The following is a 57,671-nucleotide window of genomic DNA, read 5'->3' on the forward strand; positions in this document are numbered from 1 at the left end:
CCATTGGGGCACACCAGAGCGGCCTGATCGGCGAAAATCCGAACGGGATTCCGAACAATCTGATGCCTTATATCATGAAGGTCGCAATCGGCAAGCTGCCCTGCCTGAGCGTTTATGGCAACGATTACCCGACCCCGGACGGCACGGGCGTGCGCGACTACATTCATGTATGTGACCTGGCTACCGGCCACCTGAAAGCACTGGAAAAGCTCGACTCCATTGCGGGCGCGCAGGCGTACAACCTGGGCACCGGCAAAGGCAGCAGCGTACTTGACGTGGTTCACGCGTTTGAGCGAGCCAGCGGCACAAAAGTCAATTATCAGTTTGCCCCGCGCAGACCGGGTGATATTGCCGAATGCTATGCCGACGTAAGCAAAGCAAAGCGCGAACTCGGCTGGGAAGCGAAGCTCAATTTGGATGAAATGTGCCGGGATAGCTGGAATTTCATTAAAAATCAAAAGTAATATTACTCTCAATAAGAATGCAGCCTCCGGAAGGACTCGATTCCTTTCGGAGGCTTTTTTGTAGTTGTTATCGACTCGAAATACCGGTGTTCCTCCTCGCGTAAAGGATCCCTATCCTTTTTCGCCCGCACAGTTGAGCTCCCTAGGACCTCATCTCGTCCAGAATATCCTCGCAGTTCTCACGGGTCACCACGCGGTATGGAATTCGGACATACCGCCCGCTCGGTTTCGCCCCGCCGGATGTGGTAAATCCCGTTGCATAGGAATAGGAAAGGTCAAAAATCGCCTGTGCCTGCGCGCGGGCGTCGTTGAACACCGTGCCGTACATGCTGCCGTCGTCCACTGCCTTCAGTCCGGCCTGTGTGGCATCAATGCCCAGCACAATGGGTTTGGGGTCCAGGTGGCTTGCCTTCAGCGCGTCAATCGCACCCAGTGCCATGTCGTCGTTGTTTGCCAGCACCACTTCAATGCGGGAACCGAATTTTTCAATCCACTGCGTCATTTTAGAGTTCGCCTGTGCCCTTTGCCAGTTGGCAATGTCGTCCGCCAGTTTTTCCACATGGATGCCCGCCCCGGTGATCGCTTTTATAGAATATTCTGTGCGCAGCAGCGCATCCTGATGCTCCTGCTCACCCTCCAACATCACATACTGCAGCTTTCCGTCCCCGTTTAAATCCAGCGATTTGTTCTTCTTCCAGGCTTCCACTACAATTTCGCCCTGCAGCCGGCCGGACTGCGCGGCGTCCGCGCCCACGTAATACGCGTGGTCCCACATTCGCAGATCCTCTTCCACCGGTTCTCGATTAAAGAAGATAAGGGGGATTTTCGCCGCCTTTACCTTGTTAACAATGGTAGCCGCCGCGGTGCGGTCCACTTCGTTCACACAGATTACATCGTAATTGCGTGAAATAAACTGATCCACCTGGTCGTTCTGTAGTGCTTGACTGGACTGGCCGTCCACAATATTGAGCACTATTTTTTTGCCGCTCTCGTTCTCTTTTTTCTTTGCAATCTGCTCCAAATAAGTACAAAGGCTTGCAACGAACGTATCGTCTTTCCGGTAAACCGTTACCCCAATACGAATGGTCTGAACCTTTCCCGCATCAGACTGGGTCCCACAGGAACAGCAGGAAAGGAACAGAAAAACAGGTACCAGAATCACCGCCGTCAGGCGAATCCACCGTTTCATACCAACCCTCCGTTCTTCGCGCTCTGTGCTTTTCCTCCGGACGCCATGCCGCGCGTAAGCCGCCGCCCTTTGAAAACAGTTCCTCCGCTCAGCGTACAAAGGGGAACAGCAGACGCTGATTGTCGGAATTATACATGTTGGTCTGATCCACAATTGCAAAATTAATCTGAGGCGTTCCTGCGCCTGCTTTTTTATTAATCTGGTTCACCGCAGACTGAATACTGAGGTAGCCGAGGTTGAACTCATTTTCCACGCCGATTGCGCTAACCACCTGATTTTCCAGCAGCGACACCACGGTGTTGGTTCTGCCCAGCCCATAGATATGAACCGGTTTGCTCCCGGTTTTCAGCAAGTCGCGTTCTGCCTTTGCCACCGCATCCAGCGTGGCTCCGTCCAACGCGACAAACGCGGTGGAACTGCTGTTCTGAAGCATTCCACGGGCGGTGTCATAGGCCTCCTGTGGGTCGTCCGGAATTTCCCAGGTATCAATTTTTCCGGCTTCCTTACTCAGCACGGCGTTCACCCCCAAATAGCGCTGGCGGATGTAACTGCAGTCCATGCTGTTGCGCAGGATGGTGACCTTTCGCTTTGCTTCTTCATCCGAAAGCAGCTTGTCAGCCAGCGCACTGCCCAGCTTGTAATTATCGCAGGAAATGCAGGGAAGCCCTTGAATGCCGGTTACCGTGGACTGAAGCGACACTATGGGAACCAGCTTCATCGCTTTGCGCACCGGCTCTTCCAGGTCGGTGGAATTTACGGGGGAAATCACAATGGCATTCGCGCCGTTGGCAATTTCGCGCTGAATGAGCGCCACCTGTTCTTCGGCGTTGTTTTCGCTGGAAAGCGTAACAAAGCTCACGTCGCAGTTCAGGTCCTTCGCCGCCTGGTCAATTCCCTGGCGGATGGTCGTCCAACTTTCCGTATTTTTCCCCCGGATAATGACCGATATTTCGTAAGGATCGCTGTTCTGTTTTTCCGACAGCCGGTCCCGGTACAAAAATAGGGACGCGGCAATAAAGACCAACAGAATTCCCACGAAAGCAAGCACCTTTGTTTTCGTAATTGAGGTTTTTTCCATGGAACCGTTATCCATTCTTATTTTGCACCGCCTTCCCGCGGGGGCTCCCCGTCCCCAAAGGGGCGTGCGGGCAGATGAATGCGTGCCGTCGTCCCTTCGTCCGGTTCGCTGTAAATGGCCAACCCGTATTCCTTGCCAAAATAAAGCTGAATGCGCTCCTGCACATTTTTCAGCCCGATGCCGGAACCTTTTCCTCGCTTGTGGGTAGTGTTGTCCTCCGTAAGGAGCAGATCCGCCTGCTCCTGCGGCATTCCAAGCCCGTTGTCGATGATATCGATGTAAAGATCACCCTCCCGGAAATAGGAATGGATGTTGATTTCCCCGTCGCCGCTCATAAATTCCATTCCATGATAAATGGAGTTTTCCACCAGCGGCTGCACAATCAATTTGATGGTATCGCATTCCCCGGTACCGGGTTCTGCGGTAATTGTAAAGTCGAATTTGTTTTTATAGCGCATTTTCTGAATGGTCAGGTAGTTGCGCACATGCTCCAGTTCATCCGCCACGGAAATGATATTTTTCCCCTTGGAAAGGCTGATGCGGAACAGCTTGGCCAACGCCGTAACCATGGTAATGGCACCGTCGTACTTTTCATTTTCGATCATCCATATAATGGAATCGAGCGTATTATACAGGAAGTGCGGGTTAATCTGCGACTGAAGCGCGTCCAGCTCGCTTTTCCGCTTGGACTCCTGCTCCGCCACAATATCCGTCATCAGGTTGCGCAGCTGATGCACCATGGAATTCAATGTTTGGCCCAGATGCCGCACCTCATAAGAACCGGAGGTGGGGATTTTCACATCCTCCAGCCGCCCTTTTTCAATTTCCTTCACCGCCCGTTCCAGTTCCTTAATTGGGGTCGCAATGCGGGAGGACAAAAACATGTTGACAAAAATCAGAAGAAAAACACCGAAAAAGAGGAAAAACAACGCAAACAGTTTAATCTGCGAATACCCGGAGGTTATGTCCTGCGTGGAGGAAACCCCGATGATTTTCCATCCGGTATAACCCACGGTTTTCACTGTAATCAGGCGCTCCTGCCCATCGAAATATTCAAAATGGTTGCCGTCCTCATATTTGGCAGCAGCATAATTGTTTTCATGAATTAAATTGGAATAAATCAGCTGTTGGCGGGGGTGGTAAATTAGTTCCCCATTCTGGTCGATCAAATAAATATAACCCGTTTCCCCCAAATCGACGTTTTTACAGATTTGTTCAATGCCGCTGAAGTTCATATCCACCAACAGCACGCCGTGTGCGATGGACCCGGCGGTGGTCAACTCTACCGAACGGCTGAGCGACACCACCCAGTGGTAATTGTTTTCGGGGTTAACAAACAGATTCTGCACGTGCGGCGTGGAAAAGTGGTTGTTTTCAATCCGCCGCGTTGCATTGATAAACCAGTCCTGCTTGGTGGTATCGGCGGTCGGCTTAACCTGAGAAATCGGCTCCGCAGCGATGACTTGTCCCGTTCCGGAAAACACACCGATGCTGATGAGCTGGTCCCGATTGGTTTCGTAAAGCAGGCTCATTTCCCGGCTAAGGTCGTCCTTGGCAAGGTCGGCATTTTTTATCACCCGGTAATACATGGAGTCCGAAATGCGCAGCATACTGCGCAGGTAAGTATCAAGATTCAAATTGACCTGGTCGACCATGCGGGTGTTATCCTCGGAGGCCATCTTTTCCGAAGAACTGATAAACCGCATGGAAAGCGAGATGCCTACGACCAGCATACCCAGCACAGAAACAATGGTGAACGTAATGGAGATGGTAAACTGAAGGCTGCGCTGGTGTAAAAAATGTTTGGACCGGTCCAACGTTTTCCGTATTTTTTCCCGCAAACGTTCTCCATCCTTTCCCGTTCCATTTCCGTTTTGAAAGCGGATCTCCCGCTTTGCTGCATCCGGTTACTTCTGGCTGCGGTATTTCGAAGGGGATACTCCGAATTTCCGCTTGAACACGTAGCTAAAATAGTTCGGTTCTGGGTAACCGACTTTCTGCGCAATGACATAAGTTTTGTCATCCGTGGTATTCAGCAGGTTGACCGCCTGCTGCAGGCGCACCTCCGTCAGGTAAGCCACAAAGCTCATCCCGGTTTCCCGCTTGAACACCGTGGAAAAGTAGGTTGCACTCACGTGGAGGAAAGAACTGAGCTCCTCCACGGAAAGGTCTTCCCGCTGGTAATTTTCTGCGATATACTGCTTCGCGTTTTCCGCGAGCAGCTTGGTAGAATCCACCCGCTCCCGCCGGATGAGTTCGCTGATGCGCACGCAGCTTTCTGTATAAAAGCGTTTCATTTCCTCCGGCGTGTGCAGTCCGCCCAGCACCGACACAATGTTGTCGTTCCCGCTAAAAACCTTCTCCATTTCCAGTCCGCAGGCATGCATGATTTTCAGCAGTGCGGAAAACATTTCGAGTAAATAAATTTGATACCGATTGAGGGACGGCGGCGCCGATTCCAGCCGGGCGAAGATTCCTTCCATGCAGGAACGGATTTCTTCCTCCGATCCCATTTTCACGGCATTGACCAGCGCACGTTCCTCCTGCTCATCGAACTCCGGCTTGACCAGGATTGCCGGTTCCATATCGCCTATGTAAACCGTCCTTCCCGCGCCCGGCACCGTGCTGTATTCCAGCGCGCTCTGTGCCTCGCGGTAAGAGTGTCGGAATTCCATTGGGGAATCGCAGGGTGTCCCCACGCCCGCTGTTACGTGAACCCCAAGCACCTGTTCCGCGGATTTGCAGACTTCGTCAATGCCCGCTGTCAGCGGAACAACCCCCCCAGCAGCTTCCAGCTCTGCAAGAACCACGATACTGTCGGAATAATAAAAGTCGACAAAACGACAGTAATTGCCTAAGATCTCCTCCAGTGTACGTTTCAGGGAAATCGGAATCAGCTCTTCCTCGCCGTTCCAAACTGCCGATTCCCGGGGTTCTGCGGCGGCGCGCACCATAGCAACCGCCCAATTCCCCGCTTCCAGCGACAGGCCGAACTGCTTTGCCTGCGCGTGCAGGCGCTCCGCAGAAACGCGCCCTTCCAGCAAGCCGACCAGAAATTGTTCCCTTAGTACGGGAAGGCTTTCCAAGTAATTGCGGCGCAGGGTTTCCACATCGCGCTTTTCCGCAAATTCCTGGTCCATCTGCGCCTTCAGCCTTTTCAGCGTTTCGGTAAGTTCCCCGGAGTTAATCGGTTTAAGCACGTATTCCGCCACATTAATTTTAATTGCCTTCTTGGCGTACTCAAAATCATCGAACCCGGAAAAAATAATCAGTTTGGTAGAGGGCAGCAGAACCCGAAGCTTTTCCCCAAGTTCCAACCCGTCCATAAACGGCATTTTAATATCGGTCATGACCACGTCTGGATGCAGATGCTCTGCTTTTTCCAGCGCGTCCAACCCATTTTCTGCGTCGCCGGCCACTTCGAACCCTAGGCTTTCCCAGTCGATCTTCCGGATGATTCCCTCCCGAACCTCTTCCTCGTCATCCACCAGAAGGATGCGGTAAAGCGCCATAAAGACCCCCCATTCCAAATATGCGATATCATAATTATAACACCTGCAACAACGAAATCTACTATTTAAACAAATTTCTTTGCATCATTATTTTAATTCTAGCGAAATGTAGTGATTTAATCTGCAAGAAACACAGCCCGTGCGGGAGTTCCCGCGCGGGCTGTGTCTGTGGTAGGAGAAATTAGAAAAAATAGTATGAAAGAGATGAGCCGGCAAATTCAAATCTTTGGAAAATCCCGTCTGCTCCGTTTTTTCCGGTGCAAACCGTGGATTTTTCATTTAATAGTTCAGTAAAAGAGCAGCAAGAATCACCACAATGACTGCTGCCGCTGCGAGGACAAACCATTGGAGTGTTTTCTCGTCAATGCGGAGCGCCGTGCGTTTTCTCTCCCTGCGTTTTCCACCGGGGGTTTGACTCCCGCGCACAGTATCACCACATTTCTTGTCCTATGGAATCGCTTTATCGATTGGAAGAGTGGATTATTTTCTTCTATATTTGGAAAGATCAATGGCAACTGCAACTGCAATGATTACGCCTTTGATAATCTGCTGCCACATCGGGCTTACATTAATAAACTGCAGCCCGTACTGGATGACGGTGAAGATCAACACGCCGCTGAGGATGCCGCCGATCTTACCAATGCCGCCGTTCAGCGACACGCCGCCCACCACGCAGGCCGCGATGGCGTCCAGCTCATAGCCGTTGCCGTACTGGTTACCGGCACCGGCAACACGGGCTGTTTCCAACACACCGGCAATGCCGTACAGGCCGCCTGCAAGGATGAAAATGCCCATAATCGTGGCGAACACATTCACGCCGGAAACAACTGCCGCTTCACGGTTGCCGCCGATGGCGTACACATTTTTACCGAATACGGTCTTATTCAGCACAAACCAAATGATGGCGCATATGACCATGGCGATGGGAACCAGAACGGAAATGCCGTCAAACCGGAAGGTTCCAATCTGAAATGCGAACAGCTTCGTCTGGCCGAGGGCCTGATAGTCGGGGCGGATTCCGCCGATCGGCTGGGAATTGTTCGGCGGCAGGTCAAAGTACAGGGAACAGGCGCCAAACACGATAACCTGTACGGCCAGGGTTGCAATAAACGGATGCATATCGTATTTCGCCACCAAAAAGCCGTTCAGCGTGCCAAACAGCAGGCAGACGACAATGGCGATTAAAATCGGAACAAACAGCGGGAGCTGGGGGAGCCCCGGGAAAAAGCGGTTTGCATATGTGTCGGTCTGCAGCATGGAGCCTGCAATAACGCCGGCCAAACCGACCATACGACCGGCAGAAAGGTCGGTGCCTGCAATTAACAATGTAAAGCAAATACCAAGTGCGACAATCAGCTTAACGGAGGACTGGGTCAGAATATCAAGCGCAACCTGAATCTGCATGAAACGCGGCTCGATAAACATAATCACGATAACCAGCACCATTAATGCCAGCATAATTGCGTTGTTGGTCAAAAACTCTTTTGCTGATTTTGGGGACAGCACCACATCTGTGCCGATGCTTGGTGCCTTAATAATCTGCACAATGCCGTATATAACGAATACTGCTGCAACAATCCAAAGCAGTTTGGGAAGATCGTACAGGGTTTTTACATAAAATGCAGTCTGCAGCAGGGTACCGATGATTCCGACAATAATGCCGAATATGATATAAGTATAGGCAAATTTGCCGCGTGGGATGACTTTTTCCTGTTTATCCATATTCATTACCTCGCTTTCCTTTGTTTTACTGCACAAACTTGGTGGCCAGCCGCATTACGCTGATCTGGTCCGCTTCTTTCCGGTCGAGCACGCCGGTAACCCGGCCCTCGCACATGACCATCACGCGGTCGGCCATACCGAGAAGCTCCGGCATTTCAGAGGAAATCATGATAATGGATTTTCCCTGATGAATCAGGTCCTGCATAATGGTATAAATTTCGTATTTCGCGCCAACATCGATTCCGCGAGTCGGCTCGTCAAGAATCAGGATATCCGGGTGCGTGAGCAGCCAGCGGGCAAACAGGACCTTCTGCTGGTTGCCGCCCGAAAGGTTCTGCATCAGCGTTTCCATAGACGGCGTTTTGGTGTTGAGCTGTGCGTTGGACTCTTTCGCCGCCTTATAGCGTTTGCCCTGCATTAGAACTCCATTTCGCGCAAAATCCTTCTGGCTGGCAATTACCGTATTGTCCAGCACGGAAAGAATGCCAAACACGCCCGAGGCACGCCGTTCCTCCGTCAGCAGGGCAATGCCGTTCTTTTTCGCATCGGCAACCTTGCGGATTTTGATTTCCTTTCCGTCCTTTTCAATCGTTCCGGAAGCAATGGCACGAAGCCCGAAAATGGCTTCTACCAGTTCGGTGCGCTGCGCGCCAACCAGGCCGCCGATTCCAAGAATTTCGCCCCGGTGCAGCTCCAGGTTCACATGCTGGAACGACTTCGGCAGCGGAGAGCACAGGTCCTTTACGCGAAGCACCACTTCCTCCCCCGGGGTGTAATCTTTCTGCGGAAAGCGGTTGGTCAGGTCGCGCCCAACCATACGGCTGATAATCAGGTCTGTAGTCAGTTCTGTGGAAGGCCATGTGCCGACGTACTGACCGTCGCGCATAATGGTCACCTCATCGGCAATTTTAAGGATTTCCTCCATTTTATGAGAGATATAGATGATTGCGCAGCCCTTGCTCTGAAGCTGACGGATAATTTTAAACAGGTGTTCCGTTTCATTGTCCGTCAGGGAGGAGGTGGGTTCATCCATTATTATTATTTTCGAATTATAGCTGACCGCCTTTGCAATCTCCACCAACTGGAGGTTGGAGGCGGAAAGTGTGCCCGCCAGTACTTCGGGGTTGATATTTAGGTCGATTTCTTGAAAAAGCTTTTTGGTTTCGCGGATCATCGCCTTTTTATCTACCGCGATTCCCCGCATCGGAAAGCGGCCGAGCCAAATGTTTTCCATCACCGTCCGGTACCGGATGGGGTGCAGTTCCTGGTGTATCATGGAGATGCCAAGGTCAAGAGCTTGTTTTGACGAAGTGATTTTGACTTTCTGTCCGTCCAGGATAATTTCGCCGGCGTCTTCCTGATAAATACCGAACAGGCATTTCATCAGGGTGGACTTGCCTGCGCCGTTTTCTCCCATCAGCGCGTGCACGCTGCCGGGCCGGACTTTCAGGCTGACGTTATCCAGTGCTTTTACGCCGGGGAATATTTTCGTAATCCCATTCATTTCCAACACATATTCGCCCATACAGCCATTCCTCCTTTTCTAAAATTCGCGGGGAACGGAAAGCGCCCTGCTTTCGCGTTCCCCGCGGAATCCATGCGCCCTGAATGGTTGATCAGGACTGGAACTGCTTGTAGTTATCCTGGGTAACCTTTACATAGGGGATCCAAACATATTTTCCGTCGGTTACGTCATAACCGATGTTTTCTTTGGTAATCGGTTTATTCTGCGCAGCTGCAACTGCAATGTTGACCGTTGCTTTGCCTTGGTTTTCCGCATCGTTCAGCACAGTGCCGAGCAGCGAGCCTTCCGCCATGGCAGCCAGTGCAGGGGCCGTAGCGTCAACGCCGACAACCGGGATAAACTTGGACTTGTCGCCCTTGTTGTAGCCCTTCGCTTTCAGTGCTTCGATTGCGCCGAGTGCCATATCGTCGTTGTTGGCCAGAACGGCTTCAATCTTGTCAAGGCCCTGGGAAGCGATGAAGTTGTTCATCAGGTCGGTTGCCTTAACCTTATCCCAGTAAGCGGTGTCGGCCGCCAGTTTTTCCGTTGCGAAGCCAGCCTTTTCAATGGCCTCTACCGAATACTTGGAACGCAGGGTAGCATCCTGATGGCCAGGTTCGCCCTGCAGCATGACATACTGGATTTTGCCGTCGCCGTTCTTATCGGCAGATTTGTTCGCCTTGAAGTAATCGGCAATGATTTCACCGGACATGGTGCCGGACTCTTCTGCCTTCGCGCCGACATACCATATCTTGTCATAGCTCTTCATAACCTCGGCTTCCGGTTCACGGTTCAGGAACACAATCGGAAGCGACTTGGCTTTTGCTTTTTCTACGAGCGGAGCTGCTGCGGTGCGGTCAACCGGGTTGACGGCCAGCGCATTTACGCCCTTGGTAATGAAGGTGTCGACCTGTTCGTTCTGGGTCGGCTGTTTGTTCTGCGAATCCTGGATGTCCGTCTTCGCGCCGAGTGTTTTGGCCTGTTCGGTCATATTGTTGCGCACGCCGGTCATGAAGGTATCGTCGAACTTGTAGATGCAGACGCCGACCGTGATGTCAGACGCTGCTGCAGCGGATTCTGATCCTGCTGCGGACGCGTTGCTCGCCGCCGAAGAAGCGTTTGAAGCGTTGGAGCAGCCTGCTGCTGTGGCCATCATAGCCGCTGCCAGAAGTAATGCAACCATTTTCTTCATGAAAAAATCCTCCCTGCTTTCTGATTGTTTTTCTTTTCAAATCTGCCGGCCAAACCATCGCGAAACGAATTATGGTATTATTGCACAAATTCGATTCGCATTGCCGGTTTCTATTGGAGATTATAGCGTTATTATGCATCACAATCCATATAAAATTCTTTTATGTTTCTCTAAATTTATTAACTTTATGAAGATAAAGTGATATGGAAAAGGCACGTGGATTCGCCTTGTACCGGACTTAAAAACACGTTATAATGAAAAAAAGTCTGAACCCGTATCAATGAAAAGCGAACAGAATCTATAAAAGGAAGGACGGTTTTCCATGAAAAAGAGTCTGCAAGATGAAATTTCAGCCCTGTTTGAATCCGTACCGGGAAAAACAGGATTCTATTATAAAAACCTCAGCACCGGCGAAACGCTGAGCCGGAACCCCGAATTGCCGCTGATGGCCGCCAGCGTGATTAAAATCCCCGTTTTAACAGAGGTATTTGCACGCATGGAAGCAGGGGAAGCGAACCCCGAGGAAACGTATGTGATCCGCGAGGAGGATAAACTGCCTTCCTGCGGGGCACTGAATTACATGCACACCGGGCTGCAGGTCACCCTGCGGGATTTGTACACTCTGATGATCATTCTAAGCGACAACACCGCAACCAACATCCTACTGAAAAAATTCGGCATGGAAGCCGTCAATCAGCGGATGCGCCAGCTCGGCCTGACGGTCACCACGGTGAACCGCCTGCTGTTCGATTCTGCCGCCGCGGCACAGGGGAAAGAAAACTACATTTCCGCCGGGGAAATCGGTTTGCTGCTGGAGCAGATGGCGCGCGGCACGCTGATTTCCAAGCGCGCATCCGAGGAAATGATCCAGATTTTGAAAAATCAGCGTCTGAACGGAAAAATGCCGTTCTATTTTACCGGTGAAGTTAAAATCGCACACAAAACCGGGGAAGACGACGGCATTACGCACGATGTAGGCATTGTGTTTGCACCCCAGCCGTTCGTGGTCTGCTTCTGCTCCAACGAAACCGACGTTCCCGCTTTTGAGCGGGTCATTCAGAAAACTACAAAACTACTGTACGACGATCAGGTTTCGCAGGGAACCCATTAAGAAAACACTCACAGCCACGGAATCATTGCTTCAACCAGGAAAGGATACACAATATGACAACTACACTGATTAAAAACGGCACGGTCGTCGACCCGGCTAATAAAGTTCACACCAGACTCAACCTGATGATTTACGACGGGAAAATCGCCCTGTGCACCCGTGAAGAGCCCGCAGCGGACCGTGTGATTGACGCGCAGGGGAAAATCGTAGCCCCCGGTTTTATTGACGTGCACATGCACGAAGGCGGTCGAAACGAGGATCAATCGCTGGACACAAGCATGTTCCTGGCGGAACTGAGCATGGGCGTTACAACCGCTTTGGGCGGGAACTGCGGGAACAACGCATTTGTGTCCGCTGCACAGTACTTAGATTACGTTGACCGAATCGGAATCCCGATTAACCTCGGCCTGTTTGTCGGCCATACCGATGCGCGCCAGCGTGCCGGCGGTGTTAACAAATACGGCCCGATTGATGGCGAAACAACCCGGCGGATGCTCCACAATCTGGAAGAGGAACTCGCCGCGGGCTGCATTGGGGTTTCATTCGGAATCAAATACACCCCTGGAACCACCTTCAATGAATTGCTGGAAGTAGGCTCCCTGTGCAAACGGATGGGCAAACCCATCAGCGCACACATCCGGGAGGACGCGGCCGGGGCAGTGGACGCCGTACGCGAAATCGCGGAAATTGCCCGTCTGCTCGGGATTCAGGCGCAGGTGTCGCACATCGGCAGCATGGCCGGGTACGGCCAAATGGAGGAAGCCCTTGGCCTGCTGGATGAATACCGCATGAACGGGGTGAACCTTGGCGTCGACTGTTACCCGTACGACGCATTCAGCACGGAAATCGGGGAAACCACATACGACGAGGGCTGGTTGGAACACTACCACACCACCTATGAAAGCATTGAGCTGTGCGACGGACCGTATAAAGGCCGCCGCTGCACGGAGGAGCTTTTCCACAAACTTCGGCGGGAGGCACCGGGCACCATTACGGTCTGCCATGTAATGATTCCGCAGGAAGTGGAACTTGCCCTGACCCACCCCAGCGTAATGGTCGTAACCGACGGGTTCCTGCACAACGGGCAGGGGCATCCGCGTGCCGCCGGAACCTTCCCGCGCTTCCTTCGGCAGTATTTCCGCTCCGGAAAGATAACCCTGGACGAAGCCATTGCTAAAATCTCCAGCCGTCCGGCGGAGCGGTTCCGGCTAGCCGGGAAAGGACACCTTAACGTGGGCGCCGACGCCGATATTGTCATTTTTGACCCGGACACCATTGCCGAAGCCTCCACTTACGACAACCCCGTACGCCCCCCGATTGGAATCGATGCCGTGCTCATTGGCGGCGAAACCGCGCTGTGGAACGGTCAGGTGGAAAACGGAACGCTCGGGCGCGCGCTCCGTTTTCGGTAAAATTTCGTAACATTTTGTAACATCCAGAAAGATTTGGTAACAAAATCGTAATGAATTTTTTTTACGATAATCCGTCATTTCTTGGCTTTAATTTCTTTACAACCAGTAGATATAATGTTATAATCAAATGCAAATGCTGTAATTCTTGAATTTTTCATTTAATAATATTGCATAAGTAAGAAAAAGTGGGTTGGCTTATGAGAATCCAAAAAATCGAAATTGACGAAATTTTCGTGCCGCTTGCAACGCCGTTTAAAACCGCGCTGCGCACGGTGGAAAACATAGAGGACGTGGTGGTGCGGATTACCGCAGACACCGGCGAGGTCGGCTATGGGGAAGCACCGCCCACCGCGGTTATTACTGGCGACACAAAGGATTCCATCATCGGCGCAATCCGCGATTACATAAGCCCGGCGATTCTGGGCATGGAAATTGAAAATCTGGACGGCATTATGCAGCGTCTGCACGGGTGCATTCAAAAGAACACCAGTGCAAAAGCCTGCGTGGACATGGCAATTTACGACCTGTATGGAAAACGGTACAACGCCCCCCTGTATCAGCTTTTGGGCGGAGCCCGCAGGGAGCTGGAAACCGACCTGACCATCAGCGTAAACCCGATTGACGAAATGGTAAGGGACAGTCTGGACGCCGTCCGGCGCGGCTACCGAATTTTGAAGACCAAAGTCGGCAAGGAAGGCGTGCGCGATATAGAACGGATTGCCGCAATCCGCGAGGCAGTCGGGAAAGACGTAAAAATCCGGGTAGATGCGAACCAGGGCTGGACGGCAAAAGAAGCGATCCGGATTCTGACCGCTATGGAAGACCGCGGGTTGGACATCGAGCTGTGCGAGCAGCCGGTCAAAGCACATGACCTGGACGGAATGCATGCCGTGACCTGTGCGGTTTCCACCCCGATTCTGGCGGACGAAAGCGTGTTTTCGGCGGAGGATGCAGTTGAGATCATCCGCACACACGCGGCCGACCTGATCAATATTAAGCTGATGAAAACCGGCGGCATCTATGGCGCGCTGAAAATCTGCGCGATTGCCGAAACCTATGGCGTGGAATGCATGGTGGGCTGCATGCTGGAAAGCAAGTTGGCCGTTACGGCGGGAGCACACCTGGCGGCGGCGAAGGGGATTGTAACACGCATCGATCTGGACGGCCCCTCCCTGTGCAAAACTGACCCGTTTGAGGGTGGTCCGGATTTTCTGGAAAACCGCATCGTTATGAACGGCCTCCCCGGGCTTGGAATCCAGACCGTTCCGGCGTTTCATGGCGGCACGCATGTAAAATGCGAAAAATGAATCGATAATTTACTTTTAGTTTTTATGTGATCGATTACGTTCTGAATTCATTCCATGGCAGAAAGGCCGGTGTGAAGCGCCGCCCTTTGATCCATAGACAGAACAGAATCAAGAGAAAGAGGATGAACTTATGAAAAAGCTGTTATCCCTGCTCCTGTGCGCTGCCATGCTGCTCGGCACCCTGACAGGCTGCGGCAAAAAGGCTTCTCAGTCATCAGAAACCTTCCGCTGGCTTTATTCCAGCGAACTGACCACACTGAACTACCTGACCACCGGCAACCAGAACGAGCAGTGGGTTGCGGCAAACTGCGTGGATGGCCTGGTGGAGTACGACAAATACGGCGTTGTGCAGCCCGGCCTGGCGGAAAAATGGGAAACCAGTGCCGACCAGCTGACCTGGACGTTCCACCTGCGCAAGGGAGTAAAATGGGTGGATTATCAGGGCAATGAAGTCGCGGAAGTCAAAGCGCAGGACTTCGTCGACGCGGCACAGTACCTGCTGAACCCCGACAATAAATCCGAAACCGTTAACGCGTTTTACAGCGTGGTGGCGAACGCAGAGGACTACTTCAACAAGAAAATCACCGACTTTTCCAAAGTCGGCGTAAAGGCGACTGATGATTACACCCTGGTCTACACCTTAAAACAGCCGACCTCCTACTTCCTCTCTATGCTGGTTTATGTGTGCTTTTTGCCGGCCAACGGGGACTTTCTGAAGGAAAAGGGCGCTAACTTCGGCACCGACAACACCAACCTGCTTTACAACGGCGCTTACATTCTGAGCACGTTTGAGCCCCAGAAGGAGCACGTTTACAAAAAGAACAACGCCTACTGGGATAAGGATAAGGTCTATATCACCAGCATTAAAGAAACTTATAATAAAGAAATGGCCACCCTTGCGCCGGAAATGTATAAGCGCGGGGAAATTGACCAGGCGTACCTTTCCGCTGATATTCTGGACGACTGGATGAAGAACGACGACACCAAGAATCTGGTTGCCCCCAGCCGCAATAGCTTCTACTCGTATTTCTACGCCTTTAACTTCGACCCGAAGTTCGACGCACAGTATGAGCCGGAAAACTGGAAAAAGGCTGTAAACAATGAAAATTTCCGCAAATCCATCTTCTACGGTCTGGACCGCGTAAAGGCAATCTCCGTCGCGGAACCGAACCATCCGGAACAGCAGCTTTTGAACACCATTACACCACCCGACTTCGTCAACCTGAAGGGAACGGATTACACCCAAATTGGTGACCTGAAGGCGATTTCCTCCAGGGATTCCTTCCAGGCCGACAAGGCGAAGCAGTACGCCGAGAAGGCGAAAGCCGAGCTGAAAGCAGCGGGTGCGACTTTCCCGATTAAGATTTTGACTCCTTACAATCCTTCCACAACCAACTGGGATAAGGAAACGCAGGTAGTGGAACAGCAGCTGGAAAACCTACTCGGCAAGGATTACATTGACATTATCCCCGAAGCCGGCCCGGCCACAGGCTTCCTTTCCGCGGTACGCCGCTCCGGCAAATACGCACTGATGAAGTGCAACTGGGGCCCGGATTACGCCGACCCGCAGACCTTCACCGACCCGTTCCAACCGAACGGCGGCACCTATAACTGGCCGGAAAAGGTGGAAGGTTACACCGACGCGGACGGCAACAAGACCTACACCAACCTGTACAACGCCGCCATTCAGCAAACCACCGATGTTGCCGCGCGCTACAACGCGTTTGCCAAGGCGGAAGCATTCCTTATTAACAATGCGTTTATCATTCCCTATGGGTTGAACAACAACGGCTATCAGGTAAACAAACTAAATGTTTTTGAGGCACAGTATTCGCCGTTCGGGGTTTCCACCCTGCGCTGGAAGGGTCAGCACATTATGCAGAAGCCAATGAGCGCGGAAGAATTCTACGCGGCAGAAAAGCAGTGGCGCACCGAGCGCAGCGCAGCGCTTGCCAAAGCAGGCCAGTAAAATTTCTTCCCGAAACGATAGGAAGGGAACCCCGGTAAAGTTCCGTAGCACCCCGTAACGGTGCTTTGCTGTTTTGCCGGTGTATCCTTTCCGTAGCTACCCGCACGAATCATGACTCCGCCAGTGCGGAGTCATGATTCCTATTTTATTCCAAGTACCACTGGATATCTTTGCTGCCTAAACCCTGATTTTCCGAAATAACGGCAGAAGATACGAATCCACCCTGTTGCAGGATTGATTCGTATCGTTTGCAAAAAGGAGCATTGACATGTTAAAATACACCGCGAAACGGCTGCTCCAATCGCTCGTCACGCTCTTCATCATTGCGACCATTGTTTTTTCGCTGATGAGGCTGATGCCGATTGAAGGCTATTTCCAGAACTTTGATAAGCTGGACCAAAACCAGATTCAGGCTGCCCTGAAAAGCATGGGGCTTTTAGATCCGCTTCCGGTTCAGCTGAAAAACTTTTATATTCAGATTCTGCACGGTGATTTCGGCAAATCCTTGATTTTCCGCCCCAATGTTCCCTGTTTGGAAATCATTGGCGACAAAGCGCCCGTTTCCATTTTGATGGGACTTGCCAGCATAGCCATTGCGCTGGTGCTCGGCCTGCCGCTCGGCATTGCCATGGCCCGCGGGAAAAGCAAGTTCTGGGATAAATTCGGTACCGCATTCATCGTGTTTATTACGGCCGTTCCTGCGGCGGTTTATTACCTGCTGATACAGCTTTACTGCACCGACTGGTTTGGGGTGCCCATTCTGTTCAGCACCGACGACCCCTCCAGTTGGATTCTTCCCACCGTTTCGCTGGCTCTGCCGAACATCGCCTATTACGCCATGTGGCTGCGGCGGTACATGGTGGATGAGCTGAACAAGGATTACATAAAGCTAGCGCGCGCCAAAGGCGTCAGCAGCAAAAACATTATGAAGAACCATGTGTTCCGCAACGCATTCGTGCCAATGGTGCAGTACCTGCCTACCTCCATTCTGTATACCGTAGCGGGCTCCATTTACATTGAATCGCTGTACTCCGTGCCCGGCATGGGCGGCCTTTTGGTCAACGTGATTCAGCGGCAGGACAACAACATGGTGCAGGCACTTGTCCTGATTTACTCCGCAGTGGGCATTGTGGGCCTCCTGCTCGGCGACCTGCTGATGCGCGCTATGGATCCACGCATCAGTTTCACCAAGGAAGGGAGAGCACGCTGATGGCACTAAGGCATAAAAAAACAGCTGCCGTAGAGCAAAGCATCAATCAGTCGTTTGAAAATATGACGGACGACGAGCTGTTCTCCTTCGCCGGATTCGATGAAAAAGCGGCGGAAAAAACCGGATACTCCAATTACTCTTACTGGCGTTCCACCGTTCAGGTATTCTTTAAGAATAAAACTGCGGTCACACTGCTGATTTTAATCGGCGTAATTCTCATCTTCACGTTCATTCAGCCGCTGCTGCCCGGGCAGCATTCCGCAACCCAGATTTTCAACGATGCAAACGGCATGCAGCTGCGCAACAAAACCCCGAATGCAGAGTTCTGGTTCGGCACCAACTCCATTGGGCAGGATTTGTGGAGCCGCGTTTGGAGCGGCACCCGTACCTCGCTGCTCATCGGCTTTGCCGTGGCGCTGACCGAAGCGCTGCTGGGCATTTTGATGGGCGTGCTGTGGGGCTATGTGCGCAGGCTGGACCGCTTGTTCACCGAAATTTACAATGTGCTGGACAACATTCCCCAGACCATTGTTCTAATTCTGTTTTCGTATATTCTGCGCCCCAGCGTTTCCACACTGGTCATTGCCATGTGCCTGACCGGCTGGCTGGACATGGCGCGCTTTATCCGCAACCAGATTGTCATCATCCGTGATCGGGACTACAACCTTGCTTCCCGCTGCTTGGGCACTCCCACGCGGCGCGTGATTTTCCGCAATCTGCTTCCATACCTGGTTTCCGTCATTATGATGCGCATGGCGCTCGCAATTCCGGCCGCCATTGGCAACGAGGTGTTCCTGACCTACATCGGGCTTGGCCTGCCGGTCAGCATCCCCTCGCTGGGCAACCTGATTAACGACGGCCGCGTGCTGATGACCTCGGAAGCACTCCGTTACCAGCTGTTCTTCCCGGCCATTGTGCTTTCTTTTGTCACCATTTCGTTCTACATCATCGGCAACGCGTTCGCGGACGCATCCGACCCGAAAAACCATGTTTAAGGAGGGGGCTGGGAATATGGAACCGAACATCATTCTTTCCGTCAAAGACTTGGAAGTCAAGTTCAGCCTCCGTGGAAAAACGCTGAACGCCATCCGCGGCGTTTCGCTCGACCTGTTTGAAGGGGAAAGCCTTGCGATTGTCGGGGAATCCGGCTCGGGCAAATCGGTTTTTGTCAAAACCTTTATGGGGCTGTTGGACGCAAACGGCACCATTACCGGCGGCTCCATTTCATACAACGGGCAGGACCTGGCCAAATTTAAGACGGAAAAAGAATGGCTGACCGTGCGCGGCAGGGAAATCGCCATGGTTTTGCAGGACCCCATGACCAGCCTGAATCCGCTGAAAACCATTGGATACCAAATCTGCGAAGCCATTGAGCTGCATCAAAACCTGCATGGCCCCGCGGCGAAAGAAACCGCCATTCAAATTCTGGAGGATGTAGGTATTAGCGACCCCGAGCGCCGCATGAAGCAGTATCCACACGAATTTTCCGGCGGAATGCGGCAGCGCGTGGTTATCGCCATTGCGGTGGCCTGCCGCCCGAAAATTCTAATTTGCGACGAACCCACCACCGCGCTCGACGTAACCATTCAAGCGCAAATTCTCTCATTGTTAAAACAGCTGAAAGACAAATATCATTTAACGACCGTATACATCACCCATGACCTTGGCGTGGTGGCCGGCGTGGCCGACCGCGTAGCGGTTATGTACGCGGGCGATATTGTGGAAATCGGCACCTGTGAAGAGGTATTTTACTCCCCGCGCCACCCGTACACCTGGGCGCTGCTTTCTTCCCTGCCGCAGCTCGGCACCAAGGGGGAGGAACTGTTTTCTATTCCCGGAACGCCGCCAAACCTGTTTGCCGAAATTCGGGGCGACGCGTTTGCGCCCCGCAACCCCTATGCACTGAAAATCGATTATGTAAAGCGCCCGCCTTACTTTACTGTAAGCCCCACTCACAAGGCGCGCACCTGGCTGTTAGACCCGCGTGCACCGAAGGTAGACCCGCCGGAAGTCATCGGAAAATTACGCAAAGGAGGCTTCGGCAGTGTCTGAATCAACCAATCGGGAGCCTCTGCTTGAGGTACGCAACCTGAAAGTAACATTCGGCAGCAAACGGCATCCGTTTCCCGCCGTAAACGACGTCAGCTTTGATATTTACCCGGGCGAAACGTTCGGCCTGGTGGGGGAATCCGGTTCCGGGAAAACCACTATCGGCCGTGCCATCATCCGCATTAATCCGGTTTCCAGCGGAGAAATCCGCTATAAGGGGCAGACCATCAGTGGGAAAATTTCAAGGGAATTAGACCGCGAGCTAACCCGCAAAATTCAAATGATTTTCCAGGACCCTATGGCCAGCCTGAATGAACGCGCCAAGGTTTCCTACATTGTGTCCGAAGGATTGAACAACTGTGGGCACCTGAGCGAAGCAGAGCGGATGCGGGCCGTGGAAAAAGCACTGAGTGATGTGGGCCTGCTGCCCGAATTCGCCAGCCGATTCCCGCATGAATTTTCCGGCGGGCAGCGCCAGCGCATCGGCATTGCGCGCGCACTGATTATGCAGCCGGAATTCATTATAGCAGATGAACCCATCAGCGCACTGGACGTTTCCATCCGTGCACAAGTGCTGAACCTGCTTTCCCGCCTGCAGAAAGAACGCGGGCTTACCTATTTGTTCATCGCGCATGACCTTTCCGTGGTACGTTTTATTTCCGACCGAATTGCGGTCATCCACAAGGGCGTAATTGTGGAGCTGGCCGAAACCGAGCAGCTTTTCGCGCACCCGCTGCATCCTTACACCCGCGCGCTGCTTTCCGCCATCCCCATGCCTGATCCATCGATCGAGAAGAAAAAACAACTGATTGTTTACGACCCAGGCCAGCACGATTATTCGAAAGAAAAGCCGGTCTGGTGTGAAATAGAGCCTGGCCATTTTGTCCTAGCGAACCAGCCGGAGCTGGAAGAGTACCGCCGGCAGCTGGAGGAGAAACCGCAAAAATAGCAGCTTTTCCCTACTAGCTGTGCACCATTACCGCAGGATGAGTGGCTGTACAAAAAATACGAAAATAAAGAGATACACCTCTGTTGAGAGGCGGATGGAGGTTTTTTATGCTGAAACCAAAACCACTGTTTCCGGGCGCCCGCGTTGCGCTTGTTGCGCCTGCCGGCCCGGTTCCGCCGGAGCGTTACGGCCCCGCCGTACGCGCGCTGGAGGAGCTGGAGCTGCGCCCCGTTGTATTTGAAAGCTGCCGCAGGTCGCACGGCTATTTTGCCGGAAGCGACGAGCTGCGCGCACGGGACATGAACGCCGCGTTCGCGGACCCCGAAATCGATGGAATTTTCTGCATCCGCGGGGGATATGGCGCACAGCGCCTTATGGGGATGCTGGACTACGACGTTATCCGCCGCAATCCCAAGTTCTTCGCGGGTTACAGCGACGTTACGGCACTGCATATCGCATTTAACCAGAAATGCGGGTTTATTACCTACCACACACCCATGCCCTCCACGGAACTGTATGCAGGCGTGGACGACTTCACTATGGCCAGCCTGAAAAAAGCATTGTTTGGTGAACCGTTTGGGGCGCTTCGGAATCCGGAAAACCTGCCGCTGACCACACTGGTGGGCGGCTGCGCCTGCGGAACTTTGACCGGCGGGAATCTGTCGCTGGTTGCTTCTTCGCTTGGCACCCCGTATGAAATTGACACCCGGGATAAAATTCTGTTCCTCGAAGATGTAGAGGAGGAACCTTACCACGTGGACCGGATGCTGCTTCAGCTGAAAGCAGCGGGAAAATTCCGCGACTGCGCCGGAATCCTGCTTGGCTGGTGGACGGACTGCACAGCAGAACACCCGGAAAAATCGCTCACCCTGCGGCAGGTGTTCCAAGAACTGCTGGTGGATGAACACAAGCCGGCGCTGATGGATCTGGCCTGCGGGCACAGCCTGCCGACCCTTTCGCTCCCGCTTGGCAGCAAACTGGAAATGAACTCCATTTCGGGCAAAATAACCGTATTGGACTGATGTTATGAATCATATGGAACTGCGTAACTACGCGGAAAATGAAATTCACGATTTGGACGGAAACGTGTCCCTGCTGGTGTATGACTTCACCCAGGACGACGCGCTGCTAGCGTTCGACGTGAACCGCAAACTGGTTTCCGCCAGCATGATTAAAACGCCAATTCTGATGGCAGCCCTGGAACAGGTGCGGCAGGGGAAGCTGTCGCTGGAGCAGCCCATTCCGGTTCCCTGTTCCGAGGTACTGGAAGACACCGAAGTGTTTAACTGCGGCCAAAAAAGCTGTCCGCTGGAAGAACTGCTGACCTGGATGATTATTAACAGCGACAACACCGCAACCAATATTCTGATTGAGCTGCTCGGTATGGACGCGCTGAACGAATACTTTCGTGAATTAGAACTGCGCTCCACCGTTCTGGAGCGGAAAATGCTCGACTGGGCTGCAATTCGGGCGGGGCGCAACAATTACACCAGCGCGAAAGACCAGCTTGCCGTGTTTTCCTCGCTGTACCACAAATCCGTGCTGACGCCGGAGCTTTGTGATCTTGCCCTAAACATTCTGAGCCGTCAGCGCGATTTCAGCATTGCGCTCCGTTACCTTTGCGCGCCGGAGCTTACCTTCGCACACAAAACGGGTGGACTGGACCACCTGAATCACGACGCGGGGATTTTTTCGATGCCCGGGCATGATTACTTTTTCGGCTGCTTCGTAACGGACGCCCTGAGCGACTCGGAAAAGAACCCGGTCGCCAAGCGGTTGATCGGCCGCCTGAGCAAGGCCGTTTACAACTACTACAAAAATTCTGACGAGAACAGGCAGGGAAGCTGATGAGAGTTGCACTGATTTCTTCTGTCATTGCCCCGCTGCGGGCGGAACCCAGGCCGGACGCGGAACTTGCGGATGAAGCGCTCTGCGGCATGAAGGTCGAGCTTCTGCAGCAGCAGGGGAATTGGTTTTTCGTGCGCACCCACTATCGATACGAAGGTTGGGTGGAACAGAACTGCCTCTGCTTGGACGAAGCGCTTATTAAGCAGTGGGAGCCATGCCAAAAGCAGGTAGTTTTACAGGCATATGTCGATGTTTTGGCAGAGCCAAAGGTACAGGGCAGCCTGATTGGCGAAGCAACCCGCGGTGCACTGCTGAGCCCCACGGGTGAAACAAAGGATGGCTGGAAGAAAGTCCGTTTTTGCGACGGGCGGGAAGGCTGGACCTGGGGCGCGTTTTTGGGGGAATACAAAACCGATTGGAATCCGTCGGATGAGGCCGCACTTCGCCGTGCATTGACGGATACCGCGCGCGCGTACCTTGGCACCCAGTACCGCTGGGGCGGTAAGACCCCGCTCGGCATTGACTGCAGTGGGCTTTGCTCCATGGCGTATCTTCTAAACGGAATCCTCATCTGCCGCGACGCACACCTGAAGCCGGAATTTCCCATGCACAAAATCCCAATGGAAAAGATGCAGGAAGGCGACCTGCTGTTTTTCCCGGGGCACGTCGCCATGTACCTGGGGAACCAGCAATACATTCATTCCACCGCAGGGAATAACTGCCACGGGGTGGTCATCAACAGTTTGGACCCAAACGCCCCCGACTATCGTGCAGACCTGCCGGAAAAAATTGAATACATCGGAAGTATCTTTTAAGGATATCAAAACAAGAAAACGCTCCGTCCCCCAAAGGGGGACGGAGCGTTTCGCGCGCTGGATGATCTATTAGGAGGACGATTTATCCGTTGCGCTTTTTTGCATTGCCGGAGTATAAAAGCTCCAGCGTTTTGGGGTCGGCAATCCCCGTTACCTCCATGCCGTTCAAAAGCTGAAAATCCTTAACCGCCTGTTCCGTGGCCTGCGCATAAAGGCCGCTCGGCTTCACAAACATATAGCCAAGTTCCAGCAAACGATTCTGCATTTTCAGCACATCGGCACCTTGGTCGTTCCGTTTCAAAGTCTGGTAGGTGGTAGAACCGGAGGAGGTGCTTTCTGGCGAAGAGGAAGTTGTTCCGGAAGAGGAAGAAGGATCACCAGAGCTGGAAGAGGTAGGTGCCGTGCCTTTCAGCAGTTCCGGGTAAACAATGCCCGCCATATAGCTGACAGCTTCCACCATTCCCCGACCCTGCAGCAGCATTTCGTTCGGGTCCATTTCATAGACTTTGCCTTCCTTCACAGCAGAAAGCTTGGCATATTCCGGGGAAGCGGCCAGTTTTGCCTTTAAGCCGGTGGGGCAGAAAATATATTTGGGATTTGCACGCAGCAAAGATTCAAAATCCATTTTGTTTCCGGTCCCGTCGGAGGCGGCGTTGACCAGACCCGCGGATTCAATCAGCTTTCCCTCCAGCGTGTCGCCGGTAGCCACCCCGCCGTTCAGGTCGTACAGGTAAGCCACGGTGGTTACTACGTTGGTCTCCGGAATAATGCGGCTGATATCATCGATAGTCAGGAAGATACTTTGGGAAATCTTCTTTCCACGCTCATAGCCTGTTTTGGCGCCCTTAAGCGCCGCACCCACCTGGGAATAAAGGCGGTCCAAATCCTCACGGCTGGTTGCGCGGTCGATTTTCAGCACGTTAATGCCTTCCTGTGCCATGGCCTTCAGCTGGTTTTCGGTTAGGAAACTGTCCGTCAAAACCAGATCGGCCCCCAGGCTTTTGATTTTTTTTGCATCGTCCGCAGTTACATTCGGCAGGACGGACAGGTCGCTCTGCGTGCAGTCCGCACTTTTTGCCTTGAGCATAATTTCATAATCCAAGGAGAGAATGACGTCGGCCAAGTTGGGGGAAAGTACCGCCACGCCGGTTGGCGGAGCGTTCAGGCTGACCGTGCCGATGGTAACAGGGTAATCCTGCTGCCCGGCACCGGAGGAAATATCGTTTTTGGGAGCGCACCCGGCGAAAATCGCCGCGGTCATGCATACGGCCAGAAACGCCGCCGTAAATTTTTTCAGCATATGTATGAATCCTTTCGCAGAGTTCCGTTGTTTTCTTCCGTCCTGACCGCCACGCTTTCGGTAAGAATCACTTTCCTTGCCGGAAGAGGAACGGTAGATCGTTTTGCAGAAAAATTCCGTGTTAAACTAATGACCTGCCGCTTTTCAAGCAGGCCTGCGCATGGTCGATAAACTGCCTTGCACAGCGCGGGGAACGGCCCGCGCGTTCCGTTGCCCACCGCTCGGCGGCCAGTTCCAGCTCATCGCGTGGAATATCCAGTTCCCGCTGGCGGGCCAGCTCATGCACAATTTCCAGATAATCGTTTTTATCCGGCAGGGTAAAGCGGATGGAAAGCCCGAAGCGGTCCGCAAGGGACAGGCTTTCCTGTATGGTATCTCCCCGGTGGAGCTCGTCACCCTCCCGGTCGGAGAACGTCTCCCGCACCAGGTGGCGGCGGTTAGAGGTCGCGTAAATCAGCGTATTGTCCGGCCGGGCGGCAAGGCCGCCCTCCAGAACCGCCTTCAGCGCGGCATAGGTATCATTTTGTTTAGAAAAGGAAAGATCATCGATAAAAATAATGAACTTCATGGGAATGCCCGCAATCTGGTCGACCAGAAGCGGGAAGTCCATCAGGGATTCCTTCGGCATTTCAATGACGCGCAGGCCCTTGGTGTAATATTCGTTCAATATGGCCTTGACCGTGGAAGATTTGCCCGTTCCCCGGTCCCCGTAAAGCAGGCAGTTATTCGCAGGCAGCCCCTGCAGGAACGCCAAGGTATTGTCGATTGCCATGCTGCGCGGAAGGTCGTACCCTTTCAGGTCCGCCAGCCGCGTTTTGTCCGGGTAAGCGACGGGTTCAATCTTCTGCCCGCGCCAGATAAACGCGCGGTAGCGGGCATACATGCCGCAGCCGTTGCTGCGGTAATACTCCGCCATTTTGGGAATGCAGTCCTTCAAATCCCCCTGCAGGGCCGCAACCGGCTCGCCGGTTTTCCAGCGTGGCAGGTCAAGCTGCCCCGCCTGCGCACCGAACGGGCTTTCCTCCAGCAGCATCTGCGGGGTGAGGGAAGACACCTCCAAAATAATTCGCAGATCGCGTTCCACCGCCTGCATCAGCGATTCCGGAAAGCACGTCTGCCCTGCGGCGGCCGCAAGGGAAAACGCGTTTTCATCAAACAGAGCGGTCCCGGTGATGCACCCCGCAAGGTTTTCGCAGTAACCACGCTCACACAGCACGGCGAAAAAGTTGCCCCAAGCGTTCAAGAATTCCTGCTCGGTTTCGGCCCACAGCAACCGGTACAGTGCCTTTGGGACCGTACGGTTCAGAATTCCCTTATATACGGAAAGTGACGCCAGCTTCCCGGCGGCATACTTGATTTGATTCATGGTATAATCCCCCGCAGCAGTTTGTCGGATCGGCCTATACTTAATAACATTGTACCCTTATGACAGTGATTATGTCAAGTTATGAGGAAAAATAGGCAGAGGAATTCTTTGGCGGAACGTTCCGCTTCCCGCTGTGCCGGCGGCATCCTCTGCACTTATCTCCTGCTCTTGTGCGTCTGCACTATCTGGTTAATAGCATCATACCATAATCCTTATTGTATGTCGATTCCGCCTTACATTCATGCCAACCTTGGTCTGCCGGAATGAGATCCCGACGGTTTTCCAAAAAAAGGCGCGGCAAAGGAAAATATCCCTTGCCGCGCCCTTGTTCCTCTGTTTCAGAACGGCACCATCCCCTTTGGGGGAGGCCAACTCTGGGTCGCGATCAGTCCTCCCGCCCTTCAAACCATTCCTGGGAAAGAGGAATTAACGTGTATTCCAGCAAATCCGTGATTCCGGTAATATCCTGATTCTGCATATAGAAATAAAGCCCGCGCACCATCGGCAGCAGTTGATCAAAATCAATTCTCGGGTCCTCGGAATTCTGGTCCAGCATCACTAGGGTTTCCAACTCTTCCATACTGCTTAAAAATTCCTTCATACCGGGGTCGTCTTCCCCCCGCCGGAAATGCTCCACTGCGTCGTGCAGATACTTTTGAAACCGTGCGTTGCGTTTCTTTATCAGGTTTGGTTCCGTCATTGTCCTGATCCCCTCCAACCGTCAATCTTCTCCCATCAAAAGCCAATCCTCTGCCAAATTGCGAAGTATATGTATGGCGGGCAATTCTCCCTTTCCCATCAACCGCGGAAAATGCCGGCCGATTTAGGGACATTCGCCAGTGCCGGCCGCGGAACAGAACTCGTTGTTCGAATTTTCGGCACAGGGAAGTGCACGGCAATAAAAAATCCAGATTCTACGGGTAAAACGCGGTGGAAAGAAGCGTAATTTCCCGTCTTTTCGCGTGTTCCCGTAAAATCTGGCGTCCCGTTTGAATCGGTTTCAATTCCGCGGCGGCATGTTCTGTTCTTGGTCTGTGCATTTTTGATCCCGTGCCCGGAGGCTCTCCTGCCTTTACTATATTAATATTCTGTTTCTGCGAAAATAGAAGCGCGGTTTCTCCGCAGGCTTTTCCATTTATACCGGATTTTTTATAGTCCCTGCACGGCGCATTGAGCCAACTGGGTAGATAGAACCGATGCGCCATAAAAATAAAGTGCCTCAAAGGAAAAACGATCCTTTGCGGCACTTTTTTAAATTTTTCAGTGAAACCGCCGGAACAACCGGCGATGGCCAATTTGCATCCTCTTCCATTAACTGCTGCCTAACACCTGCATGGCGGATTCTTCCGCAAACTGGCGGCTGTACAGTGTGTGATAGTATCCGCGCCGGCGAAGCAGTTCTTCGTGGCGGCCCTGCTCCACAATTTTTCCGTCTTTTACCACCAAAATCAGGTCGGCATGTCGGATGGTGGAAAGCCGGTGGGCAATCAGAAACGAGGTGCGGTCCTTCAGCAGATGCGAAATCGCCGCCTGAATCAACTGCTCTGTCTGCGTATCGATGGAGGAGGTTGCCTCGTCCAGCACGAAAATCCGAGGGTTGGCCAGCACGGCGCGCGCAAAGGAAATCAGCTGCTTCTCGCCGGTGGAAAGACGGTCGCCGCCCTCGCCCACACTGCTCTCATAGCCGTTTTCCAGCTTTTCCACCACGGTGTCCGCACTAACAGCCCGCGCCGCCTGCCGCACCTCCTCATCCGACGCCGTCAGCCGGCCGTAACGGATGTTTTCCATAACCGTGCCGGAAAACAGGTGCGGGTTCTGCAGCACATACCCGATGTTGCTGTGCAGCCAAAGCTGGCTGCGCTCCCGATAATCCTTGCCGTCAATCAGAATCTGCCCCGAGGTCGGCTCAAAAAAGCGGCAGGCAAGGTTAACCAGCGTACTCTTTCCCGCTCCGGTTTCCCCCACAATGGCCACCGTGGTACCCGCCGGAATGCTCAGATTAAAATTGCTGAGCACCTCTTCGTTGCCGTCCGGATACCGGAAGCTGACGTTCCGGAATTCAATGTCGCCCCGGATGGGCTCCCAGTTTTCCGGTTTGGGACGGAACACATCGCCGTATTTTTCCACCACCTCCGGCGAATCCACAATATCCGGCTCCTTTTCCAGCAAGCTGGTGACGCGTTCAATGTTGGTTTGAACGGAAATCATGTCCGAAAAGTTGCTGGCTAAATGCTGAATCGGTTCAAAAATTCCAACCGCGTAAGTGGTAAACGCAGAAAGCGTGCCCAGCAAAAGCATGTGGTCCAGCACCATGCTTCCGCCCCGTGCCAGAACGAACGCCGTGGCAATCGAGCTCATCAGCAGCACAAGCGATATGTAAACAGCGCTCAGCCGCGCGGCGCGGATGGAGGAAACGCGCATTTCCTGCGAAATCTGCGTGAAATCCTCATAGTTCTTATTTTCAATGACCAGTGTTTTGGACGTTTTCGCGCCCATAATGCCCTCGTTGAACGCGCCCGTAATGCGGGAGTTCATCTTTCGCACCCTGCGGTTCCAGCGCAGAATATGGTTCTGAAAGTAAAACGTGAGGATTGCAATAGCCGGAACCACCAGAATGACAATCAGCGCCAGCCGCACGTTCAGCATCAACATGGCGGCGAACACCCCCAACACATAGGCGGCCGACCACACAATGTCGAAAAAGTTCCACGCCACCAAACTGGAAATCCGGGAGGTGTCGCTCATTACCCGGGTGAGGATATAGCCCACCGGGGTCACGTTGTAATAGGAAAACGACAGCGTCTGCAAATGGACAAAGCACGCACGCTTGATGTCGCGCGCTGCGTTCATTTCCACCCGCATGGAACCCCTGGTAAACACAATGACACTGATGGTCTGCAGCGCAATAACGGCCACATAGGCTGCCGCAAACAAGCCAAGGCCCTGCGTCGTACGCGCCTGGATAAAATGATCAATGGCGTACCGCTGAAACAGCGGCAGCAAAATATCCATTGTGGCGCAAAACAGGTTGAGCACCAGAATCATCCACAGAGTCCGGCGGTATGGCTTGAGGTAGGGGAAGATCTTTTTCCAGATTTTCAGGTCAAACGACTTGCTGTATTCCTGTTCGTCATATCCCATCAGTCTGCCTCCTGTTCCAACAGCGACCGGTCGTCACTGCTCATTTGAATGTCATAAATCCGCTTGTAAATTCCGTCCCGGTGAATCAGTTCCTCGTGGGTGCCAAGCTCTGCAATCCGACCGTCATCCAACACCAGAATGCGGTCCGCCTGCATCAGCGTGGTAATCCGGTGGGAAATCAAAATCACGGTCGCCTTGCCCAGGTTTTCCTTGAGCGCAGCGCGAATCTGCGCATCGGTTTCGGAATCCACGGCGGAAAGGGAATCGTCGAACACCATAATGGGCGCCTGCTGCATCAGCATGCGGGCAATCGCCACACGCTGCTTCTGCCCGCCCGAAAGGGTCACGCCGCGCTCGCCCACAATGGTGTCGTACCCGTTGGCGAAATCGTCCACTGCATCGTCCACACAGGCAATCCGTGCAGCCTCGCGCACTTCTTCGCGGGAAGCACCGGGCCGGGTGGCACGGATGTTCTCCTCAATGGTGCGGGAAAACAGGAACGGCTCCTGCAGCACCATGCCGATGTTTTTGCGCAGCCAGGAACGCCGGATGCAGGAAATATCCACGCCTCCCACGGTAATGCTGCCGCATTCCGGAGGAAGGTCATACAAACGGTCCAGCAGGTGCATCAGCGTGGACTTTCCACTTCCCGTTCCGCCCAGAATCGCAAACGTGGTTCCGGCGGGAATGGTAAAATCAATATCCTTAAGAACCGGCTTCTGCCCCTCGTAGCAGTAGTTGATGTGATGAAACACGATATCCCCGTCCATGGGCGGCTCCAGGGCGCCGGGGGCGTCGTGCTCCTCCTCGGCATCCAAAATATCGCTGACACGGTCGATGGACACGCCCGCCTTGCTCATTTCGGACAAAATCCGCCCCAGGCCGCGCACCGGCCAGATAAGCGCGGAGTTGTACGACACAAACGCCAAAAATTCCCCAAGCGTCAGGCTGCCATTCACCGATTCCAGCACGCCGGCCACAATCACCGTCAGAATCTGCAGCCCGGTAATCAGATCGCCAATTCCCCAGTACGAGCTGAGCAGGCTGCCCAAACGGATCCACATGTTTGCGAAGCGGTTGTTCCGCTCGTCAAACCGGTCAATTTCAAACCGCTCGCGCCCAAACGCGCGCACCACGCGCACCCCGGTCAGGTTTTCCTGTACAGTGGAGGAAAGTTCGCCCTCCGCCTCGTCCGCCGCACGGAACCGTTTGGCGATTTTGGCGTAGAAAATCCCCGAATACGCCGCCACCACCGGAATAAACGCCAGCGCAATCAGCGAAATCTTCACATTCATGGAAAACATAATTGCCAAGTACAGTACCACCAGAAATACCGTGCGGAATACCTCCAGCATCTGGTTGCTTACAAAGTTACGGATGACATCCACATCAGAGGTGCAGCGCTGAATAATTTCGCCCGTCTGGTGCTGGTTATGCCATGCGTACGGAAGCTGCTGTATGTGACCAAAAAGCTGGTCGCGCAGGGACTTAACAAAAGTTTCGGAAACCTTTGCCAGCCCCACGCGGCTAATATAGCTGAAAATTCCGGACAGAACCGCCACGGCCAAAATTGCCGCGGCCGCTGCCAAAAGGCTGTTTGCCGGGTCTTCCTGTGCCTTTTGCACAGAAAAATACGGTGCCAGCCACTGCGGCAGACTGGCTGCCTGCCCGCCAATGACCGTATCAACCGCGTAGCGGATAATCTGCGGCGTAATGGCGTTAAACGCCGTGTTCAGCATCGAGAAAACCAACGCCACAGCGAAAAGCCATACGCTTCCCTTTAGGAAGCGCCAGATCAGCCCGGCTCCCTTGTTCTTGGTAGTTTGCCCCTTCATGTATTCATCCCTTTTCTGCATCATTGCTGTCATGCTCAAAACTCCGCCCTGCAACCCAAATCGGAACGGAAAAAAGTGCGGTACGCAAAAAAGCACCTCTGAACAAGTCAGAGGTGCTTTGCCCGCAGCTTTATGGAAGTGGATTTTTACGACACGGCATAAAAATCCATTCCGCAGAGGTCGGACAAAAAGACTTCTGACAGAATTGTATTGTTGTTAACACGGATCTCTACTGCAAAATTGTCATACTGTTTCATTCTTGCCCGACTCCTTTCTTACTTTAATCAAATGACAGTGTGTTCAGTATAAACCTGTATTTTTCCATTGTCAATAATAAATTGTTAAAAAATTCTATTTCTTTATAGAACTTCCAAGAATTCCATCCGTGCGGCAGAAGCATTCCTTTTATACCCGAAGGAAAGTCCCTTTCCACGGGGATGAGGCTACACAAAAAAGCGGGAAGCACTGGGCGTAAAGCCCATGCATCCCGCTTTTGAGTCTGAATTTAACCCTTGACCGCTCCGGCCACCATACCTTTGACAATATTCTTCTGGAAAATGAAGTAAATAATCAGCGCCGGAATGATGATTAAAATGGCACCCGCCATAATATTCTGCCACTCCATTTTATATTGGCCCATAAAGCCGTAGGCGGCAAGCTGTAGGGTTTTGCTGGATTCGCTGCTGCCGATGATAAGAAGCGGAAGCAGGAAATCGTTCCAAATCCACATGGCGTTCACCACAATAACGGACGCTGTCACAGGCTTAAGCATGGGGAAAATAATGCTGACAAACATGCGCAGGGGGGAGCAACCGTCCAGCATGGCGCACTCTTCCAGTTCCCGCGGAATGCTTTTCACAAATCCATGGTAAAGGAAGATGGAAAGGGGAGCGCCAAGGCCCCAGTAGATGATGCCTAATCCGTACAGATTGCCAATCAGCCCCATCTGCCGTGCAATCTTAACAAGGGTAATCATAAACGATTGGAACGGAATCATCATCGGCATAATGCAGAATAGAAACAGGATATAGCTGTACCTGGTTTTTACGCGGGACAACTTATACCCGGCCATCGAGCTGATGATGACAATGCCCACTACACCGATCACCGTAACAATCAGGGTATTTAAAAACGATTTCGGGTAATTCATGCTGGTGAAAACGCCCTCGAAGTTTTTCATCGAAAACGACTGCGGCACGGAAAGCACATTGGACATAATCTCGCTGTAAGACTTGAAGGAACCGAATACCATCAGCACCAACGGGGAAAGGTAGACCGCCAGAACCACGAGAAGAAAAATGAATATGAGTATGGAAGAGCTTTTCCGCTTTGTCATGCTTCTACCTCCCGTTCCTTAAAGACGGTTACCTGAAGAATGGTAATGACTGCAACCAGAATAAACAGGATAACGGACTTTGCGCTGCCGTAACCGTACTGGTTGCTGTTGAATGCCGTGTTGTAAATGTCGAGTGCGACCGAAGTTGTTGCAGAACCGGGGCCGCCGCCCGTCAACGTAAAGATCAGTTCGAACATTTTCAGCGAGCTTGCGATGGAATAGAACGTGCAGACCGTAAGGGACGGCACAATCAAGGGAAGAATGACGGAGAAAAAGCGGCGTACCTTTCCTGCACCGTCAATGGTTGCTGCTTCCAGCACATCGTCGGGGACGGACTGCAGGCCCGCAACATATATCAGCATATAGAACCCCAGCGCCTGCCAGACGGTTACCAGAACGGTACTGGCCACGGCCAGCTTGGGTTCGCCCAGCCAGCTCCAGCCGAACAGGGCTGCTCCCGTTGAACTGTAAATCGCCTCAAATGCACGGCTGAAGATAAATTTCCAAACAAATCCGATGATGATTAAACTAATGATATTAGGAATGTAAAACGCAGCCCGGAAAAGCCCTTTTGCAAAGACCTTTGACTGCTCCAAAATCACCGATAAAAACAGAGCCAAAACATTAATAAAGATTACGGCGAGCACCGCGTAAAGCAGTGTGTAAGCGATGGAATCAAGAAACGTGGAATCATTGGTAAACGCGCGAATGTAATTTTTGATTCCGATAAAGCTGGATCCTTTTTGAATTCCGTTCCATTTGCGGAACGAGTAATATATGCACATGAGAAAGGGAATTCCGACAAAAAGAAGAATGGCAATCGCGGCGGGCATGGTAAACCCTAAAAATTCCAGCACGTGCGAGGTTTTCTTTTTCAGCGCTTTATTCATTGACTGACCTCCCGGCATGTTCCTTGAAAAAGGAGGGGGCGGCGTACGCCCCCTCGTGAATATCCCGACAGCAAATTAGCTTTCCGCATTGTATGCGTCGACAAAGAGCTTCGTTAACGCGTCCTTGGTCTTCTGACGGTCTGCGGTTCCAGCAGCATAATTCTGGAAAGCAGTTCCAAACGGCTGTTCAATTCCATCCGGGCCGCTGAAAATCCACCACTGGCAGGCCTTGCCTTCGGTAACTGCCTGCGAGGTTTCTTTCGCAAGCTGCGTGTCCGGGGTCTGGGCGTTCTTCTGTGGCGAAATCTGCTTTACTACGCTGGGGATCCAGGACTTGCCGTAATCCGAGGTGGTCAGCCAATTGAGGAACGCAAGAACTTCCTGCAGGTTCTTGGAATCTTTTGCTACACGCATGGTCAAGTTGGAGTCCACGGCGATAACGGACCTTCCGTCTTTCCGGGGCGCTTCCAGGTAGCCCATGTCAATATCGCTGTTGACCTTGCGGATGGAATCTTCTTCCCAGGAGCCCTGATGGATCATGGCAACTTTTCCGTTTGCAAAATCGGAAACCTGCATGTCGGCTGTGGATTCCATCGGCTTGCTGCCGCTGTACTTCTTCACCAGGTCAATCAGGTCAAGCGCAAAATCCACCTGCGGCAGGTCGCCGAATTTCAGCTTCCCGCTCTTTACGTCTTCAAAGAGCTTGTTGTAATCCCCGTCGTATGCGTCGCTCATGGACGGATAGGTCATCTGGGGCATTACCCACCACTCTGCAAAACCGGAGCTGAACGGCTGGATGCCTTTTGCCGTCAGTTTTTCGCAGACCGCTTTATACTGGTCCAGCGTAGTCGGCAGCGTGGTAATTCCGGCCTTTTTGAACAACTCTTTGTTGTAAATGAAGGAGTGGGACTGTACCAAGAGCGGATAACCGGTGACTTTCCCGTCCAGCGTTACGGCTTTCAGGAACGCGGGATCGATGTTTTTCATAAAGTCTTCATTGGTGAGGTCGTATTCGTAATCGCTGTACACACGGTTGTCGTTGTATGCACTGGACATAAACAGGTCGGGAACATCGCCCGAATTCAGCTTGGATTTCAGTACCGTCTGATAATCGTTCTGAATAATCGTCATGTCAATGGTTACATTGGGTTTTGCCTTTTTGTATTCTGCCGCCATCGCCTTGTACTGATCCGTCAGTTCCGGGCTGTTCAGCATGAATTTCAGGGTAACCGGCTGAGTATTCTCAGAAGAAGCTGAAGCAGACGCTGTGTTGTCTGTGGAAGCAGCTGAACTGCCGGTATTGCTGCCCGCACAACCGGCCATGGTTCCGGTAAACAGAGCGGCGCACAAAGCCAGTGCTAAGAATTTTCTCATGTTTGATTCCTCCCAATCATAATTCACGTTTTATGAAGTCCATATTGCTTCACGTATTTATCATATCTTCCCTGCAGAGAAAAGGAAAGATAAAATCATGAACGGTTAGTGGTAATAAAAAGAACAAAAAAAATCTTAACTATTAATAACTTTTATGCTATAATTTTTGTCAAATGTCAGCAGGGGGCTTAAAATTGCCGCATTATGCAGGAATTTGTATCCGAAAACTGAAAAAACGACTTGGCGAAATTTCCCTGGCAAACCAGCTGGTCTTTGCCGTTACCATGATGATGTTCTGCGTAATAACGGCGGTCATCGGGTTTACATATAACCGTACCATCCGAATCATCACCCAGCAGCAGGCGGCCTCCAATCTGGAAATCCTGAATTTGAAAAAAAGCAATTTTGAAAATTATTTTAGCCAGCTACAGGATTACTCCATGCTGCTCCGGTACAACGAGCGGCTGTTTAACATTGCCACCTCCGAAAAACCGTTGGAATACACCGAAACCACCTACATCAACGCAGCGCTGCGCGACACCTTTTACTCGCGCAACGATATTGTGTCCTATAAGCTGTATCTGCTGAACAGCAAAACATGCTACAGCATTTCAAAATCCGATTTTAACATTCGAAATTCAAGTTTTGAATCCATAAAGGACATTCCGCTTTTTCAGGTGACAAACACGGCAAAAAATTATCTGTATTACCGCCCGGAAACCGGACACGGCAAACTGATGACCATCTGCAGGGTGTTTATCAACATCATCAACCATCGCCCGCTGGCGTTTGTGGAAATTACAGTGGACGATTCCTTTTTAAAAAAGCTCTCGGGCGACAGCAGCGGCATGGCAAGTGTGCTGGGCGTGCTCGACCAGGACAACCAGTTTTATTTTTCCGGCAACGACGATGTGCTGAACCGGGACAACACCGCGGAAATTACGCCGAATTTAGATACCAGGGAACGGGACGGCAATTTTTCGGTAAAACTGAGCAGCCAGGAGTACCTGACCGTTTACAGCGATTCGGAGGACGGCCGGTGGCGCTTTCTCAGCCTAATTCCGGAGGCTCTGCTGGAGAAAACCGTGGTGGAAACCCGCAATCTGAGCCTTTTGCTCGCGGTGATTGCCTTTCTGGTTTCGGTTGGATTGATTTTTGCCATGATCCGGGGGCAGCTTCGTCCGCTTCAAGTGCTTGCCAAGCAAATGAAAAGCGTGGGCAAGGGCAACTTTAAAACAAGGGTGGACAGCGGCGGCAACGCGGAAGTAAACAATCTTTCCCGCCAGTTCAATCTGATGACGGAGCACATTGACGAACTGATTCAAAAGAATTATATTTCAGAACTGAACGAAAAGACTGCGCGGCTGAAAGCGCTGGAAGCGCAAATCAACCCGCATTTCCTGTATAACACGTTACAGGCCATTTCCACCGAGGCCGTTCTGTCCGGCCAAAACACCATCCGCCAGATGGTGGAGGCACTGGCCTCCATGCTCCGGTATTCCGTGCTGGAAAAGGACATGGTTCCCATTAAAACCGAAATCAAGCATGTGCAGGACTATCTGTTCCTGCAGACCGCACGGTTTGAAGACCGGCTGTTCTACCGCATTGAGGTGGACCCGGAATCGGAAACCAGCATGATACCAAAAATCTCGATTCAGGTGCTGGTCGAAAACTCCATTAAGCACGGTCTGGAAAACAGCATTGGCCAAATCTGCATTGCCGTAAAAGCCGGCATTGCAAACGGTGCGCTGCATATTTCGGTTACCGACAACGGGCGCGGCATGACCCCGGAAAAACTGGAGGAAGTCCGTCAGATGACAAAATTCGACCGTGCTGACACCAGTGAAATCGGCCTGACTAACCTGGCTTCGCGGCTAAACATTCTGTACGGCGGCCAAGCCTCCTTTGCCATTAACAGCGAACTGGGGATTGGCACAACCGTAGAACTGACCATCCCCCTGAAGGAAGGAGCTGAGGGGAATGTACCGTCCCTTGATCATTGACGATGAAAAACCGGTTCATCGCGTGATTAACGCGCTGGGCCATTGGTTTTCGCTCGACCTGGAGGAGCCCAAGTCCGCGTATGACGGGCTGGCGGGGCTTGCGGCCATGCGGGAACTCCGTCCCGACATCGTATTTCTGGATATGAAAATGCCGCTCATGAACGGCATAGAGTTCTTGAAAACCGCCTCCCCCGAATTCCCGAAAACAAAGTTTATTGTGGTCAGCGGATACGACGAATTTACCTATACAAAAATCGCCATCCAGTACCATGTACTGGACTATCTGTTAAAGCCCATTGTGGAAGAGGAGCTGAATGCAGCGCTGAAAAAGGCGCGCGATCTTCTGGACGAGGAAAACCATATTATACGAACCGATAAAACGGCGCCCCCCACGGTGAGCACGGAATTTCTCGCCGATGCGGTGAAGGAATACCTGGACAAAAACTATGCCCGCGACATCCATCTTTCTGAACTGGCTGAATTGTTCCACTTTTCCAAAGAGTATATTTCCAAGCTGTTCAAGGAAAAGTACGGCATTGGCATTTATGAATATGTTCTGAAATACCGCATGGCCCGCGCAAAGGAACTTTTACTGAAAGAAAACCTGCAGATCCAGACGATTTCGGAACGGCTGGGCTATAAGGACAGCAACTACTTCAGCAAGGCATTCCGTACCTATTACGGTCTGTCTCCGTCTGAAATGAAGGAAAAAATGCAGCAAAAAGAATAGCACTTCGTATATTCTAACAGATTCTATACACATCGTACAGACTAATAAAGGAGTGGTTTTATTTGAAATTTACCGACGGCTACTGGCTGAATAAAAAAGGTGTGGAATTCTGCCGCGCCATGCAGATTTGTGATGTTCAAGTGGAAGATACCGCTGTGACGGTTTATGCTTCGCCTGTAATTGTAAAAGACCGCGGGCAGACCCTGAACCATGCCCTGCTGACCATCCGCTTTTCCGCGCCGCTGGCGGACGTGCTCCGTGTGGAAGCCTGGCATTTTGCGGGCACCGCCCGGAAAGAACCGCGCTTTACCGTGCGCGACGACCACTGCGCACTTTCCGTTACCGAAAACGACACGGAAATCCGCATCACGAACGGTAAGCTTTGCGCGGTGCTGACCCGCGAGCCTTTCCGGGCCCGCTATTTTTACGACGGAAAGCTGTTAACCTCTACCGCCGACCGGCCGCTTGCATTTGTAACCACCCCATGGGGGGAATTTATGCGGGAACAGCTGAATCTGGATATTGGAGAAAAGCTTTACGGCCTGGGCGAACGGTTCACACCGTTTGTGAAAAACGGTCAATCGGTCGATATTTGGAACGAAGACGGGGGAACCTCATCCGACCTTGCGTATAAGAACGTTCCGTTTTATCTTTCCAACAGGGGATACGGCGTGTTTGTCAATAACACCGGCCGCGTTTCCTACGAAATCGCTTCAGAAACCGTGTCCTGTGTGCAGTTCAGTGTGCCGGGGCAGCGACTGCAGTACATGGTAGTCGGCGGGAAAAATTTGAAAGGTGTATTGCAGAATTACACCTCCCTGACCGGAAAACCCGCTTTGCCGCCGGCATGGTCGTTCGGCCTTTGGCTGACTACCTCTTTCACTACGAATTACGACGAGAAAACGATCAATTCCTTCGTGGACGGCATGGCCCAGCGGAATATCCCGCTTCGTGTGTTCCATTTCGACTGCTTCTGGATGCGGGAATACGAATGGTGCAACTTCAAATGGGATGAAGATGTTTTTCCGGATGTTCCGGGCATGCTGAAACGGCTGAAAGAAAAGGGGCTGAGCATCTGCGTATGGATCAACCCGTATATTGCGCAGAAATCGGCGCTGTTCCAGGAAGGCATGGCGCACGGTTACTTTTTGAAACGCCCCAACGGCGATGTGTGGCAGTGGGACCTTTGGCAGCCCGGCATGGCGATTGTCGATTTCACGAACCCCGCCGCCCGCGAATGGTACACCCAAAAACTTCAGGCTTTAATCGATATGGGCGTGGACTGCTTCAAAACGGACTTTGGCGAACGGATTCCAACCGACGTGGTTTACTACGACGGTTCCGACCCGGTAGGAATGCATAACTACTACACACAGCTCTACAACCAAACGGTATTTGAACTCTTAAAGAAGAATTTTGGCGAACACAATGCAGTGGTCTTTGCCAGAAGTGCAACCGCTGGGGGGCAGCAGTTCCCGGTTCACTGGGGCGGCGACTGCGAGGCAAAATACAGCTCTATGGCGGAAAGCCTGCGCGGCGGGTTATCGCTCACCTTATCCGGGTTTGGGTTCTGGAGCCACGACATCAGCGGCTTTGAAAAGACCGCCACGCCGGACCTATACAAGCGCTGGGCCGCGTTTGGGCTGCTTTCCACACACAGCCGGCTGCACGGCAGCACCAGCTACCGCGTGCCGTGGCTGTTTGATGAAGAGGCCGTTGACGTTCTGCGCTTCTTTACCAACCTGAAATGCCGCCTGATGCCGTATCTTTACAGCACGGCATGCGTTACCGCGGAAACCGGTGTGCCTTCCATGCGCGCCATGGTTCTGGAATTCCCCGAAGACCCCGCCTGTGATTCGCTCGACCGGCAGTACATGCTTGGCGATTCTCTGTTGGTGGCCCCGGTATTCCGGGAGGACGGCATGGTGGAATATTACCTGCCGAAAGGGAAGTGGACCCATTTCTTAAGCAATGAGGTGGTAGAAGGCGGCTGTTGGCGGAGGGATCGGTACGATTACTTCAGCCTGCCGCTGTTTGCACGGCCCAACTCCATCATTGCCGTTGGCAGCAATCAACAGGTGCCGGACTACGATTATTCTAAAGAGCTGACCCTGCATGTGTTTGCGCTTTCCGAAACAGAACCTGCCCATGCTCGAATTGTAAACCAGGACGGCAAGCTCATGCTGGCGGTAACCGCGCAGCGAAAAGAAAATCAGGTTGCTCTGCATTTTGACGGAAAAGCAAGCGGCCTGCGCGTAGTCCTGCATAATGTTCGTGGTTTTGAAAACGTGTGCGGCGCGACCGCAGCCATTGTGGATGCCGGAACGGAGCTAGCTGTAAACGACAAACTGGCGGAGGTAAGCCTTACCATTCTGTAACATAAAGCCGGTGACCAAGTCCTTTCGTTTTGGTCACCGGTTTTCCCTTTTGCGGGGAGGCACGCGGCTCACCTGATTGTGCAAAAATTTATTGTGCCAATATATAGTTCCGGAACAGGAAAAGTTTTGATTTAAAAGCAATCCGGTAGTCGTGCCTGAATGGATTTTTCGTCTGTTTGTATGTACTTCTTCCTTTGCAAACCGCCCGGAAACGTGGCCTTCTTTTAAGCCCCTTTCCTAAAAATACTTGACAATTTTAAGCACATTCCCTATAATGATATAGTTGCTCGATGACGCGAGCACAGTGAATCCGCAAGTTATAGTTAAGCCTTTTCACCGCACGGCGCCGGGAATTTCGCCGTGCATATCGTCAGCCACGAGGTGTAGCGCAGTTGGTAGCGCGCTTGGTTTGGGACCAAGATGCCGCAGGTTCGAATCCTGTCACCTCGACCAAAATGAGTCCGGTTGGAAAACCGGGCTTATTTTTTTGCTTTTTTGTTCTTAAATCGAGAGAATTAAACTTGTTCAAACATTCATATTTTTCTTACCCAAAAGGCTATATGTAGTACCTGCACATAGCCTTTTTATCGAACGACCGCATTGGGGATTCTTTTATGATTCTGCTTTTTATGGTATACTCTGCCCGAGTGATTGATCCTTACTGCAATGGAGGTTAACCGTTATGATACGAAACGCGACAGAAAAAGATGCCTCACGCATAGCAGAAATTCTGATTTTTTCAAAGCGAGTAGCGTACCGAAGTATTTTTCAAAATGATAAAGTATCCTTTGGAGAAATGCAGGTACTCCCATTGGCGATGGAATATATTAAGAATCCAGAATTGCTCGAGCATATCTTTGTGTATGATGATGAAAAACATCACTTTCGGGCTACGACTGAGAAAGCCCTGGAAAAAGGCACAGAAGAATACATCATCCAATATAGAAATTCATTATAAACGTTCATTACGAATATCATTTAACCTGCTTCTGCATAGAGCAAATGACACAGCAGGCTAATCCGCACGCAAAATATTCTTTTCCCATCGCAGGGGATTGTTTTGCTTTTCTTTGCACACATTTTGACTTCGAAGGGGAGAAATTGGGACTTTCCTTTGCTCCAGTGAATTTTAGGTTTTGAAGCGATTAATTTAAAACATTAAATAGGGTATAATCACTTTAAAGAATATCCCGTAAGCGTTCACGTAAGCCAACGCACTGTCTAACCTTACCGAGTTGGACAGTGCGCTTTTTTGTCTCTCCATCCGTTAGGAATAAATTTTAAGGAGAGATGAAACCAATGAAAGAAAAAATGGAGCCCGCAGCTGACACATAGGAAAGATACCAAACTTATATTGAAAGGCTATACCGTGCAAAGGGTTCTTTGAGAAGAATGGACTTTATCAATCAAACCGGCTGGACCGATTTTGTGCCGGTGGTAGATGATGATGCCGCGCGCTTCCTGCAATTAATCTTACAGATCAAAAGACCCAAAAATATTCTTGAAATCGGAACGAGCATCGGATTTTCTGCTGTTACCATGGCACTCACTGCAAGGCAGTACGGTGGAAATATTACGACGATTGAATTTGACAAGACCGCGGCAGAGCATGCAGACATGAATTTTAAGCGCTCTGGCGTGGATGACATCATCCCAATCGAACTTGGCGATGCGCGTCAGATTGTTCCCGGTTTTTCAGGCAACTCTTTTGATCTTATTTTTCAGGATGTGAGCAAACGATTATATCCCGTTTTGCTGAAAGACTGCATCCGCATTTTAAAAGCAGGTGGTGTTTTCATGACCGACGATGCGCTGTTCCCGGTTATGGAGCTTGACCCAAAATACCATGACCAGGTGGAACCAATATGTGAATTTAACCGTTTAGTTGCTGCTTCAAAGGATTTGGAGAGCACCTTGCTGCCAATTGGGGACGGCATAATGGTGGCTGTGAAAAAGCAGCAATGATTCAACATGAGTTGGAAGATTGTGAATTCGATTCTTTCGGCCGCGCGCGGTAAACCCGCCCGCGGCTAACTTTTTTGCCTGAACGAAACAGGGTTAGGAATCGCTTGTTAACATAAAATTTAGATCCCCTTCATGGAATCAACACATTAGGCCGGTATACTAATACCATCGAATCAAGAAATTGATCGGAACACGAAATTTTCCCCCTACAGCCGAAGGTCACGCGGTTTTCCCAGCAGCCGGCCATGATGGATTACAAGCCCCTCGCAAGGTTTTTCATACAATCTTTTTCATAATTTCCTCTCCAAAAGAAACCGCTCTTCTGAGCGGCTTCTTTTTACGAAAATTTTCGGAAATTTTCTAAATAGCATACCATAAAATTGTTTTTCCATAGTATAATTCGGACTAGATGAAGATAATAAGTTCCTCATGTTGAGGGTTCTTGCCTTTTTAAAAAAGCCGTCCATTCTGGACGGCTTTTTTATTTCCCAGTATATTTATTAACATTTTAACATTGGTAACATGGAATTGAATTTCATAGAATTTGAATTTCCCGGGTAGACAGGATTTTGCTTGGTCTGGAAAGACTTCTATTGCATGGTGGAAAAGTGTTCCGGCATCTGGCTTTTTTGCCGGAATGTGCTATACTGGAAACAATCTGGGTGCCAATTTTAACTTTTATGATATGGAGCGGATTCATTTGGAATTATGGGATATTTATGATAAGGATAGAAGCAAAACCAACCGACTGGCGGAGCGGGGGAAGCCACTGGCAAAAGGCGACTTCCATCTCGTTGTGCATATCTGCATCTTTTCCCCGGACGGTCGGATGCTGATTCAGCAGCGGCAGCCGTTCAAGCAGGGCTGGCCAAACCTTTGGGATGTTACCGTTGGCGGCAGCGCCATTGCCGGAGAAAACAGCGCGGCCGCGGCGGGGCGCGAGCTGTTCGAGGAAATCGGCTGCCAGGTAGACTTTTCCGACGAGCGTCCGTTTTTAACCCTCCACTTTGAGCGTGGCTTTGATGACTGGTATCTGCTGGAAAAAGACGTCACTCTAAGTGAATTGACCCTACAGCAGGAAGAAGTGCAGAATGTACGTTGGGCCGGTATGGAGGAAATTCTGCAAATGATTGAGGAAGGCAGTTTCATTCCGTATTATCAAAGTTTCATTCGGCTGCTTTTTGAAATGAGAAAGTACCGCGGGGGAATCCAGCCTTCTTGATTTTTAAGGTGGTGTAAACGGCGTGATTATCAGCGCAAGCAGACGGACGGATCTTCCCGCCTGCTATTCCGACTGGTTCCTGAACCGCGTTCGGGAGCGGTATGTTCTGGTACGCAACCCCATGAATCCGCATTCGGTCAGCCGGGTGGACCTTTCGCCGGATGCGGTGGACTGTATTGTGTTCTGGACGAAGAACCCAACGCCAATGCTCGACAAACTCGATGCACTGAAAGACTATCCGTTTTATTTTCAGTTCACGCTGACCCCGTATGAAAACGATGTGGAAACAAACCTTCCCCCAAAATTCCGGCTGGTGGAAGCGTTTCACCGGCTGGCGGAGCGAATTGGGCCGGAACGGGTAATTTGGCGGTACGACCCGATTTTTCTGAATGGACGCTATTCGTTCACGTTTCATGAAGAATTCTTTGCGCGGCTGGCCGAACAGCTGAAGGGATGCACCGAAAAGTGCACCATCAGTTTTCTGGATGTCTACCCCAAAATTAAAAGGCAGCTAGCGCAGCTGGAAACCGGTGAAGTTCCCACTCAGCAGCAAAGGGCCCTGGCAAAACGGCTTGCGGAAATCGCGACGCAATACGGCCTAAAAATCGACGTCTGCTCGGAGGAGGGAGACTTCAGCGAGTTCGGGATCTCCCGTGCGCACTGCATTGACCCCGCCCTGATTTCCAGACTCCTTGGTTTTCCGGTCAAAGCCGGAAAGGATAAAAATCAACGCCCGGAATGCGGCTGCATCGCCAGCGTCGACATCGGTGCGTATGATACCTGCCGAAACGGCTGCCGGTACTGCTACGCGAACCACAGCCTGGAAGCCGTGCGGCGCAACAGTGCGTCTTATAACCCCCTGTCCCCGCTGCTGTGCAGCCGCCTTTGCCCGGAGGACACGGTCCGGAACCGAAAGGCGGAATCCCTCAATCCGAACCAGCTAAGCTTTTTCCGCCCATAAAAAAGTAGACTCCCGGGTATCCTACCAGTGACACCTGGGAGTCTTAACACTATCCACCAATGTGTTAAGTGTTAAGATTAGGATAGCACCTGCACTGGGAAAAGTTTGTCATAATATGGCGGCTGTTTATTCTAATTTCACAATTTTTAGGAAAAATTTCAAAAGAACCTGTTGGCTTTTACGCTGTACAAAAAAGTAATATTTCGCCTAAAATTTCTTGTATAGATAAAAACGGTAGTATTTTGTCGCCATCATATGGTATAATATGGGAAATAAGTAGATTGGAGGAATTCTCATGCCGCGCGGCCGTAAGGCAGTGAACCCAAAAACTACAGAAATGCAGATTTCCGAAATCGACGCTGAAATCGAACATTACAAACAAAAAATTGCAGAGGCGAAAGAGCGAAAAAGGGTTTTGTTGGAACGCAAGGAAAAAGAGGACTTAACCGCGTTATACGAAGCGGTAAAAGCCAGCGGAAAAACACCGGAAGAACTTCTGAAAACCCTGCAACAGCAAACGGCAAAAGCCGTATAAAAGCAGGCGCCCGAAAAGGGCGCCTGTTTTTTTGTAACCATTTATCACAAGCGCAAAATACAGACCACCCGCCCTAGGACAGCACCCCACCTGCTGTTCCGGGGCTTTTTTTATAACCATCACGCTGCAGCCGGCGGACCGCGAAACGCCAACTGCACGCCCCCCTTTTCCACTGCATATTATAAGTAAAATCCCATTGAACCCCAAAAGGCCAATTTTAGGCGTGTGAGGTTTGAAAACCACACTTTTTCGTATAAAGTTTTCTTCTGTTCCTTTAATCTTCAGACGGGGGCACGGCTGTACCAAAGCGGCCGAAGGTTCCGCCTGTCAGTGAAAGGATGGTCATAAACATGGAAAAATACGCAGTCGTTATGGCGGGTGGTTCGGGTTCCAGACTTTGGCCTCTTTCCAGAGAAAGCAAACCAAAGCAGTTTATCCGCATTGAAAATGACCAATGCATGATTTTGAAAACAATCGGCCGCCTTCACGAACTGGTCCCGCTGGATCATATCTATATTGTTACCAATCAGAATCTTTCGGAAATCACACAGGAAACTGTTAAAAATCTTCTTCCTACTTCCAATATCCTGCTGGAGCCGTCAAGAAAAAACACGGCTGCCTGCATTTTATATGCGACCCTGCTGTTGGAACAAAAATTTGGGGACGGCCTGCTCTGTTTTGTCCCCGCGGACGGACTGGTTCGGGATATCCCGGCATACTGCGCCGCGCTCGACCAAGCGTACCGGACCGCACAGCAAACCGGAGAGCTGGTGGTCATTGGAATCAACCCCACTTACCCGGCCACCGGTTACGGTTATATCCACCTGGCCGAAGCGGAAAAAGCCGGCGCATCGTCCTATCCGGTAGACCGTTTTACAGAAAAACCAAATCGGGAAACCGCGGTTCAGTTTCTTGCTTCCAAAGAATACTTTTGGAACAGTGGAATTCTGACCGGCCGCATTTCCGCGATTCTTAACAGTTCAAAACAGTATCTTCCGGACCATTACCACACCATTTACGCCGCACTTCATCCGGAGGATGGACAAAATTCCCCCGGCACTGTGGATGCTGCATATAATAGGCTGCAGGATATCTCTTTTGACTGCGGCGTGCTGGAAAAAACGCATTCCATCCGCGCGGTCGTCGCGCATTTCGATTGGGACGACATTGGCAACCTGGATGCGCTCTCCCAGGTTTTCCGAACCGATGAAAACGGAAACGCTGTGGCCGGAAAATTCTGCGGCATGGATACAAAAAACTCGGTAATTTACAGTGACGGAGCGCTGATTTCTACCATTGGCATTAAAAATATGCTCGTTGCCTCTACCGGGGACGCCGTTCTGGTGTGCCCCAGAGAACGGGTGCAGGAGATTAAAAATTTAGTCGACAGGCTGAAAGCAAACGGATTTGAAGCACTGACGTAAGACGGGATTTAATGCGAATACACTTAGTAAGGAGGAGGACCAATTGGATCATCAATCACTGCTTGAATGCTACAAGACCATGCTGAAAATCCGCATGGTGGAACAGCGCATCGCAGAAGAATACAAATACGATGAAATGAAAACCCCCATTCACCTTTCTATCGGCCAAGAGGCCATCGCCGTTGGTGTCTGCCGGAACCTGAAACCGGACGATTACCTGTTTGTAACGCACCGCAGCCACGCGCAGTACCTGGCAAAAGGCGGGGACCTGAACAAAATGATTGCGGAACTATACCTTCGGAAAACCGGCTGTTCCTCCGGAAGAGGAGGCTCCATGCACCTAATCGACACAACGGTCGGAATGATGGGTTCCTCCGCAATTGTGGGGGGCGACATTCCGTTGGGCACCGGTGCTGCGCTGGCTTCCAAGCTGAAGGGCGACGGCCGCGTCACCGCCGTGTTCTTCGGGGACGGAGCGGTGGACGAGGGTACTTTCCATGAAAGCCTGAATTTTGCCGCCCTGAAAAAGCTTCCGGTTCTTTATATCTGTGAAAATAACTATTACGCAATCAACTCCACTGTTTTTCAGCGGCACGCCAGAGAAGACATTTTCCGCTGGGCGGAAAGCTATGGCATCCCCAGCTTCCAAATCGACGGAAACGACGTCTTAAAAGTCTCCGAGGCTGCAGAAAAGGCCGTGGAGCGGTGCCGCCGCGGCGAAGGCCCGGTTTTCCTGGAATGCCTCACATACCGCTGGAAAGGGCATATCGGGACCGTGGACGATGTAGGAAACGGCTACCGCCCGAAGGAGGAATACGACTATTGGCTGTCCAAATGCCCCATTCACTGGTTCGGCGAATACCTGCGCTCCATTGGGGTTCTGACCGATGAATTAGACCAGGGGATTCGGGATGAAATCGCAAAGCAGATTGAGGAAGCCTTCGCGTTCGCGAAAAATTCCCCCAAACCTTCGCCCGAAGAACTGATGGATCATGTTTACGCCGGCTGATTTCACAGCCGGAAGCCATTGAACGAACAAAGGAGGCTTACTATGCCCTGGACAACAGTTCAAGTTGAAAAACTGGGAGAATTCTTCATCCGGGGAAATTCCGACTCCGGCCGAATTCTCTCTTATAAAGATGCCCTTCACGAGGCTGCCGATCAGGCGCTTGCCCGTGACCCCAGAGTTTTTCTGCTTGGGGAAGGAATCGACGACCCAGCCGGGGTTTTCGGCACGACCAAGGGGCTGCAGGAAAAGTACGGCAAAGACCGGGTGTTTGACACCCCCATCTGCGAAAATTCCCTGACGGGCTTTGCCGCGGGGGCCGCCATGGCGGGGCTGCGCCCCATTTTGATTCACAGCCGCATGGACTTTTTGATTCTCTCGCTCGACCAACTGGCCAACCATGCCTGCAAATGGAATTATATGTTTGCCGGCAAGGTGCCCATTCCCCTGGTGATACGCACCGTCAGCGCGCGCGGGTGGGGTTCCGGCGCACAGCATTCCCAGTGCGTGCAGGGGATGCTGATGAGCGTACCCGGGCTGAAAATCGCCGCGCCTGCCACCCCGTATGACGCAAAAGGGCTGCTGATCGGCAGCATCATGGATGACAATCCTGTTTTGTTTGTGGAACACCGCTGGCTTTACAAAACCACGGGCGATGTTCCGGAACCCCTCTATTCCATTCCGCTCGGCAAAGGCGCTATTCGCAGGCCGGGAACGGACCTGACCATCGTGGCGGTTTCCTACATGGTAGTGGAAGCCATGAAGGCGGCGGAAAAGCTGGCGGCGCAGAATATTTCGGCGGAAGTTGTTGACCTTCGGAGCATTAAACCCATCGATGAGGCTATCATTCTGGGATCCCTTGCGAAAACCGGAGCCCTTCTGGTCACGGATACCGGCAACATCACCGGCGGAGTCGCTTCCGAAGTGGCCGCCATGGTAAGCGAAAAGGGATTTTCCCTGTTAAAGCATCCCATTGCGCGCGTTTGCTGTCCCGACTGCCCCACACCGGCCAGCGATATACTGGAAAAGGCGTACTATCCCGATTCCGACACCATCTGTGCCCGGGCGCTGGAAATGCTGAAACAGTAAAGGGGGACTTTGGGTGGACAAAATCATTGAGCAGGACTGCCTGGAATATCTTGAAAAAATCGACCTGTCCCCCTTAAAGGGGAAAACCGTTTTGATTACCGGTGCCAACGGGCTGATTGGCACCTACCTTATTACCCTGCTGCATTTGGCAAACGTACACCGGAATCTTGGGGTGGAACTCATCGCAGTCAGCAGAAGCTCCCCTTGTGAAAAACTGCGTGACATCTTCGAAGACCGGTATCACTTTCTTTCCGTGAACCTTGCCGAGGAGGACCTTCCCGCGCTGCCCTGCAAAACGGATTATATCATTCACGGAGCCACCTATGCGCAGCCCGGCAAGTTTTTGGAGCGCCACGGGGAAACCATTCACCTGAATACGGTGGTTACGGAAAGCCTGCTGAAGCTTGCCCTGCGCGACCACGCAACGCTTTTGTTCCTCAGTTCCTCCGAAATCTACGGCAACCCCGACCCCGCCCACATTCCCACCGCAGAAGACTTCCCCGGGCTCTGCCCGACGGATAACGTGCGGGCAGTCTATGCGGAATCGAAGCGGATGGGGGAAACGCTGTGCTACTGCTACCGGGAATTTGAAGGAGTGGACGCAAAAGCCGCACGAATTTCCATGACGTACGGACCGGGGGTCAGCATCCACGACAAGCGCGTGATGGGGCAGTTTATGAAACAGGCCCTGACCAACCGGAAAATTGAAATGCTGGACGATGGCAGAAAAGAGCGGACCTTCTGCTATATTGCCGACTGCATGCTCATGCTGCTCAACATCCTGCTGTACGGTAAGGAATTTGTCTACAACGTCGGCGGGCGCGATCGAATCAGCATCCGGAAACTGGCACAGGAAATCTGCTCTTTAACCGGCAGCACGCTTACGGTAAAGCCGTCCCAAGAGCGTACCGCCCAAAACATTGAGGTTTCCCCGGACCGGGTTCAACTGGACATTGGGAAAGTCTGCACCGAGTTCCATTTGGAAACGCTTAAGCCCTTCCGCGAGGGCCTTGCACGCACGATTGCGTGGAACCGGCAGCTTTTGAATTAAAAAACGGGAATCCCTGCCTAAAGGCGGAGATTCCCGTTTTCTGGTTTCTTCCTTTCCGGCCTTGTTCGGGAGCGCCGCGTGAAAACGCCGCCACACACAAAACACCCCGGCTCACATAATATACTATGATATTTTAATTTTACCGGGGTGATAACAGGCATGTCCAACGACAAATTTTTGCTCATCAAGGCCTGGAGTTACATTTTATGGTCGGATGTGGAACATGTTTTAAGCCAACTTCTGCTCGCGGAAATTACAGGCCGGATTCCGGTAGTTTACTGGCCGACCCACTGTCTGCACAACGGGTTCGAGCATACCAATGGATTTGAACTGTATTTTGAACCCGTTTCCAACTATACAATATTCGATGTGGCCAAACCCGAGTATACCTTTTACCCGCCCGTTTGGGACCAGGACAATTTACTGATGGATGACCCGAACCGGGAAACCTGGGTGTATCGGAATCTAGGCGAAATGCTGAGCTGCAAGGAAAACGTTCTGGTCGGCGACGTTTATTTCGATATGTATAACCTGATTCCGTTTATCAAAAAAGATAACCCCGCCTACGGCATGACGGTCAGCCAGATTTACAACTACCTGTTCAAAAAATACATCCACCTAAAGCAGGATGTGGAAGTGGAAATTCAGGGATTTTATAACTCCTGGCTGCGGGACAACGGACCTTTGCTTGCGGTGCATGTATGCAGCCCGGAAAAGAACAGGGTCTTTCAAATTAAAAGCCGAAGAAAACAGCGCTATCAATACCACTCTAAAAGCTACAAAAACTCCAAAAAGGATGCGAAGCAGGAAAAAGTCAAGGTACCGCGCTTCGGCCGCAAACGCAAAATTATGCAGCCAAACAAGCCGTATCACGATGCCATCAAAAAATATATTGATAAGTACGATGTAAAAACCATTTTCCTGGCGACCAACAGCGAAGAAATTTTGAAAGAGTACCGAGAAAAATACGGCTCCATGGTGGTCTCCACAGAGTGCAGCCGGCTTTCCGGGGAAAAGGAAAACGAGTACCTCGACAGCTATATTGTCAAGCGGCGCAGGGGCATCGAAATTTTGAAAGATACCTTCCTTGCCGCAAAGTGTGACTTCTTCGTCGGCAACGACTTTTCCAGCCTGTCCCATGCGGTTACTTTTGTCCGCGACTGGCCCGATGAAAATGTGAAGCTTCTCTATTGGGAATACCGCCATAGAAAATACCCGATCAACGCGGAGGTCATCGCCCCGCGCGACCGGAGAGGAATTTTCGGGAAGATTGAAAACTGGCTGGAAAAACGCTCGGATTCGTCATCCTGAGCCATACCTGTGAGGGAAACGTATGAAAAGCAAGCTTTTAAAACCGGAATGGTCTTTCCCCTTAAGGGAACTGCGCCGGCCGATCCCGGCCGAAGCCTCCGGTCTGCAACGAAAGGATGATCTTGACCATGACTAAAGATCGGTTTTTACTGATAAAGTCCTGGGGCTGCGGGTTTTGGTCGGATGTGGATCACGTGATGGGCCAGCTGCTCGCGGCGGAAATCACAAACCGGATTCCGGTCATCTACTGGGGCCCCAACAGCCTGTACGCGGAGTCGTTCCAATCCAACGCATTTGACCTCTATTTTGAGCCGGTTTCCAATTTTACCATTCAGGACATCGCCTGGCCGCACTACACCTTTTATCCTCCTATTTGGAACGCGAAAAACGTGATGATTGAGGACCTGGATAAAATCGCGTGGGAACACCGGAACCTTGGGGAAATGATGACCAGCGACGCAAGCGTCGTGGTAAGCGACGTACACTATTTCGTCCGCCCCATGATTCCCTTTATTCCAAAGGACCACTGGGCCTACGGGATGACTCCGCACCAAATTTACCGGGGACTCTTTGATAAATACCTGAAGCTGAAACCAGATATTCAGGCGGAAATCGAGGACTTTTACGAGAAAAACCTCAAGGGCTCGGAACCGCTGCTCGGCGTGCACATCCGGGGCGGCGACAAGGTGCGCGAGGTGGAAAAACTGTCGAACCTGAACAAACGGTACTACACGCAGATTGACCGTTTTATCCGCCGGTACGGGATTCAAAAGATTCTTCTTCTGACCGACACCGAGGATATTCTAAAAAACTTTGTCCAGCGTTACGGCTCCATGGTAGTTTACACCGACTGCCGCAGGGGCGAACTGAATGCCACCGCAAACGCCGCTCACCTGCAAAATTACAGCGACAAGCGGCGCAAGGGGATTGAAATTATTAAGGATACCTATTTGGGGGCAAAGTGCGACTTCTTCATTGGCAACGGTTACTCCAATGTATCGTACACCGTGAAGCGCCTGAAAGACTGGCCGGAGGACCATATTACACTGTTCTTCCGCGACTTGAACCATGAAAAAAGGCTGGCGAAAAAACGGACGCGGAAAGAAGGGCGCCGGCGCGTAAAGCTGATGCGCAAGCATAAAAAAGAGTATCCGGAATTTTATGGAGGTGTGAACACCTATGCCGAATAATCGATTTCTGCTGATTAAGGCGCTGGGGCACAGCATCTGGTCGGATGTGGACCACGCAATCTGCCAGATTTATGCCGCGGAGCTGACCGGAAGAACCCCGGTTGTCTACTGGGGCATGGAAAGCATGTACAGCGCTTCACTGAATACCAATTCCTTTGAACTCTTCTTCGAGCCGGTGTCGGAATATACCGTCGACGATGTGGTTCGCACGGAGTTCACCTATTACCCATCGGTCTGGCGGTACTCCAATGTGCTGGCGGACGACACCGACAAACTGAAAATGCAGGACCGTGATTTGAAAAGCATGATGACCAGCGACGCAAACGTACTGGTCAGCGACGTTTATTATCCCCTGCGGTCCATCATCCCCTTCGCGAAAAGTGACCACTGGTCTTACGGCATGACGCCCTGCCAGATTTACCGCAGGCTGTACCAGAAATACCTGAAACTCAAACCCGAAATCAAGCGCGAAATTCAAAAGTTCCACAACATCAACCCGAATTTCCGGGATGAACGGCCGATTCTGGGCGTTCATGTGCGCGGAAAGGCACTGGTAACCGAAGTGGCGCAGCTTTACGACTTGAACGAGCTTTATAAGCCGTACATCTGGGAGTATATCGTCCGATATAACGTGCGTCATATCTTCGTGATTACCGATTCCAACAAAATGTTCCGCCAGTATAAAAAGCTGTACGGACACGGCGATATGATGATTTACCCCGACAGCAAAAAAACTCCTTTCCAACCAAGGATTCCAACCTGCCTGCTGGATTACCCCAACAAAAGGCACAAGGGTGTGGAACTGCAGAGAGACACCATTGAAATTATTAAGGACACGTACCTGGCTTCTCAGTGTGATTTCTTCATTGGAAACGGCTATTCCAATCTTTCCAACGCGGTCATGCGGCTGAAGGACTGGCCGGAAACAAACATCAGGCTCCTGTATTAAGCGGCCCAGCCTGCTTTGCGAGGTGACGCTATATGGCTGAAAACCAAACACGGTATATCCAGACGATTACCACGTATTATCCCCAGATTAACCTGACCAACCTTCGGTTTAACCAAACGGATGGCAAACACTGTGATATTGTCACGGTCAACGACGAAGTCCTGTTCAAATTTTCGCGCTACGACTGGACGGCCGCCTTTTTGACCAACCAGATTCGGGTCACCGACTTTATCCGTGGCTATGTCAACATGCCGCTGCCCCGGATGGAACCCCTGGGAACGGGAGCGGCAAAATGCGAATTTGTGAAAGGAGAACCGCTGTACCGCGAGGATATTCTGCTAATGAGCGAAAGCGATCAGAACCACATTGCCCGGCAGATCGGCGTTTTCCTGCGGCAGCTTCACACCATTCCGCCGAAACTACTGAAGGAAAACCGCATTTTGGAAATTCCGTATGACCTGTCCAGGGAAACCGTTCTGTCGGAATTGGAACAGATTAAGCGGAAGGTGTACCCGTACTGCGACAGTTACGAGCAAAAACGCATTGCGCGGGTCTTCCGACCCGTGGTGGAAAACGAGGACTTTCTAATTCATTCGCCGTGCCTGATTCACGCCGACCTTTCGCCCCGCTGCTTTCTGCACGATGTTAAGACCAAAAAAATGAAAGGTGTGGTCGGCTTCGGCTGCGCAGGCATCGGCGACCCCGCCTACGACTTTGGCGTTGCGATCCAGACCTTTGGGGAAACCTTCGTCAAGCGCATTGGAAAGTATTACGGCAGCTTGACCGGGCTAATGGATCGGGCAAGGTTCTACGCCGGCTACAACGAGCTGCTTCTGAAAAAGAACATTGCGGACCGCATCATAACGCGTGACTTTTCCGGCTTCCGACTGGATTCATTTGCGGCCGACCGGATGCCGGTGGGCTCCCCGGTCTAAAAACCACGCGCGCCCAGGGCCGTTTTTCCTCACACGGCGGTACGGCTTCACATATGATGTACTACATGCACACTGGATTGTGCGCATGCGGGACCAAATTATGACGGGTATGTGAGGTAATATGAAAAAGACACTCATAACAGGAATCACCGGACAGGACGGTTCCTATTTGGCAGAGCTTCTGCTTGATAAAGGGTACGAGGTACACGGATTAATCCGCAGGAGCAGCTCGGAAAACACGCAGAGAATTAATCATCTTCTAACCGACGAAGGCGGCGAGAACCAGCGGTTGTTCCTTCATTACGGGGATCTGAGCGACTCTGGCAGCCTGAGTCGGCTGATTGACAAAGTGGAGCCGGATGAGGTGTATAACCTCGGCGCGCAGAGTCATGTTAAAATTTCCTTTGATATCCCGGAGTTTACGTCGGATGTAAACGGGCTGGGCGCGCTGCGGCTTCTGGACAGCATCCGGGAAGTTAACCCGGCAATCCGGTTTTACCAGGCATCTTCCAGTGAGCTGTTCGGCAAGGTACGGGAGACCCCCCAAACCGAAAAAACACCCTTTTACCCCAGAAGTCCCTACGCGGCCGCAAAGCTTTACGCGTACTGGATTACCGTAAATTACCGCGAAGCGTACGGCCTGTTTGCCTGTAACGGCATTCTGTTCAACCATGAGTCCCCCAGAAGGGGCGGCAACTTTGTCACGCGCAAAATTACGACCGGAATTGCCAACATTCTGGCGGGTAAGCAGGACAAAATCATTTTGGGAAACCTGGACGCTAAGCGCGACTGGGGATTCGCGGGCGATTACGTGGAAGCCATGTGGCTGATTCTGCAGCAGAAAGAGCCGGATGATTATGTGGTAGCCACCGGAGAAACCCACACCGTGCGCGAGTTCTGTGAGCTGGCATTTCAGAATGTGGGAATCCAGCTCCGCTGGGAAGGAACCGGCCTGGACGAAATCGGGGTCGACAGCCAAACCGGTCGGCAGCTGGTAGGCGTAAGCAGCAAATTCTTCCGCCCAAGCGAAGTGGATCTTCTGCTGGGCGATGCCAAAAAGGTCCGGGAGAAACTGGGCTGGAAACCGAAAGTATCGTTTAAAGAACTGGTAAAGATGATGGTGGAACATGATTTGAAAACCGGCACCTAAGGGCATGATTCTTACGAAAGAGGGGTTCGCATTGGAAAAGGGCAGCAGGATTTATGTGGCGGGGCATACAGGAATGGTGGGCTCCGCTCTTGTCAGAGGGCTGCAACAGCAGGGCTACCGGAATATTCTTACCAGGACTCATGCGGAACTGGATTTGACCGACCAGGCCGCAACACGACAATTTTTCGCGGAACAACAGCCGGAATATGTGTTTCTGGCGGCCGCAAAAGTCGGCGGAATTTATGCGAATAGTACCTATCCCGCCGACTTTATCATGGAAAATATGCTGATTCAGTGCAATGTGATTCAAAGTGCGTATGAAAACCACGTAAAAAAGCTGATGCTTCTGGGCAGCTCGTGCATTTACCCGAAGTTGTGCCCCCAGCCGATTAAAGAGGAATACCTCCTGACCGGGGAGCTGGAACCGACCAACCAGGCGTATGCACTGGCAAAAATATCAGGAATAGAAATGTGCCGGTCGTACAACCTGCAATACGGCACGCATTATATTAGCGTAATGCCGGCCAGCCTTTACGGCGTGAACGACCGGTTCGACATTAACAATTCCCACGTAATTCCCTCCATGATTATCAAGCTGCACAAGGCGAAAGAGGAAAAACGTCCGTTTGTGGAACTGTGGGGAACCGGCACCCCGCTAAGGGAATTCCTTTATGTGGACGATATGGCGGAGGCGTGCATCTTCCTGATGAACCACTACGAGGGGAACAATTTCATCAATATTGGTTCCGGGGAGGAAATCAGCATCCGTCACCTAGCGGAAACTGTGAAAAAGGTTGTGGGCTTCCAGGGGGACTTGATTTTCGACTCAACCAAGCCGGACGGAACCCCCCGCAGGGTGCTGGACAACACCAAAATCCTGGCAACCGGGTGGAGGCCCAAGGTCACCATAGAGGACGGCATTCGAAAAGAATACGAGTATTATTGCAACCATATTTTGAAGGCGTAGTTCTTCCTACAATAAAAACCCCGAAGAATCGAATCTTCGGAGTTTTTTTATGGCTGCTATTCATCGGACAGCTGATTCAGCACCTCCAGCTGCGCATTCAGTAAGGCTTCTGTCTTTTTGCGGAAGGTAAACATTTTCGCTTTCAGTTCTTCATAGGCAAGATTGATTTTATTCACCTGCTGATTGGCGTCGCTTACCATTTTTTGTGACGTTTTCTCCGCTTCCTGCAAAATTCCCTGTGCTTTTTCTGTAGCTGCCGCTTTCATTTCGTCGCTGGTTTTCTGTGCGACCACAAAGCAGTGCTGCATCGCTTCCTCCAGCGACTTATAGTGCTTTATGGTATCGTCCAGCGTGGAAAGCTGCTCTTTCATTTGATTGATTTCATAGGCGCTTTTTCGATAGTCCTGAATCACTTTGGCCATTACTTCATCAACCTGATCTTTATTGTATCCGTGCAGAAAAGATCTGCAAAATGTGATACTCTCCAGTTTCTCAGGATCATAATTCATCCTATCCGCCCCCCCTATACTTTACTGAACCGAAAACATTCCTACCTTATGAGTATTCATCAAACGGAAATATATTCGTACTTCCCAAACTTATTGCCAGGGGAATACCAGCTTTGACACATGCAAAAAATTTACGGAACGGGATTGACATTTTTTGTCGGATGTAGTATGATACACAGCGTGCCTGTGATTCGTTCCTCGCATTTGCCTCTGTAGCTCAGTCGGTAGAGCAGGGGACTGAAAATCCCCGTGTCGGTGGTTCGATTCCGCCCGGAGGCACCAATTGATGCGAACGTAGCTCATCTGGTAGAGCGCCACCTTGCCAAGGTGGAGGTAGCGAGTTCGAGCCTCGTCGTTCGCTCCAAAAACAGGGAGCCCCGTAAAATGAATTTTCATTCGTTTTACGGGGCTCTTTTTTCGTAAAACCGGGCAGAAAAGAAAGAGCGTTTCGCGCCGAATCAACCGCTTTTTCTTGTGAGGAAGATGCCCTTCATACCCTCCGTGCGATTGTGGAACCGGTAAATCGCGTCCTTTTCCGCTTCGGTGCAGCCAATTAGAATTTTCAGTTCCGAATCCCGTTTCGCCCGGTCCACTATGCAAATCACCGCGTCCACTTTCTGCGGCTGCGCGGTACCGCGCCATACGTCAATTCCGCCGCCGTCCATGGAAGAGGTATTTTTCAGGTAGCCATAATCCACCTCATAGACCATCTCCGGGTACTTCGGGTGACGGGAGCCCTTTGGCCGGTCAATGACGATTTCGGAATCGCGAACCAATTCATCCAGCATACTCCAGAACGCGAAATCATATTGCGTTCGGTCTTGCTTTTCCTGCCTGTTGTCCATCATTTTGTTCTCCTGAAAATCGGTTGATGTCCGCCGGCAAACTTCGAAGCCGCTCAGCGGATCCCCAGTTTCTCAATATAAAAAAGTGTAACACAGTTTTCGTAAATACAAAACACAATTTTTGCGGGGTATGCTCAACCTGTCCTAATTTTTTATTCTAAATAGAAATAATTCCCGTTTCAAGGTCATATAAATGTAATAATTAACGGAATAATTGAAATTCCGTGAAATTGTCAAACTGAAAAGGGAATGAATAGTATGAAATACCGGCGGAATCGTATTTCTCTGCGCAGGGTAGGGGAGTTTGCTCTGACACTGTTTTCCAACTGGGTGCTGCAGAAATTTGTCTGTTTTATTTTTCCTTTCATCATCACCTATGTAATGGAAAATTCCAACAAAAACAAGCCGTTTAATTTTGCGGTCTTTTATTCGTTCCCACAGATTTTATATTTTTCCGCATATTTTTTGATTTTAGTGGGATTTTCCGCCTGCAACCAGCATATATTAAAGCAACAAAAAGACTCCGGGCTGAACCGCGCGGTAGTGGAAGAGCTTCAGAACAATATTACCAGCCTGACCCGCTACATGGTGACGCTGGAAAAAGGAGAGAAAGAGCAGATTTTTGCTTCCCTTTCCCAGTTTATCTGCAATTCGCTCTATACCATATTTTCCAATGAATACCCCGACCGCAGTTTCCGCATCAGTGTGGTAAAGCAGTTCCTCAGCCAAAACACCCTGATGTATACCATGCCCGGATTTAAGTCGAACGACCTGAGCAGCGGGGATAACCGCCCAAGGCCCGTGGCGGACTGTGAAAAATATTTTCGCACCATTCTTTTGACTTCGGTGGAAAAACTGTATCTGCTGGATGAGAAAGG

At 51.5% G+C, this 57,671-nt stretch carries 49 protein-coding genes and 3 tRNA genes (2 of these 52 cut by a window edge); 34 read left to right on the plus strand and 18 right to left on the minus strand.

Annotated features, from left to right (window positions below; all coding sequences use genetic code 11):
- Positions 1-464, plus strand: the final stretch of a protein-coding gene (gene galE, locus ACSVDI_RS00250; RefSeq protein WP_457943845.1) for a UDP-glucose 4-epimerase GalE. 535 nt of this gene lie to the left of the window's left edge; only the last 464 of its 999 coding nucleotides appear in the window; its start codon lies beyond the left edge, outside the window; its stop codon occupies positions 462-464.
- A gap of 142 nt (positions 465-606) precedes the next feature.
- Here the strand turns inward: galE and ACSVDI_RS00255 are convergent, their stop codons facing one another.
- The 8 genes from ACSVDI_RS00255 to ACSVDI_RS00290 form a co-directional block, all read right to left on the minus strand.
- A complete protein-coding gene (locus ACSVDI_RS00255; protein ID WP_457943847.1) occupies positions 607-1,653 on the minus strand; it encodes a galactose ABC transporter substrate-binding protein in 1,047 nt (348 codons plus the stop codon).
- A gap of 88 nt (positions 1,654-1,741) precedes the next feature.
- Positions 1,742-2,731 carry a substrate-binding domain-containing protein gene (locus tag ACSVDI_RS00260; RefSeq protein WP_457943849.1) on the minus strand — a complete coding sequence of 330 codons (990 nt, stop codon included), beginning with the start codon at positions 2,729-2,731 and terminating at the stop codon, positions 1,742-1,744.
- Between the two features lie 17 nt (positions 2,732-2,748).
- Entirely contained in the window at positions 2,749-4,572 is a 1,824-nt protein-coding gene (locus ACSVDI_RS00265) for a sensor histidine kinase (RefSeq protein WP_457943851.1), read from the minus strand.
- A gap of 66 nt (positions 4,573-4,638) precedes the next feature.
- On the minus strand, positions 4,639-6,243 hold the full coding sequence (locus tag ACSVDI_RS00270) for a response regulator (RefSeq protein WP_457943852.1): 1,605 nt from the start codon (positions 6,241-6,243) through the stop codon (positions 4,639-4,641).
- A 279-nt stretch (positions 6,244-6,522) separates the two neighbouring features.
- Positions 6,523-6,669, minus strand: coding sequence for a hypothetical protein (locus ACSVDI_RS00275; RefSeq protein ID WP_457943854.1), 147 nt, complete (start codon positions 6,667-6,669; stop codon positions 6,523-6,525).
- A 54-nt stretch (positions 6,670-6,723) separates the two neighbouring features.
- The gene (gene mglC, locus ACSVDI_RS00280) at positions 6,724-7,965 is read right to left on the minus strand and encodes a galactose/methyl galactoside ABC transporter permease MglC (RefSeq protein ID WP_457943855.1); all 1,242 of its coding nucleotides are present in this window, start codon (positions 7,963-7,965) and stop codon (positions 6,724-6,726) included.
- A gap of 25 nt (positions 7,966-7,990) precedes the next feature.
- Positions 7,991-9,490 (minus strand): sugar ABC transporter ATP-binding protein, encoded by a 1,500-nt coding sequence (locus ACSVDI_RS00285; protein ID WP_457943857.1) that lies wholly within the window; start codon positions 9,488-9,490, stop codon positions 7,991-7,993.
- 91 nt (positions 9,491-9,581) lie between these two features.
- On the minus strand, positions 9,582-10,661 hold the full coding sequence (locus tag ACSVDI_RS00290; RefSeq protein ID WP_457943858.1) for a galactose ABC transporter substrate-binding protein: 1,080 nt from the start codon (positions 10,659-10,661) through the stop codon (positions 9,582-9,584).
- Positions 10,662-10,983: 322 nt separating this feature from the next.
- Here ACSVDI_RS00290 and ACSVDI_RS00295 point away from each other — a divergent pair, with 322 nt between their 5' ends.
- The 11 genes from ACSVDI_RS00295 (at position 10,984) to ACSVDI_RS00345 (ending at position 23,331) form a co-directional block, all read left to right on the plus strand.
- Positions 10,984-11,772, plus strand: a complete 789-nt coding sequence (locus ACSVDI_RS00295; RefSeq protein ID WP_457943860.1) for a serine hydrolase — start codon at positions 10,984-10,986, stop codon at positions 11,770-11,772.
- 53 nt (positions 11,773-11,825) lie between these two features.
- Positions 11,826-13,184, plus strand: a complete 1,359-nt coding sequence (locus tag ACSVDI_RS00300; RefSeq protein WP_457943862.1) for an amidohydrolase family protein — start codon at positions 11,826-11,828, stop codon at positions 13,182-13,184.
- 197 nt (positions 13,185-13,381) lie between these two features.
- Complete coding sequence (locus tag ACSVDI_RS00305) at positions 13,382-14,491, plus strand: dipeptide epimerase (protein WP_457943863.1); 1,110 nt, start codon at positions 13,382-13,384, stop codon at positions 14,489-14,491.
- A 130-nt stretch (positions 14,492-14,621) separates the two neighbouring features.
- The gene (locus tag ACSVDI_RS00310) at positions 14,622-16,460 is read left to right on the plus strand and encodes an ABC transporter substrate-binding protein (protein WP_457943865.1); all 1,839 of its coding nucleotides are present in this window, start codon (positions 14,622-14,624) and stop codon (positions 16,458-16,460) included.
- 268 nt (positions 16,461-16,728) lie between these two features.
- On the plus strand, positions 16,729-17,670 hold the full coding sequence (locus ACSVDI_RS00315; RefSeq protein WP_457943867.1) for an ABC transporter permease: 942 nt from the start codon (positions 16,729-16,731) through the stop codon (positions 17,668-17,670).
- The gene (locus ACSVDI_RS00320; RefSeq protein WP_457943869.1) at positions 17,670-18,665 is read left to right on the plus strand and encodes an ABC transporter permease; all 996 of its coding nucleotides are present in this window, start codon (positions 17,670-17,672) and stop codon (positions 18,663-18,665) included. The genes ACSVDI_RS00315 and ACSVDI_RS00320 overlap by 1 nt, the downstream gene beginning before the upstream one ends.
- 16 nt (positions 18,666-18,681) lie before the next feature.
- Positions 18,682-19,722: an ABC transporter ATP-binding protein gene (locus ACSVDI_RS00325; RefSeq protein WP_457943870.1), complete on the plus strand. Its 1,041-nt coding sequence runs from the start codon at positions 18,682-18,684 to the stop codon at positions 19,720-19,722.
- On the plus strand, positions 19,715-20,668 hold the full coding sequence (locus tag ACSVDI_RS00330) for an ABC transporter ATP-binding protein (RefSeq protein WP_457943872.1): 954 nt from the start codon (positions 19,715-19,717) through the stop codon (positions 20,666-20,668). The genes ACSVDI_RS00325 and ACSVDI_RS00330 overlap by 8 nt, the downstream gene beginning before the upstream one ends.
- Positions 20,669-20,775: 107 nt before the next feature.
- A complete protein-coding gene (locus ACSVDI_RS00335; RefSeq protein WP_457943874.1) occupies positions 20,776-21,690 on the plus strand; it encodes a S66 peptidase family protein in 915 nt (304 codons plus the stop codon).
- Positions 21,691-21,694: 4 nt separating this feature from the next.
- Entirely contained in the window at positions 21,695-22,516 is an 822-nt protein-coding gene (locus ACSVDI_RS00340; RefSeq protein WP_457943876.1) for a serine hydrolase, read from the plus strand.
- Positions 22,516-23,331 carry a C40 family peptidase gene (locus ACSVDI_RS00345; RefSeq protein WP_457943878.1) on the plus strand — a complete coding sequence of 272 codons (816 nt, stop codon included), beginning with the start codon at positions 22,516-22,518 and terminating at the stop codon, positions 23,329-23,331. Before ACSVDI_RS00340 ends, ACSVDI_RS00345 begins: the two co-directional genes overlap by 1 nt.
- 82 nt (positions 23,332-23,413) lie before the next feature.
- On the opposite strand, the gene ACSVDI_RS00350 is transcribed toward ACSVDI_RS00345, so the two are convergent.
- The 8 genes from ACSVDI_RS00350 to ACSVDI_RS00385 form a co-directional block, all read right to left on the minus strand.
- On the minus strand, positions 23,414-24,631 hold the full coding sequence (locus tag ACSVDI_RS00350) for a peptidoglycan-binding protein (protein WP_457943879.1): 1,218 nt from the start codon (positions 24,629-24,631) through the stop codon (positions 23,414-23,416).
- 121 nt (positions 24,632-24,752) lie between these two features.
- Positions 24,753-25,997 carry an ATP-binding protein gene (locus ACSVDI_RS00355; protein ID WP_457943881.1) on the minus strand — a complete coding sequence of 415 codons (1,245 nt, stop codon included), beginning with the start codon at positions 25,995-25,997 and terminating at the stop codon, positions 24,753-24,755.
- 385 nt (positions 25,998-26,382) lie between these two features.
- On the minus strand, positions 26,383-26,697 hold the full coding sequence (locus tag ACSVDI_RS00360) for a hypothetical protein (RefSeq protein WP_457943882.1): 315 nt from the start codon (positions 26,695-26,697) through the stop codon (positions 26,383-26,385).
- A gap of 611 nt (positions 26,698-27,308) precedes the next feature.
- A complete protein-coding gene (locus ACSVDI_RS00365; RefSeq protein ID WP_457943884.1) occupies positions 27,309-29,138 on the minus strand; it encodes an ABC transporter ATP-binding protein in 1,830 nt (609 codons plus the stop codon).
- Positions 29,138-31,006, minus strand: a complete 1,869-nt coding sequence (locus tag ACSVDI_RS00370; RefSeq protein ID WP_457943886.1) for an ABC transporter ATP-binding protein — start codon at positions 31,004-31,006, stop codon at positions 29,138-29,140. The genes ACSVDI_RS00365 and ACSVDI_RS00370 overlap by 1 nt, the downstream gene beginning before the upstream one ends.
- 472 nt (positions 31,007-31,478) lie before the next feature.
- Positions 31,479-32,309: a carbohydrate ABC transporter permease gene (locus ACSVDI_RS00375; protein ID WP_457943888.1), complete on the minus strand. Its 831-nt coding sequence runs from the start codon at positions 32,307-32,309 to the stop codon at positions 31,479-31,481.
- On the minus strand, positions 32,306-33,199 hold the full coding sequence (locus tag ACSVDI_RS00380; RefSeq protein WP_457943889.1) for a carbohydrate ABC transporter permease: 894 nt from the start codon (positions 33,197-33,199) through the stop codon (positions 32,306-32,308). Before ACSVDI_RS00380 ends, ACSVDI_RS00375 begins: the two co-directional genes overlap by 4 nt.
- 75 nt (positions 33,200-33,274) lie before the next feature.
- Positions 33,275-34,573 (minus strand): ABC transporter substrate-binding protein, encoded by a 1,299-nt coding sequence (locus ACSVDI_RS00385; protein ID WP_457943891.1) that lies wholly within the window; start codon positions 34,571-34,573, stop codon positions 33,275-33,277.
- Positions 34,574-34,767: 194 nt separating this feature from the next.
- Between ACSVDI_RS00385 and ACSVDI_RS00390 the strand changes: the two genes are divergently transcribed.
- The 19 genes from ACSVDI_RS00390 (at position 34,768) to ACSVDI_RS00480 (ending at position 55,439) form a co-directional block, all read left to right on the plus strand.
- Complete coding sequence (locus ACSVDI_RS00390) at positions 34,768-36,576, plus strand: histidine kinase (protein ID WP_457943893.1); 1,809 nt, start codon at positions 34,768-34,770, stop codon at positions 36,574-36,576.
- Entirely contained in the window at positions 36,554-37,306 is a 753-nt protein-coding gene (locus tag ACSVDI_RS00395) for a response regulator transcription factor (protein WP_457943894.1), read from the plus strand. The genes ACSVDI_RS00390 and ACSVDI_RS00395 overlap by 23 nt, the downstream gene beginning before the upstream one ends.
- A gap of 62 nt (positions 37,307-37,368) precedes the next feature.
- Entirely contained in the window at positions 37,369-39,684 is a 2,316-nt protein-coding gene (gene yicI / locus ACSVDI_RS00400) for an alpha-xylosidase (protein WP_457943896.1), read from the plus strand.
- Between the two features lie 377 nt (positions 39,685-40,061).
- Positions 40,062-40,137: transfer RNA gene (locus ACSVDI_RS00405), tRNA-Pro, on the plus strand.
- Between the two features lie 229 nt (positions 40,138-40,366).
- Complete coding sequence (locus tag ACSVDI_RS00410) at positions 40,367-40,642, plus strand: hypothetical protein (protein WP_457943897.1); 276 nt, start codon at positions 40,367-40,369, stop codon at positions 40,640-40,642.
- Positions 40,643-41,076: 434 nt separating this feature from the next.
- Entirely contained in the window at positions 41,077-41,649 is a 573-nt protein-coding gene (locus tag ACSVDI_RS00415; protein WP_457943899.1) for an O-methyltransferase, read from the plus strand.
- Positions 41,650-42,349: 700 nt separating this feature from the next.
- The gene (locus ACSVDI_RS00420; protein ID WP_457943900.1) at positions 42,350-42,871 is read left to right on the plus strand and encodes an NUDIX hydrolase; all 522 of its coding nucleotides are present in this window, start codon (positions 42,350-42,352) and stop codon (positions 42,869-42,871) included.
- A gap of 22 nt (positions 42,872-42,893) precedes the next feature.
- Complete coding sequence (locus tag ACSVDI_RS00425) at positions 42,894-43,832, plus strand: DUF1848 domain-containing protein (RefSeq protein WP_457943901.1); 939 nt, start codon at positions 42,894-42,896, stop codon at positions 43,830-43,832.
- A gap of 295 nt (positions 43,833-44,127) precedes the next feature.
- The gene (locus ACSVDI_RS00430; RefSeq protein WP_457943903.1) at positions 44,128-44,367 is read left to right on the plus strand and encodes a hypothetical protein; all 240 of its coding nucleotides are present in this window, start codon (positions 44,128-44,130) and stop codon (positions 44,365-44,367) included.
- A gap of 350 nt (positions 44,368-44,717) precedes the next feature.
- Positions 44,718-45,791 (plus strand): mannose-1-phosphate guanylyltransferase, encoded by a 1,074-nt coding sequence (locus ACSVDI_RS00435; protein WP_457943905.1) that lies wholly within the window; start codon positions 44,718-44,720, stop codon positions 45,789-45,791.
- Between the two features lie 43 nt (positions 45,792-45,834).
- The gene (locus tag ACSVDI_RS00440) at positions 45,835-46,800 is read left to right on the plus strand and encodes a thiamine pyrophosphate-dependent dehydrogenase E1 component subunit alpha (protein WP_457943907.1); all 966 of its coding nucleotides are present in this window, start codon (positions 45,835-45,837) and stop codon (positions 46,798-46,800) included.
- 42 nt (positions 46,801-46,842) lie between these two features.
- The gene (locus ACSVDI_RS00445; RefSeq protein WP_457943909.1) at positions 46,843-47,886 is read left to right on the plus strand and encodes an alpha-ketoacid dehydrogenase subunit beta; all 1,044 of its coding nucleotides are present in this window, start codon (positions 46,843-46,845) and stop codon (positions 47,884-47,886) included.
- Positions 47,887-47,899: 13 nt separating this feature from the next.
- Positions 47,900-48,937, plus strand: coding sequence for an NAD-dependent epimerase/dehydratase family protein (locus ACSVDI_RS00450; protein ID WP_457943911.1), 1,038 nt, complete (start codon positions 47,900-47,902; stop codon positions 48,935-48,937).
- Positions 48,938-49,096: 159 nt separating this feature from the next.
- A complete protein-coding gene (locus ACSVDI_RS00455; RefSeq protein ID WP_457943913.1) occupies positions 49,097-50,248 on the plus strand; it encodes an O-fucosyltransferase family protein in 1,152 nt (383 codons plus the stop codon).
- 128 nt (positions 50,249-50,376) lie between these two features.
- Positions 50,377-51,438: an O-fucosyltransferase family protein gene (locus tag ACSVDI_RS00460; RefSeq protein ID WP_457943915.1), complete on the plus strand. Its 1,062-nt coding sequence runs from the start codon at positions 50,377-50,379 to the stop codon at positions 51,436-51,438.
- A complete protein-coding gene (locus ACSVDI_RS00465) occupies positions 51,428-52,387 on the plus strand; it encodes an O-fucosyltransferase family protein (RefSeq protein WP_457943917.1) in 960 nt (319 codons plus the stop codon). The genes ACSVDI_RS00460 and ACSVDI_RS00465 overlap by 11 nt, the downstream gene beginning before the upstream one ends.
- Before the next feature lie 32 nt (positions 52,388-52,419).
- A complete protein-coding gene (locus tag ACSVDI_RS00470; RefSeq protein ID WP_457943919.1) occupies positions 52,420-53,322 on the plus strand; it encodes an aminoglycoside phosphotransferase family protein in 903 nt (300 codons plus the stop codon).
- A 121-nt stretch (positions 53,323-53,443) separates the two neighbouring features.
- The gene (gene gmd / locus ACSVDI_RS00475; RefSeq protein ID WP_457943920.1) at positions 53,444-54,472 is read left to right on the plus strand and encodes a GDP-mannose 4,6-dehydratase; all 1,029 of its coding nucleotides are present in this window, start codon (positions 53,444-53,446) and stop codon (positions 54,470-54,472) included.
- A gap of 31 nt (positions 54,473-54,503) precedes the next feature.
- A complete protein-coding gene (locus ACSVDI_RS00480; protein ID WP_457943921.1) occupies positions 54,504-55,439 on the plus strand; it encodes a GDP-L-fucose synthase family protein in 936 nt (311 codons plus the stop codon).
- A 56-nt stretch (positions 55,440-55,495) separates the two neighbouring features.
- On the opposite strand, the gene ACSVDI_RS00485 is transcribed toward ACSVDI_RS00480, so the two are convergent.
- Positions 55,496-55,948: a DivIVA domain-containing protein gene (locus tag ACSVDI_RS00485; protein WP_457943922.1), complete on the minus strand. Its 453-nt coding sequence runs from the start codon at positions 55,946-55,948 to the stop codon at positions 55,496-55,498.
- A 206-nt stretch (positions 55,949-56,154) separates the two neighbouring features.
- Here ACSVDI_RS00485 and ACSVDI_RS00490 point away from each other — a divergent pair.
- Positions 56,155-56,230, plus strand: a tRNA-Phe gene (locus tag ACSVDI_RS00490).
- A 6-nt stretch (positions 56,231-56,236) separates the two neighbouring features.
- Positions 56,237-56,312, plus strand: a tRNA-Gly gene (locus tag ACSVDI_RS00495).
- Positions 56,313-56,406: 94 nt separating this feature from the next.
- Here ACSVDI_RS00495 and ACSVDI_RS00500 read toward each other — a convergent pair.
- Positions 56,407-56,796, minus strand: coding sequence for an inorganic pyrophosphatase (locus ACSVDI_RS00500; protein ID WP_457943924.1), 390 nt, complete (start codon positions 56,794-56,796; stop codon positions 56,407-56,409).
- A gap of 255 nt (positions 56,797-57,051) precedes the next feature.
- Between ACSVDI_RS00500 and ACSVDI_RS00505 the strand changes: the two genes are divergently transcribed.
- A protein-coding gene (locus ACSVDI_RS00505) for a hypothetical protein (RefSeq protein WP_457943926.1) crosses the window boundary here: on the plus strand, positions 57,052-57,671 show its 5' portion. It continues 274 nt past the right edge of the window; only the first 620 of its 894 coding nucleotides appear in the window; its start codon is at positions 57,052-57,054; the stop codon falls past the right edge of the window.

Source organism: Caproiciproducens sp. LBM24188, assembly GCF_054130445.1.

Excerpts from the sequence above, each read along its gene's own strand:
- ACSVDI_RS00255 (WP_457943847.1), bottom strand. The coding sequence starts at position 1,653 with ATGAAACGGTGGATTCGCCTGACGGCGGTGATTCTGGTACCTGTTTTT.
- ACSVDI_RS00260 (WP_457943849.1), bottom strand. The coding sequence starts at position 2,731 with ATGGAAAAAACCTCAATTACGAAAACAAAGGTGCTTGCTTTCGTGGGA.
- ACSVDI_RS00270 (WP_457943852.1), bottom strand. The coding sequence starts at position 6,243 with ATGGCGCTTTACCGCATCCTTCTGGTGGATGACGAGGAAGAGGTTCGG.
- mglC (WP_457943855.1), bottom strand. The coding sequence starts at position 7,965 with ATGGATAAACAGGAAAAAGTCATCCCACGCGGCAAATTTGCCTATACT.
- ACSVDI_RS00285 (WP_457943857.1), bottom strand. The coding sequence starts at position 9,490 with ATGGGCGAATATGTGTTGGAAATGAATGGGATTACGAAAATATTCCCC.
- ACSVDI_RS00290 (WP_457943858.1), bottom strand. The coding sequence starts at position 10,661 with ATGAAGAAAATGGTTGCATTACTTCTGGCAGCGGCTATGATGGCCACA.
- ACSVDI_RS00295 (WP_457943860.1), top strand. The coding sequence starts at position 10,984 with ATGAAAAAGAGTCTGCAAGATGAAATTTCAGCCCTGTTTGAATCCGTA.
- ACSVDI_RS00300 (WP_457943862.1), top strand. The coding sequence starts at position 11,826 with ATGACAACTACACTGATTAAAAACGGCACGGTCGTCGACCCGGCTAAT.
- ACSVDI_RS00305 (WP_457943863.1), top strand. The coding sequence starts at position 13,382 with ATGAGAATCCAAAAAATCGAAATTGACGAAATTTTCGTGCCGCTTGCA.
- ACSVDI_RS00310 (WP_457943865.1), top strand. The coding sequence starts at position 14,622 with ATGAAAAAGCTGTTATCCCTGCTCCTGTGCGCTGCCATGCTGCTCGGC.
- ACSVDI_RS00315 (WP_457943867.1), top strand. The coding sequence starts at position 16,729 with ATGTTAAAATACACCGCGAAACGGCTGCTCCAATCGCTCGTCACGCTC.
- ACSVDI_RS00320 (WP_457943869.1), top strand. The coding sequence starts at position 17,670 with ATGGCACTAAGGCATAAAAAAACAGCTGCCGTAGAGCAAAGCATCAAT.
- ACSVDI_RS00325 (WP_457943870.1), top strand. The coding sequence starts at position 18,682 with ATGGAACCGAACATCATTCTTTCCGTCAAAGACTTGGAAGTCAAGTTC.
- ACSVDI_RS00335 (WP_457943874.1), top strand. The coding sequence starts at position 20,776 with ATGCTGAAACCAAAACCACTGTTTCCGGGCGCCCGCGTTGCGCTTGTT.
- ACSVDI_RS00340 (WP_457943876.1), top strand. The coding sequence starts at position 21,695 with ATGAATCATATGGAACTGCGTAACTACGCGGAAAATGAAATTCACGAT.
- ACSVDI_RS00345 (WP_457943878.1), top strand. The coding sequence starts at position 22,516 with ATGAGAGTTGCACTGATTTCTTCTGTCATTGCCCCGCTGCGGGCGGAA.
- ACSVDI_RS00350 (WP_457943879.1), bottom strand. The coding sequence starts at position 24,631 with ATGCTGAAAAAATTTACGGCGGCGTTTCTGGCCGTATGCATGACCGCG.
- ACSVDI_RS00355 (WP_457943881.1), bottom strand. The coding sequence starts at position 25,997 with ATGAATCAAATCAAGTATGCCGCCGGGAAGCTGGCGTCACTTTCCGTA.
- ACSVDI_RS00360 (WP_457943882.1), bottom strand. The coding sequence starts at position 26,697 with ATGACGGAACCAAACCTGATAAAGAAACGCAACGCACGGTTTCAAAAG.
- ACSVDI_RS00365 (WP_457943884.1), bottom strand. The coding sequence starts at position 29,138 with ATGGGATATGACGAACAGGAATACAGCAAGTCGTTTGACCTGAAAATC.
- ACSVDI_RS00370 (WP_457943886.1), bottom strand. The coding sequence starts at position 31,006 with ATGACAGCAATGATGCAGAAAAGGGATGAATACATGAAGGGGCAAACT.
- ACSVDI_RS00375 (WP_457943888.1), bottom strand. The coding sequence starts at position 32,309 with ATGACAAAGCGGAAAAGCTCTTCCATACTCATATTCATTTTTCTTCTC.
- ACSVDI_RS00380 (WP_457943889.1), bottom strand. The coding sequence starts at position 33,199 with ATGAATAAAGCGCTGAAAAAGAAAACCTCGCACGTGCTGGAATTTTTA.
- ACSVDI_RS00385 (WP_457943891.1), bottom strand. The coding sequence starts at position 34,573 with ATGAGAAAATTCTTAGCACTGGCTTTGTGCGCCGCTCTGTTTACCGGA.
- ACSVDI_RS00395 (WP_457943894.1), top strand. The coding sequence starts at position 36,554 with ATGTACCGTCCCTTGATCATTGACGATGAAAAACCGGTTCATCGCGTG.
- ACSVDI_RS00410 (WP_457943897.1), top strand. The coding sequence starts at position 40,367 with ATGATACGAAACGCGACAGAAAAAGATGCCTCACGCATAGCAGAAATT.
- ACSVDI_RS00415 (WP_457943899.1), top strand. The coding sequence starts at position 41,077 with ATGGACTTTATCAATCAAACCGGCTGGACCGATTTTGTGCCGGTGGTA.
- ACSVDI_RS00430 (WP_457943903.1), top strand. The coding sequence starts at position 44,128 with ATGCCGCGCGGCCGTAAGGCAGTGAACCCAAAAACTACAGAAATGCAG.
- ACSVDI_RS00435 (WP_457943905.1), top strand. The coding sequence starts at position 44,718 with ATGGAAAAATACGCAGTCGTTATGGCGGGTGGTTCGGGTTCCAGACTT.
- ACSVDI_RS00445 (WP_457943909.1), top strand. The coding sequence starts at position 46,843 with ATGCCCTGGACAACAGTTCAAGTTGAAAAACTGGGAGAATTCTTCATC.
- ACSVDI_RS00455 (WP_457943913.1), top strand. The coding sequence starts at position 49,097 with ATGTCCAACGACAAATTTTTGCTCATCAAGGCCTGGAGTTACATTTTA.
- ACSVDI_RS00460 (WP_457943915.1), top strand. The coding sequence starts at position 50,377 with ATGACTAAAGATCGGTTTTTACTGATAAAGTCCTGGGGCTGCGGGTTT.
- ACSVDI_RS00465 (WP_457943917.1), top strand. The coding sequence starts at position 51,428 with ATGCCGAATAATCGATTTCTGCTGATTAAGGCGCTGGGGCACAGCATC.
- ACSVDI_RS00470 (WP_457943919.1), top strand. The coding sequence starts at position 52,420 with ATGGCTGAAAACCAAACACGGTATATCCAGACGATTACCACGTATTAT.
- gmd (WP_457943920.1), top strand. The coding sequence starts at position 53,444 with ATGAAAAAGACACTCATAACAGGAATCACCGGACAGGACGGTTCCTAT.
- ACSVDI_RS00485 (WP_457943922.1), bottom strand. The coding sequence starts at position 55,948 with ATGAATTATGATCCTGAGAAACTGGAGAGTATCACATTTTGCAGATCT.
- ACSVDI_RS00500 (WP_457943924.1), bottom strand. The coding sequence starts at position 56,796 with ATGATGGACAACAGGCAGGAAAAGCAAGACCGAACGCAATATGATTTC.